This is a genomic window from Amycolatopsis sp. NPDC104819, assembly GCF_055583145.1.
Window position 1 is genome coordinate 550,257 of sequence record NZ_JBVJON010000001.1, and the last position, 55,158, is coordinate 605,414.

A 55,158-nucleotide genomic window follows, 5' to 3' on the forward strand; every position below is an offset into this window, starting at 1 on the left:
CCGGCACGCCGACGAGCGAGCCGTATTCCGTCCATGAACCGTCGTAGTTCTTCACGTCCTCGTGGCCGAGCAGCTCGTGCAGCGCGAACCACGCGATCGAGGAGCGCTCACCGATGCGGCAGTAGGCGATGGTGCCCTTGCCCGCGTCGATGCCCTGCTCCTTGTAGAGCTCGTCAATCTCGGCCTCGGTCTTGAAGGTGCCGTCCTCGTTGGCGACCTTCGCCCACGGCACGTTCAGCGCGCCGGGGATGTGGCCGGGAACCTGGGACTGCTCCTGCGGCAGGTGCGCCGGGGCGAGTAGCTTGCCGGAGAACTCGTCCGGCGACCGCACGTCGACGAAGTTCTTCGCGCCGATGGACTGGACGACCTCGTCGCGGAACGCGCGCAGGGACAGGTCCTGGTCCTGGGCCTTGTAGTCGGTGGAGTCGCGCTTGACCTCGTCGGAGTTCAGCTCACGGCCGTCGAGCTCCCACTTCTTGCGCCCGCCGTCGAGCAGCTGGACGTTCTGGTGGCCGTACAGCTTGAAGTACCAGTACGCGTACGCGGCGAACCAGTTGTTGTTGCCGCCGTAAAGGATCACGCGGTCGTCGTTGGAGATGCCCTTCTCCGACAGGAGCTTCTCGAAGCCCTCCTTGGAGACGAAGTCGCGGCGCACGCCGTCCTGCAGGTCCTTGCGCCAGTCGAACTTCACCGCGCCCCGGATGTGTCCGCCGTCGTACGCGGTGGTGTCCTCGTCGACCTCGGCGAACACGACGCCGGGGGTGTCCAGGTTCTCCTCGGCCCACTGGGTGGTGACCAGGACGTCTTCACGGCTCATGGAACGGACTCTCTTTCTGGGGTTGAACTTTCAGGACGCGCGGGCGGGGGTGAAGCGCTTGAGGAGCAAGAACATTTCGCAGCCGAGGCAGAAGTCGAAGGCCGCGTTGAGGAAGGCCGCGAAGAGCGCGAAGGCCGTCGCGACGATGCCGAGCGGGGTGACGTCGAGAGCGAAGCCGATCGTGCCGACGAGCGCGAAGACGAATCCGACGGCCTGGGCGAACCGCAGCGGCGCCGCGTCCTCCCGCTCGTCGGTCGGGCCGAGGCGCGGGGCGACGAGCGTGCGGTACACGATCGAGTAGGGCGCGGGCCTGAGCCCGACAAACGCGCCGATGGCGAACACGACGGTCTGGATCGCCAGCAACGGCCACCACTGGGTGACCAGGACGACCGCGAGCACGACCGTGGTCAGGATGGCGGCGAACCGCGGGCCCCGCGGGTCGACGGCCGGTCCGGCGGACATGGTTCCTCCAGCTGGAGCAGAGGGGGTGCGTGCGGACGGCACGCTTCAGCGGCTTCGGGGCTGGCTGGTTCCGGGCGTGGTTCAGCGCCGGTCGGACGGAACGCGACACAGGCTGCTGCGGACGCGGCAGAGGTCGACTGCGCGTCGCTGCGTGAGGAAGTTGGTCAGCCTGGTCACGGGTGCGAGCGTACCCAGCTCTCCCTCAGAGTGGGAACCACGTTCACACCCTGGGAGAAGTTCCGCGATTTGGGACACAGCCCTGGTCAGGGGGTCCGAGCCGTGAGATGGGGGCGCAGCGCGTCCAGCAGTTCGGGGCCCTTGGGGACACCGCCGACGCGCAGCAGCTCCCGGCCGTCCCGGGTCAGCGCGATCGTGGTCGGCGTCCGCAGCACGGCGAGGGACTGGGCGACCTCGGGCTGGTTCGTCACGTCGAGCTCGACGTGGTGCAGGCCGTCGGTCCGCTCCGCGAGCGGCGCGAGGACAGCCTTCGCGTGCCGGCAGGGCGCGCAGAAGGTGGTGGAGATCTGGACCAGCGTCACCGCGGACGCCGGGTCGAGCACGGCGGTGACGGGACCGGGCAGCTCACGCACGGGCTTCGCCGCCCGCACGCGGCCGTTGCGCGCCCGCAGCAGCAGCCCGGCGGCCGATCCGGCCACCAGCACCGCCACAAGCACCCACAGCCCCGTCACGCACCGCTCCCTACTTGCTCAAGTCCGCGAAGGACACGTCGGTCGCCTCGCCCTTGATCGTCACCGAACCGCTCTGGACGCGCACGCCGGTCGGGGTGACCGACAGCGGCAGGTCCTTCGTGCTGATCGACGCCTTGAAGTTCGGCAGCAGCGCGTTCTGCACCGCCTGCGGAACGACCGTCGTCTCCTGGTCGTTCCCGAACTGGAGCCGCTTGGGCACGAAGTTGATGGTCCCGCCCTTCGCGTCGGCCTCGATCATCGCGAAGCAGAAGATTTCCAGGTCCTTGCCCGCGAACGAAAGGTGTCCCGAAATGCGGACACCGGTGGTCGACTCGTCGACGGTCTGGCCGTCGGTCGTCGTGGTGGGGGTCGGGGTCGCCTCGGCCTGCCCGGAGTCGCCGTTCTCGACGTAGTCCGTGGTCGCCGGCTCGATCCGCAGGTCCTTGATCTTGTCCAGCGGCGCGAGGCGGGACAGGTCGGCGGCCTTGATGGTGACCGAGCCGGTCAGCTGGCCGATGGTGATCGCCTTCGTGTTGCCGGAGGTGATGTCCGACAGCGGCGCCGTGACGTTCTCCAGCTCGGCGTTCACCGCGACGTCCTGGAGCTTGTCGGCGACCGGCACCCCGGCGGCCGACACGCTGATGTGTCCGTACTCACCGCCGAGGGCCTGGGTGAGGAACGGGAAGCCGTGGATCGTCACCGACGGGTCGTCGGTCAGCTGCAGCTGCGTGCGCGCCTTCTGCGAGATCATGTGCTCGGCGTACGCGGCGGCCCCGAAATCGGCGCCGACCAGCAGGAGTGCCAGGACGACGAGGGCGATCACCCAGCGGCGCAGCCGGCGCCCCCGGCGCCGCGCGTCCGGCCTCGGTGCGGGTCGGTCGTCCCGGGTCACGGGCCTGCTCACCATCGCGTCCGTACTCCTGTTCGTCGGGTCCACCGGCGTTTCCCCCGGTGTGATCGATCCAGCAAGGGTTAGGTGCCCGGCCGTCGAGCCGCTATTCTCACTTAGCACCGAACAACGCCACCGTGAGGCGACGATTTGTGAAGGCGGTGCGGCTCATGAGCCTGGACCTTCTGGTGCTGACTGCGGAAGCCGATGCCACTTCGGTGCTGCCCGCCCTGGACCTGCTGCCGCACACCGTACGCGTACGCGCTCCCGAGGTGACCGCCCTGCTCGACGCGGGCCACCGCGACGTCATCGTCCTGGACGCGCGCAGCGACCTGGCCTCGGCGAAGAGCCTCTGCCGCCTGCTGAAGGGCGCCGGCGAGGACGAGGCGTCCACCCCGATCATCGCGGTCGTCGGTGAGGGCGGGCTCGTCGCGGTGAGCGCCGAATGGCGCACCGACGACATCCTCCTGCCGACCGCCGGCCCGGCCGAGGTCGATGCCCGGCTGCGGCTGGTCACCACGCGCGACGGCGGTTCCGCGCAGGTCGACGCCGAGCTGCGGGTCGGCGAGCTGGTCATCGACGAGGCGACCTACACCGCCCGCCTGCGCAAGCGCACCCTCGAACTGACCTACAAGGAGTTCGAGCTGCTCAAGTACCTCGCGCAGCACGCCGGCCGGGTGTTCACCCGCGCCCAGCTGCTGCAGGAGGTCTGGGGTTACGACTTCTTCGGCGGCACGCGCACGGTCGACGTCCACGTGCGGCGGCTGCGGGCCAAGCTCGGCCCGGAGCACGAGCAGATGATCGGCACCGTGCGCAACGTCGGGTACAAGTTCGAGCGGCCCGCGAAGGGCGCCATGCCGCGTCAGGCCGCGCCGGCGCCGGCCGAGGTCCCGGCGGAGACCCCCGAACTCGCACACTGACGCCACCTCCTGTGATTCTCGGGGCTTCGCCCCGGCCGGGGGCTCCGCCACCCGGACCCCCGAACAACTCCGGAGACGCCTCGGCACCCGTCGCGTTGCCTCGCGCGCGGGTACGGTCACGGGGTGACCGGAGAAGGCGAATGGCGGCAGGAACTGGACGACAAGCAGCTCGAGGACGTCCGCGGGCTGCTGCTGGCCGTGCGGGAAGCGGACGGCAGGCCCGAGGTCGCGGCCGAAGGCCCGCTGCCCGGTGAGTTCGACGGCGGTGAGCACCTCGTCGCCTGCGTCGAGGGCGAGGTCGTCGGGTACGTCCACCTCGACACCACCGGCGACTCCTTCGGCCACCAGGTCGCCGAGCTGTTCGTGCACCCCGCCCACCGCAGCCGCGGGTACGGCGCGAAGCTGCTTCAGGCGCTCGACGAGCGCGCCGCGGTCGGGTTCCGGGCCTGGGCCCACGGTGACCACCCCGCGGCGCTCCAGCTGGCCGTGAAGGCCGGTTTGGAGCGCAAGCGCGAGCTGCTGATCCTGCACACGGACGTCGAGGGCGCGGACTGGCCCGAGCCGGTGCTGCGCGAAGGCGTCACGCTGCGGACGTTCGTGCCCGGCCAGGACGAGGACGCCGTCGTCCGGGTCAACGCGCGGGCCTTCGACTGGCACCCCGAGCAGGGCGCGCTGACCGCCGAGGACGTCCGCGCCGACGAAGCGCGGGCCTGGTTCGACGCCGACGGCTTCTTCCTCGCCGAGCAGGATGGCGAGGTGATCGGCTTCCACTGGACGAAGGTCCACGAGCCGACACCGGGCCGGTTCGGCGGCGAGCGCGTCGGCGAGGTCTACGTCGTCGGCGTCGACCCGGCCGCGCAGGGCGGCGGGCTCGGCCGGGCGCTGACGCTCGCCGGGCTGCGGTACCTCGCCGGGCGCGGGCTGCGGCAGATCATCCTGTACGTCGAGGGTGACAACGCACCGGCGTTGGCGGTCTACACCAAGCTGGGGTTTGCGCGTCACGAAACCGACGTGCAATACGGACGGTGACAACGATCAACGCCGTGCGAGCGCTTCGTCACGGTGTGCGAATGCCCAGGTCACGGCCGGGACACGGCGTCCTTTCGGGTTAGTAGCACTGCTCACATCCGAGGCCTTGTTCACTTTCCGTTCATTCGATCAGAGCCGATCGTCCACCAGCGCTGCCTAATGTCCGGATCCGGCGCGGCACCACGTCGCGACGACCCGGTCGAGCTCCTGATGGAGGAAACAGCAGTGAAGATCATGCGGCCCCTGAGCGCGGTGGGCATCGTCGCGAGCGCCGCCCTCGTGCTCGCCGCCTGTGGTACCGATCCCGCGGCGTCGAACAGCGCCGCCTCGAACTCGGCTGCCGCCCCGGCCGCCACCGGCACTGCCGACGTGGCGTGCGGTGGCAAGAGCCCGCTCTCCGCGGAAGGCTCGTCGGCCCAGAAGAACGCCATCGACATCTTCACGCAGCAGTACAGCAAGAAGTGCGCGGGCCAGCAGGTCAACTACAACCCGAGCGGTTCGGGCGCGGGCGTCAAGCAGTTCAACGCCAACCAGATCGACTTCGGCGGCTCGGACTCGCCGATCACCGGCGCGGACCTCGAAGCGGCCAACAAGCGCTGCGCGAGTGACGCCTGGAACATCCCGATGGTCGTCGGCCCGGTGGCCGTCGCCTACAAGCTGTCCGGTGTGGACAAGCTGACGCTGACCCCGTCGGTCATCGCCAAGATCTTCTCGGGCTCCGTCACCAAGTGGAACGACCCGGCCATCAAGGGTGTCAAGGGCAACGAGAGCCTGACCCTGCCGGACAAGGCCATCCAGGTCGTCTCCCGCTCCGACGAGTCGGGCACCACCGACAACTTCCAGAAGTACCTGGGCGCGGCGGCGAAGGCCGACTGGACCAAGGGTGCCGGCAAGAAGTTCAACGGTGGCGTCGGCAACGGTGCGCAGGGCTCCAACGGTGTCGCGACCGCGGTGAAGGCCGGCGACGGCGCCATCACCTACGTCGAGGGCGCATTCGCCAAGGACGGCCTCACCCCGGCCCTGATCGACAGCGGCTCGGGCGGTGTCGAGCTCAACGCGGCGAACGTGGCCAAGTCCCTCGAGGCGGCCAAGTTCCTCAAGGACGGCTCGAAGGACCTCGCGCTCGACCTCAACGGCATCTACGCCAGCAACGTCGCGGGCGCCTACCCGCTGCTGCTGACGACCTACGAGATCGTGTGCTCGAAGTACGCGAACCCGGACGTCGCGAAGGCCGTCAAGGCGTTCCTGACGGTGTCGGCCACCGACGGCCAGCAGCCGCTGTCCGCCAAGGGATATGTGCCGATCCCGCAGTCGCTGCAGACGAAGGTCCTGGACTCCATCAAGGCCATCGCCTGACCCGCGTCACGAATGACAAGGCTGGACAGAACTAGTCGATGAGCGAGTCATCCTCGACGCGAACGCCCACCGGCGACCCCGGTGGGCGTTCGTCGTCCGCCACAACGCCCCCGGAGGATCCGATTTCGGAGCAACCAGCCTCGGCGGCGGCACCCGAGCCGCCCGCGAGCGACAAACCGAAGAAGGTGCGGCGTGGTGACCGCATCTTCCAGAACCTGACCACCGGGGCCGGGATCTTCGTCGTCGCCCTGATCGGCCTGATCGGGCTCTTCCTGCTCATCCAGGCGATCCCGGCGCTGCAGGCGGACAACGTCAACTTCCTGACCAACCACGGCTGGTCGACGAACGACCCCGCGAACATGTCGTTCGGCATCCTCGACCTCCTCGAGGTCACGGTGGCGACGTCGCTCGTGGCGCTGGTCATCGCGATGCCGGTCTCGCTGGGCATCGCGCTGTTCCTCACGCAGTACTCGCCGAAGCGCTTGGCGCGGCCCTTCGCCTACGTCATCGACCTGCTCGCCGCGGTGCCGTCGATCATCTTCGGCCTCTGGGGAATCCTGGTCTTCGCGCCGGCCATCGAGCCGTTCTCGCAGTGGATCAACGACACGTTCTCGTGGTTCCCGCTGCTCGCGCCGGGCAACGTGGCGCCCAGCGTGCGCGGCACGATCTTCACCGCCGGCATCGTGCTGGCCGTGATGATCCTGCCGATCATCACGTCACTCTCGCGCGAGGTCTTCGAGCGCACGCCGGTCCCGCACATCGAAGGCGCGCTGGCGCTCGGCGCCACGCGCTGGGAGGTCATCCGCACCACGGTGCTGCCGTTCGGCAAGGCCGGCTACATCGGCGCGTCGATGCTCGGCCTCGGCCGCGCGCTCGGTGAGACGATCGCGCTCGCCGTCATCCTGCTCATCCCGCAGGGCCGCAACTTCGACTGGAGCCTCTTCGACGGCGGGTCGACGTTCGCCTCGAAGATCGCGGCCAACTACAGCGAGTTCAACAACGAGATCTCCGCCGGCGCCTACATCGCAGCCGGCCTCGTGCTGTTCGTGCTCACCTTCCTGGTGAACTTCGCGGCCCGGTCCGTCATCGGCAAGAAGGGAGACTGAGCAATGTCCACCACGCTCGAAGCCCCTGCCACGGCGCCGGCGTTCCAGCAGGTCAGCATGGCTCGCAAGGTCAAGAACGGCCTCGCGACCGTGCTCGTCTGGCTGTCGTTCCTGGTCGCCGTCGTCCCGCTGGTGTGGGTGCTCTACACGGTCGTCGCGAACGGCATCAAGCGCATCCCGTACTCGAACTGGTGGGGCCAGGACCTCGGCAACTACCTGTCCGACGAGGTCGGTGGCGGGGTGCTGCACGCCATCATCGGCAGCCTGCTGCAGGGCCTCGTCTGCGCGATCATCGCGGTGCCGATCGGCATGCTCGTCGCGATCTACCTGGTCGAGTACGGCCGGGGCAAGCTCGCCAAGGCCACGACCTTCATGGTCGACATCCTCTCCGGTGTCCCTTCGATCGTCGCCGCGCTGTTCATCTACGCGCTCTGGATCACGACGTTCGGCCTGCCGCGCAGTGGTTTCGCCGTGTCGCTGGCCCTCGTGCTGCTGATGATCCCGGTGGTCGTCCGCTCGTCGGAGGAGATGCTGCGGATCGTCCCGGACGACCTGCGTGAGGCCTCCTACGCGCTGGGTGTGCCGAAGTGGAAGACGATCATGAAGATCGTGCTCCCGACGGCGTTGTCCGGCATCATCGGCGGCATCATGATGGCGCTGGCCCGGGTCATGGGCGAAACCGCGCCGCTGCTGGTCCTGGTCGGCTACTCGGCCTACACGAACTGGGACATCTTCCACGGCGAGCAGGCGGCGCTGCCCCTGCTGATGAACAACGAGCGTGTCACCAACTCGATGGACCCCGGCTCGGTCGGCTTCGACCGGATCTGGGGTGCGGCGCTGACGCTGGTGCTCATCATCGCGATCATCAACCTCCTCGCCACCGTGTTCGCGCGCCTTGTCGCCCCGAAGAAGAAGTGAGCTAGCCATGGCAAAGCGAATCGACGTCAAGGACGTGGACATCTACTACGGCAAGTTCCACGCCGTCGACAGTGTCACCCTTGCCGTGCCGCCCCGCAACGTCACCGCCTTCATCGGCCCGTCCGGCTGCGGCAAGTCGACGGTGCTGCGCACGCTGAACCGCATGCACGAGGTCATCCCCGGCGCCCGCGTCGAGGGTGACGTCCTGCTGGACGGCGAGAACATCTACGCGTCGTCGGTCGACCCGGTGCAGGTGCGCCGCACGATCGGCATGGTGTTCCAGCGCCCCAACCCGTTCCCGACGATGTCCATCAAGGACAACGTCGTCGCGGGCCTGAAGCTCGGTGGCACCAAGGGCAAGAAGACGCTCGACGAAATCGCCGAGCGCGCCCTGCGCGGCGCGAACCTCTGGAACGAGGTCAAGGACCGCCTCACCAAGCCGGGCGGCGGGCTTTCCGGTGGGCAGCAGCAGCGGCTGTGCATCGCCCGCGCGATCGCGGTCCAGCCGGACGTCCTGCTGATGGACGAGCCGTGCTCGGCCCTGGACCCGATCTCGACGCTGGCGATCGAGGACCTGATCGGGGAGCTGAAGAAGGACTACACGATCGTCATCGTCACGCACAACATGCAGCAGGCGGCCCGGGTTTCCGACCAGACGGCGTTCTTCAACCTGGCCGGGGTGGGCCAGCCGGGACGTCTGGTCGAGCTCAACGACACGGAGAAGATCTTCTCCAACCCGGACGAAAAGGCTACGGAAGACTACATTTCCGGCCGTTTCGGCTGAGTCGTCGTTGTGGTCGAAGGCCTTTCTCGCCGGTGCTCGGGGTCGGCGAGAAAGGCCTTCTTCTTTTTTGTTCGTCCTTTGTGGATCAGGTCGCCGGGAGATAGCGCAGGGTCAGGATTCCCGAATCCCAGGCTTTGCTTTCCGTGAGAGTGAGTTCTGTCCGCCGGTCCTGGAAAAGCGGTTGTCCCGCGCCGATCGCCGTCGGGTAGAGCACCATGTCCTTGCCCGGCAACGCCTTCAGCTCGGCCACCTCGGCCGCGAGGTCCGGCCCGGCGAGGCGGTGGGGAGCGGCGACCTCGGCCGAAGAGCGTGAGAACACCACCTGCGGCGTCGAAGTCATCCAGCCGGCGAAGTCGGCCAGCTCGGTCGGGCTCGCCGGGTCCGTCGCCTGGGCGCGGAAGTTCTGCTCGCTGCCATGGTGGAAGTTCCGGCCCGTCAGGTCGTGTCGCAGCGGGACCACATCTCGTTCGACAGGGCGACGTTCAGCGCCGGATCGGGCAGCAGCCAGTCCAGCTCGTCCGCTGGGCCGGCCAGGTGCGCCGGCCGGCACGCAAAAAAGCCCCCAGCCGGACGGCCAGGGGCTTTTCGCGCAGTGCTCAGATGTCGTCGTCGGTGCCGTAGCCCGGCATCCGGCCGGTGACCACGAAGATCATCCGCTTGGCGACCGACACCGCGTGGTCGGCGTAGCGCTCGTAGAAGCGGCCGAGCAGCGTGACGTCGACCGCCGCGGCCACGCCGTGCGGCCATTCGCGGTCCATCAGGACGGTGAAGAGGTGGCGGTGGATGTCGTCCACCTGGTCGTCTTCGGACTCGAGCGTCTTCGCCGCTTCGACGTCCTTCGACTTGATGACCTGCTCGGTCTGCCGGGCCAGCTTCACCGCGACCTCGCCCATCTCGGCGAAGTACCCGCGCACCGCGTCCGGCAGCACGGGTTCGGGGTGGCGCCGCCGCGCGGCCTTCGCCACGTGGAGGGCCAGGTCGCCCATCCGCTCGAGGCTTTCCGCGGCGTGGATCGCCGCGAGCACGGTGCGGAGATCGGTCGCCACGGGCGCCTGCAGGGCGAGCAGCGCGTACGCCTGCTCCTCGCAGAGGGAGCGGGCGTCGTCGACCTTGGCGTCGTCGCTGATCACCTGTTCGGCGAGACTGAGGTCGGTCTCCAGCAGTGCCCGCGTGGCACGCTCCATGGCGTCGGCGACCTGGACCGACATCGCGGCCAGGTTGTCGGCGAGCTGTTCGAGTTCGACATGGTAAGCCTCACGCATGGCCCAACCCTACGGGCAACCGTGACCAAACACCGCATCGCCGGGTGAACCGCACGTGAACCCGGACTAACGATCCTCGCGGGTCAGCCCGTGCTGCTCGTCTTCTTGCTGGTCGTCGTCTTGGAGGTGGTCTTGGACGACGACTTCGACGTGCTCGTCGGCGGAGCCTGCTCGCTCGCCGGGATCGGGGCGTTCGGGTCGGGCAGCGGGGTGTTGTTGCGCAGCGCGTCGAAGAGGGCCTTCGTCTTGCTGCGGACGAGGACCTCGTTGCCGCGGTTGTTGGCCTCCCCGGTCGTCGGCACGGTGAGGAAGGTGATCTTCGACTGGTCGAGGCCCTTCATGGACTGCGCCAGCGTCATCATCTGCTTGACACCGAGGTTGTCGCCGAAGGTGGCCTTCGCGAAGGCCGTGATGAAGTCGCTGAGCTTGCCGGGATCGAGCACGACGTCCGACGACATGACCTTCTTCAGCAGCGCGCCGATGAACTCCTGCTGCCGCTTGATCCGGCCGTAGTCGGACGTCGGGTCGCCCTTGACGTGCCGGGCGCGCACGAAGTTCAGCGCCTGGTCGCCGGAGATCGTGACGTCGCCGGTCTCCAGCAGCACCTTGCCGAGGATGGTGTCGTCGATCGGGATCTCGTTGTGGATGGTGACACCGTGCACGGCGTCGACCATCTCCTTGAAGCCGTTGAAGTCGATCCCGACGAAGTGGTTGATCCGCAGGCCGGTGATCTGCTGGATGACCTTGGTCACGCACGACGGGCCGCCGACCGCGTACGCGGTGTTGAGCTTGGCGATCTTCTGCCCGGGGACCTTTTCGTCGGTGTTCTTGTTCTGCGCGGGGTCCCAGCGCTGGCAGTCGGGCCGGTTGATCTCGAGGTCGCGCGGGAACGACGTGACGACGACCCGCTGCCGGTCCGCCGGGATGTGGGCGACCATCACGGTGTCACTGCGGGCGCCGGGAGTGCTGTCGGCGGTGCCGACGCCTTCCTCGGCGGCCGCGCCGTCCCGCGTGTCGGAGCCGACCATGAGGAAGTTCTCGTCGTTGGCCTGGCCGGCGGCGTCCTGGATGTCGGAGGAGTTCTCGTCGAGCGCGGAGATCTGGGTGAACTTGGCGTCGAAGTAGGTCTGCGCGCCCCACGCCCCGCCGATCCCGAGGAAAACGAGCCCCGCGATCACGGCGGCGGCGATCCGGCCGAACCGGATCGAGCGTTCGATCTTCCGCTGCTTCTTCTCCTGGAGCCGGGTCTGCGCGGCCTGCTCGGCCTCTTCTTCAGGAGAAGGGGCAGTGGTGACGACGCGCTGAAGCGCCGTGCGAGTGCTCTCGATCAGCGAAGCTGGAGAGAGGCGCTCACGGCGTTCGCGCCGCTTCGCTTCTTCGGCTTCCATCTCGTCGTGCGCGGCCGAGAACCGGGCGAGGGTGTGGTCGATCTTGCGGCGGTACTGGGTCGCCTCGTCGATCGCTTCCATCTCGTCGGTCATGGTCAGCGGATCAAGAGCAGACCGAGGTGGGACGGCGTTCGCCGGTCGTTTGGTCGGCGCGTCCGGGGACACGGCCTCGGTGGTGCGGCGGGGTCCTGGGCTGTCGGGGGTCGCCGGGCGCTGGGGTACGGCGCCTTCGCGAGCGGCCGTGGCGGCTGCCGCTGCGGCGGCGCGGCGCGGCGCGGGACCGTCGGGTCGCTGCGGCTCGCTCTCGGGAGCGCCCGGGCGGCGGGGAGCAGCGCCTTCGGAGGCCGCGCCCGGGCGGCGAGGCCCATCGGCGGGGGCGCGGCGAGGTGCGACCCGGCGCGGGCCGGTGCCTTCGGCCGAGGAACCGGCGCTTTCGGCGGCGGCGCGGCGAGGCGCAGGTCCATCGGGACCGGCTGCGCGGCGGGGACCGGTGCCTTCGGCCGACGAACCGGCGCTTTCGGCGGCGGCGCGGCGAGGCGCAGGTCCATCCGGACCGGCTGCCCGGCGGGGACCAGTGCCCTCGGCTAGGCCGCGGCCCGGCGGGCTGTCAGGTGCGGCCCGGCGAGGACCAGCCTCGGCCTGCGAGCCAGCACCTTCGGCGGCGCGGCGAGGCGCAGCTCCATCCGGACCAGCCGCACGTCGAGGACCAGCGCCCTCGCCCGGCGAACCCGCACTCTCAGCAGCCGCAGCGCGACGAGGCGCGGGCCTGGCCGCCGCGCGACCATCAGCCGGAGCCGCACGTCGAGGCTGCTCAGCCTCCTCGGCAGCCGCACCCGGGCGGCGAGGAGCCGTCCCCTCCGTGCCCTCAGGCGCCGGCCGGCGCATTCGGCGTGGGGGCTGGGGTGCCGCCGAGGTCTGCTGCGGGCCCGGGTTAGCCGCCGGCGGGCGGCGCTGCAGAGGGGCCTCCGGCTGGGGGGCCGCCGCCGTCGTGCGGCGGGGCTGGCGGGGGCGGGGCGGGCGCGGTTGACGTGTCGCGTCCGTGGGTACTGAGTTCTCCGCGGGGGCCTGTCGCGGCGTGCGCGGCGGCTGCGGAGCGGGTTCTGCGGCCCGGCGTCCTGGCTGGTCAGGGGGCACGGGGCGAACCCCGGTGGTCTTCGCGACGACGTCCGAAACGCTGAGCCCGCCCTGGTCCTCCATCGACCGGCGTCTGCCGGTGCGGGGACGCGCGGGACCATCGGTGCGGCGACCGGTTCCCGGGCTGTCGTGCTCGTCCGGCACTCGGTCTCCTTTCGCACGGTCGAGGGGTTGGGCTCTGGTTGGCCGTCTTCCCCCGCAGGAGGTGATCGTTCCCCCGGCGGTTTTCGTTATCGTACGGATACCCCCCGTTCGTGACGACACCCTCCCGGAATTTTCTTCACCTTGAGTCGACGAACGGCCGCTGGGCGTCGACAAACGGGTGAAGGCCGGCATCGGCAATCCGGAGTAATGCCGCGTTTACGTTACTCAGAGTGTGTTATTAACTGCGTGCTTTGCGCGTCGTGATAGGCGACTTTGTTCCGGCCCGCACGTTTCGCCGCATAAAGCAGGGAGTCCGCGCTGCGCAGCTGCCGCTCGGGTGACGTCGGCGCGCCCGCGTGCGCCAGTCCGGCGCTGATGGTCACGTTCAGTCCCGGCTGGAGTTCTGACCAGGGGTGACGGGCGACCCGCAGCCGGGCGGCGTCGACGATGCGCACCGCCTGCCCGGCGTCGACCCCCGGCAGCCACAGCACGAACTCCTCGCCGCCGTAGCGGGCGCAGAAACCGTCCGGCGGCAGCTCCTCCTGGAGGAGGTCGGCCACCCGGCGGAGGACGCGGTCGCCGACGAGGTGACCGTACGTGTCGTTCACGCGCTTGAAGCGGTCGAGATCGATGAGCGCGAGGCCCAACGGCGGCCGCGGCCGGGCCGTCTGGCGGTCGGCGAACGGTCCGTACAACCGCTCGTCGAGGTAACGGCGGTTGTAGCTCGACGTCAGCGCGTCCCGCAGGCTGCCGTCGCGCGCGATGTCCAGCGCGGAGAGAAGGTGCTGGTAGGCGCGCCGCCAGTCGCCCTGGGTGGCGAACAGGCCGGCGATGGCCTCGTGGAGCCTGAGCAGGTCCGGCGCCCGCGGGCTCCGGCGCAGCGCGCCGTCGTCCTCGGCGACCATGCCCACCTCCACCACGCATTGGTTGTCGTCGCAGTGGAGACCGCGCTTGAGGTGTCGGTCCGGCCGAAACGCGAATTTAGCTCAACGGGACGATGATAGTTACTCTGAGGAGTTGCGCGCTCAGAGTCCGACGAAGGGCTCAAGGCCCTTGAGCTGGGAATACTGGTCCTTGGCCCAGTAACTCACATTAGCCGTTTTGTCGGTCAGCAACTGCTGGTAGTCGCTCCAGGCGACCCAGCGCCAGTCGCCGACCTCGGCCGGGTTGGGCTCGGGCTCGACGTCGGCCCAGGCGGCGAACACCGGGCAGAACTCGTTCTCGACGATCCCCTCGAACGGCGGCGTCCGGTACCGGTACTTCGGCAGCACGCAGTGCAGCCCGGACAGCGACGGCAGCCCGAGCTCGTAACCGGCGCGCCGGCCGACGGCGTCCTCGAGCGACTCGCCGGGCGCGGGGTGGCCGCAGACGCTGTTGGTCCAGACCCCCGGCCAGACCTTCTTGTGCAGCGCGCGCTGCGTGATCAACAGCGCGTTGTCGCTGCGACGCAGGACGTAACACGAGAAGGCCAGGTGCAACCGGGTGTGCTCGTGGTGGCTGGCGAGCTTCGGGCCGGTCTCGCCGGTGGGCACGCCGTCCTCGGTGACGAAGACGACCTGCTCGGTTTCGGGTTCGGTCGCGGTATCCACGCGCCCAGTGAACACGACGGGCCCGAGCGCCTCGTACCGCAAGGCGGGTGGGTTACCGGCGGTCCGCCCGCCCGGGTGACGGGCCGTCACCGCGCGTCGAGGTGCTCGACGATCAGCGAGGTGACGGCTTCCGGCGCCTCTTCCGGCGCCCAGTGTGTGACGTCTTCGAGCATTTCGAAGCGGTAGGGCCCGGTGACCCGGTTCGCGGTGTCGAGGGCGGCGGTCGAGCCGAACGAGACGTCTTCGGTGCTCCAGATGTAGAGCGTCGGCACGGAGATCGGCCCGATCTTCCCGCCCGGCCGCCCGGCGCGGTACCAGTTGAGCGCGGCGGTGAGCGCGCCCGGCTCGGACAGCCGCCGCACGTAGTCGTCGACCTTGCTCGGCGAGATGCGCCGCTCGAACATGTCCCGCAGCGCGCGGGCGTCGTTCTCGAGCATCCGCCGCTCGGTGACGCGCGTCTGCCGCCACTCGGTCATGTACTGCGTCCGCAGGTACTGGTCTTCGTCGTTCTTCATGGCATCGGCGAGCGCGCCGGGATGCGGCGTCGAGACGACGGTGAGGCTGCGCAGCCGTTCGGGGTGCATGTCGGCGGTCCACCAGGCCACAGCGCCACCCCAGTCGTGCCCGACGAGGTCGAACTGCCCCCACCCGAGCTGTTCGGCGACGGCGACGACGTCCCCGACGAGGTGGTCGATCGAGTAGTCGGAGGCCGCTTCGGGCCGCACATCAGGCGAATAACCCCGCTGATCGGGCGCGACGGCCCGGTACCCCAGCACCCCGAGGGTGGCGACCTGGTGCTCCCATTCGGTCGCGGCTTCGGGAAACCCGTGCAGCAACAGCACGGGCCGCCCGTCTTCGGGCCCGGCGGCGATGGCGTCGAAGGAACCGGCCTCGGTGGGGATGCTGATGTGGTCGATCACGCGCCCGAATCTACTTCGCGCGGTTGAACGGGTGGTGGCCGGTCAGAACCGTTCGATGCGGCACCGTGGTCCGAGGAGGTGTTCGCCGACGAGCCGGGTGTTCTTGCCGACGCACACCTTCAGACCGGAGGTCCCGGCCAGCGGCCGCAGGTCGACGTCGTCGCCGTAACTGTTGCCGAGCCAGAGCTTCTTCAACCCCCGGAGCCCGGCGAGCGGGCTCAGGTCCATGGTCGGGATGTCCAGCAGCCAGAGCGAGCCCAGTTCGGTCAACGCCGCCAAGGGAGTCAGGTCCACTTCGGGACAGAGCTCGAGCCTGAGCTCGTTCAGGCTGTGGGCCCAGTTCGTGAGGGTGGAGATGTCGCGCAACGCGGGGCAGTTGACGAACCGCAGGCTTCGCGGCCGCTCCAGGAACGACAGCGGGGACAGGGTTTCGAGCCGGGGAACCCGGTGCAGCTGCAACGACGGCAGGCGCACCGCGGACGCAAGCTCGTCGAGCCGGCGCACGTCGTCGATCCACCTCAGGTTCAGGGCCATCAGGTCCGGCAGTTCGCCCAGCCGGCCCCACCCGTGGGTCTGCACCTCGGCGTCGATTTCGCGGAGCGTGGGGACGTCCGCGAGCGGGCCGAGGTCGGTCGACCGGGCCGGGAGCTTCCCGGTGAGGGTGAGGTGGCGCAGCGACGCGCCCGCCAGCAACCGGAAGTCGTACCCGTCCAGGTCGTCGTAGCCTTCGGCGAAGCGGCAAGTGAGCCGTTCGAGGTGGCGTAGGTGAGGCAGGCCGGCGAGCATCGCGGGATCCGACACCTCCAGCTGCCGGTCCGGCAGCTCGACGTCGGCGAGGACGCGCTCCGCGTACTCGGCCGGGTCGAACCGCTCCCGCGCCGCGAGCAGCTCAGCCGTCACGGCCCGGTGAGCGTTCCCGCGGTGGCGGGTGATCAGCTCGAGCGCGCCCGCGCCGCCGATCAGCGCCGCGGCGCGGACCGTCGACGCCACGGTCAGCGGCTCCCGCGGCTCGCGCGCCGCGAGGAGGTCCAGCACGAACTCGCCGGCGATCGCCAGGGATTCGGCGACCTCGAAGTTCTCGGGCGGGATCCGTGACGCCGTCCGCTGCTCGATCTCGGTGCGCAACCGCCCGGGCAGCTCGGGGGACGTCTCCAAGCAGGCCAGCGCGATCAGGTCGGCGTTCGGGCCGGTCGACTCGAGAATCCCTTCGATCAGCCGTTCGCGTTGCGCCGGGTGGGCGTGGCCCGCGGCCAGCACGACGACCTCGCGCCACTCGTCCAGGTGGGCGTTCGCCGCCAGCGCCCCGATGTCGTCCTCCTCGACCGCCGCCTTGGCCGCGAGGTACTCCCCGAACGTGCGGTGGACGAAGTCGATCCGGCCCACCACCGGTTCGCGCAGCACACCGCCGCGGTCGAGGAGGTGGCGGAACACCTGGTGCGGGGTGGCCGCGATCTGGCCCATCGACGTCAGCTTCGCCGCGATCCGGGCCTCCGCGTCCGCCGCCGAGATGTCGCTGTAGCCGTTGCGGACCAGCCAGTACGCGAGGTGGCGCAGCAGCAGGAGCTTGTCCGTCAAGGACAGCCGGACGTCCAGCTCGACGTGGCGCTCGAGGTCGCGGGTGTCGAGCAGCATGCGCAGCGCGACGTCGTACAGCTCCATCCGGTTGTCCGGCAGCTGCCCGTTCCCCTCGTGGTGCAGGGCGCAGAGCAACGCGCACAGCAACGGGTTCTCGGCGAGCCGGCGCAACGCACTCCGCGCGCCGATCGCGGCGACCAGCGCGTCGCCACGGCCTTCGAGGGCGGGCATCGCCCGGTGCCAGCGCGCGACGAACGTCCGGACGTCGCGCGGGGTCATCGGCTGCAGGCGGACCTCGGTGAAGTTCCCGGTGGCCAGCCAGTTCGGGTCGACCGCCGCCGGGCGGGTCGTCACCACGTACCGGGCCCGCGGGAACGCGCTGATCAGCTCGCCGAGCCAGGCCCGGACCTCTTCGCGGCGGTTCTCGGGCAGCTCGTCGATGCCGTCCACGAGGACAACGGCCCGGCCCAGCCGCAGCCGCTGGTGCACCCACTGGGGCGGCATCTCGTCGGCGATGTGCCGGCCGATCTCGTCCAGGAACCGCTCGGGGGTGGGCAACGCGGCCTGGCTGAACCGGCGGAGCCGCAGGAGAAACGGCTCCAGGCCGTCCCAGCCTTCGATGTCGCCCAGCCGGCGGCTCGCGCACTGCACCGCCAGCCACTGCAGCAGCGTCGTCTTGCCGGAGCCGGCCTCGCCCCGCAGCAGGATCCTCGACGTCCGTGGCAGGACCTGCTCGATCCGGTCGCCGGCCGCGACGTTGTCTTCCGAGCTGACGCTCAGGCTCAAGTAAGCGACCGACAGCGGGTAGAGCCGGGTTGCGTCGGACAGGCCGGCGCCGAACAGGGCCATGCGGTCCAGTGTTGTGACCACCTGGCGGCGGAAGTCCGCGGCGAAGTCGTCCGGGTGGCGGCGTTCGGGCAACGCGGCCAGCACGGTGCGGACCGTCTCGAGGATCTCCGTCTCCCGGCGGAGCACTTCGACCAGCGCGCCGGGCTGGAAACGCGGCAGCGTGCTCGTCACCTGGACCAGGTACGCGCAGCACTCCCGCAGGACCCGCTGGTACAGCTCGACGGCGTCGCTCGACAGCAGCGTTGTGACGTCGGGGACCGTGCGCAGCAGGTAGCGGTACAGGTAGGCCGCGTCGAGGTCGGACGCGAACAGGTCGTCGTCCGTCAACGCGGCGCTGTCCATCGTCTCGCGGGCCGCTTCCACCGCGGCGGCCCGCTCGTTCTCGGGCAGGGCGCGGAACTCGACGTCGATGAACGGCAGCAGCCGGTCCGCGACCCGGGACTCGAGGTTGGTGAACAGCAGCCGGAGCTTGCGGCGGTCGTTGAGGCCGGTGACCTGCTTCTCCAGCAGGTCGAACACCTTGGCCGACGCGTCGGCGGCGATCGGGCGGTCGCCGAGCCAGATCTTCGCGGCGGCCTTCACCACCGCAGTTGTCAACGCGATCGCCGAGGCTTCGAGGCTCACCGAGCCCAGCCTAGCCGAGCACCTCCTCCGTTGTGGCCACCGTCACCAGAGGTCCGTACAGCCTCATGATGTCCAACGCCTTCGTGTGGCTCTCGTCGTCGACACCCGCGCAGGCGTCCGAAACCACCGTCACGGACACGCCCGCGTCCGCCGCCGCCAACGCTGTCGACAGCACGCAGCAGTCCGTCGACACTCCCGCCAGCACCAGCCGGGACCCACCGACTCGGGTTGCCATCCGCGGGGTCCACTTGCCGAACGTCGTTGCGTCCACTGTGGACGAAGGCTGGAATCTCGCGACCACCTGGTACAGCCGTGAATCCGGTGGCTGCAACGCGAACGGCCACCGCTCGTAATACTGCTTCCACGCCCCTTCCGGGCGCGTGGGTGCGACGAACCGCGTGAACACCACGTTGTCGCCGAAGGCCGTCACCAGGCGCTGGATCGGGGGGACCACCTCGGCGAACCGCGGTGTGAACCACGGGCTCGCCTGGTCGGCGAACACGTTCTGCAGGTCGATGACCGCCAGTACCGATCTCACACGGCCTCCTGTGCCCGGATGCGTTGCCGGGTAAGAAAAGTCGCCAAGAAACCCAGGGCCAGTGCCAGCAGCACGCCGAGGTTCGCGAACGCCCACGAGCCGTCACGGCCGCCGAGGCCGAACGGCTCCAGCAGGTAACCCTGCCACTTCAGCCAGTCCGCCGACGTGTTCGTCACCAGGCCCCAGCCGAGCGCCGTCGCCACCAGCACCACGGTGATCGGCCCGACGCGGACGTCGCCGTAGCGGCCGGCCTGGTCGAACAGCTCCCGCTCGGCGTAGTCGCGCCGCCGCAGCAGGACGTCCGCGAGCATCACGCCGCACCACGCCGCCACCGGCACGCCCAGCGTCACCAGGAACCCCTGGAACTGGCCGAGGAACTCGCCGCCGAAGAACACGATGTAGACCGTGCCGAGGATCATCAGCACACCGTCGACCAGTGCCGCGACCGGGCGCGGCACGCGCAGGCCCGCCGACAGCAGCGCCAGCCCGGACGAATAGATGTCCAGCACCGCGCCGCCGACCAGGCCCAGCACCGCGACGATCGCGAACGGCACCAGGAACCACAGCGGCAGCAACGTCGTCAGCGCGCCGATCGGGTCCTTCGCGATCGCGTCGTTGAGCGAGGGTGACGACCCGGCCAGCAGCAGCCCGAACACCAGCAGCACCAGCGGCGCCACCGACGCGCCGAACGTCGTCCAGCCGACCACGCCACGCCCGGACGACGAGCGCGGCAGGTACCGCGAGTAGTCCGCCGCCGCGTTGACCCAGCCGAGGCCGAAGCCGGTCATCAGGAACACCAGCGCGCCGACCCACTGCTGCGCCGACCCGGACGGCAGCGCGCTCACCGCGTCCCAGTGGATGTCGCCCACCACGAGGACCACGTAGACCACCGTGAGCACCCCGGTGATCCAGGTGATCCACGTCTGCAGCTTCATGATCGCGTCGAACCCGAGCACGCCGGCGGCGACGGTCAGCGCGGCGACCACGATCAGCGCCACCACCTTCGTCGCCGTGCCGCCGCCCCAGCCGAGGCGTTCGAACACCGTCGACGTCGCCAGGGTCGCGAGCGCGGTCAGCACGGTTTCCCAGCCGACCGTGAGCAGCCACGAGATCGCGGACGGCAGCCGGCTGCCGCGGACGCCGAAGGCCGCGCGCGAGAGCAGCATCGTCGGCGCCGACCCGCGTTTGCCCGCGATCGCGATGAACCCGCACAGCAGGAACGAGAACAGGATGCCGACCACGCCCGCGACCAGCGCCTGCCAGAACGAGATGCCGAAGCCGAGCGTGAAAGAGCCGTAGCTCAGCCCCAGCACCGACACGTTCGCGCCGAACCACGGCCAGAACAGCTGCCGCGGCGTGCCGCGGCGCTCGGCGTCGGTGATCACGTCGAGGCCGTTGGTCTCCACCTTGAGCTTGCGTTCGGTACCGGTCATGACCCGTCCCTGGTCAGTAGGTGGTCGATCGCCGCGCGGTCCGGCGCGGTCGCCGGGCCGCGGCGGGTCACCGAGAGCGCGGCCGCCGCGTTCGCGCGCACGGCGGCGTCGAGGAGGGTACTGCCGCGGAGCAGCTCAGCGGCCAGAACGCCACAGTGCGTGTCGCCCGCGCCGTTGGTGTCGACGGCGTCGACCGCGAAGCCCGGGACCTCGGTGGTCCGGCCGCGCTCGTGGACCCGGCAGCCCTTCGCGCCATCGCGGACGACGGCGACCGGCGGAAGCTCGCCGAGCACGGCGGCTTCGCGCGCGTTGCAGCTCAGTATGTCTATTGTGGACAGTAAGGCATGGAGGTCTCCAGGGGTGATGTCGCTGACGAGGGGGCCGGGATCGAACAGGATCCGCGTGCCGGGAAACCGGGGCAGCCAGTCGAGAAGCGCCGCACGGTTGGTCTTATGCAACAGACTGTAGCCGGTCACGTACACGATGTCGTCATCCTTTGGGACGACATCCTCGAGCGCCTTCAGTCGTCCCTCGGCGCCGGTGCCGGTCGCGAAGGTGCGCTCGCCGGTCGGGTCGACCAGCGCGACGACCACGCCGGTGTCCAGGTCCGGCGTCGGTTCGTGGGCGAGTTCGACCCCCTCGGCGGCCAGCGCGGTCCGGGCGAGGTCGCCGAGGCCACCGACACCGTGGCTACCCGCGTAGAGCACGCGGGCGCCGGACCGCGCGGCCGCGGCCATGACGTTGAAACCGCCGCCTGGCACCAAGTTCGTCGAGGACGCCAGCACGTCGCCGCCCGGCGGCGGCAGGGCCGGCACCACCATCACCAGGTCGAGGACGACCTGCCCGGTGTGCACCAGCCGCCCGGTCATCGCCGGCGCAGCCGCAGGAGCTCGTCGACGAGCGGCCCGAACTCGAGCCGGTTAACGGAAAGCACGGTCTCGACGACGTCCGGGCGGAACGCGCCGACGCCGCGCGTGGCGCCGAGCATCGCCCCGCAGATCGCCGCGACGGTGTCGGTGTCACCGCCGAGCCCGGCGGCCAGGCGCAGCGCCGCCGGCGGGTCGTCACCCATGGCCTCGGCCAGCGCGAACGCGGCCACGACGGACTCCTGCGACGCGACCGACGTGCCGATCACCCGGGCGACCGCGTCGGCGACGGCGGCCGGCGCCATGCCCCGCACCCAGCCGCGTGCCCAGCGGATCCGCGCGGCGATCTCCCCGCCCGGCGCCCAGTGCCCGCGTTCCCCGCCGACCACGGCGGCGCGCTCACCCGCGTCGAGCGCTTCGGCCGGCTCGGCGCCGTCCACCCCGGCCGAGACGACGGCGGCGACCGCGGCGGCGGCCGCGATGCCCAGGCTGGTGTTGTGCGTGACGCGTGCGGTCGCGACGACGGCGTCGACCAGCCGGTGCAGGTCGTCCGAGGGGGTCGCGATGCCGACCGGCGTGACCCGCATGGCGGCGCCGTTGGTAGTGCCGGTGCGTCCGGCTTCGTCGGCCGGGACGCCGTCCTGCAGGCGGGAAAGCGCGCGTTTGGTCGACGGGCCGAGCAGGTCCGCGGAGCCGCGGCGGACCATGTCGGCTTCCCAGATGAGCAGCGCGTCGGCGAACACGTGCGGTTCGACGATGCCGCGGCCGTCGATGAGCAGCTGCGCCAGCAGCACGGCCTGCTCGGTGTCGTCGGTGACCGAGCCGGCGGGCATCAGCGGCGCGACCGGCTGCTCGGCGACGGCGGTGAGCAGCCCGGTGACCGGCCCGTAGGCGGCGGCGATCGCGGCCCGGGACATCGACTGCGTCGGCATGCCGAGCGCGTCGCCGACGGCCAGCCCGGTGAACGCGCCGAGCGCCCGGTCCCGCGCGTTCACCGGTGTCCGAAGGTGAGGTGGAACTGGAAGCGGTCCGGGTCCAGCAGGCTGACCACGTGCTCGACCAGCCGGCCCTCGACGTCGACGGACGTGCGTTCGGCCCGCAGGAACAGCTCGCCGATGGAGCGGCCGAGGAGCTCGGCGGCGCCGGCGTCCAGCCGTTCGGTGCTGATCCACTGGTCACCGCCGACGGAGATCCGGCCGGCGGCTTCGAGCGTCTTGGTCAGGGAGCCGTCGCGCAGGCCGGTTTCGGGGAGCTCGGCGAGCGGGCCGACCGCCGGCACGGTGGCGGTTTCGAGCGAGACCCCGCGATGGTGCTCCCGCCGCAGCCGCCGCACGGCGACGTAGGTCTTCTCGCCGAACTCCTCTTCGAGGGCCTGGTCTTCGACGGTCTCGATGCCGAGGAGCTCGGTGGTGACGGGCGCCCCGGCGTCGGCGAGGGCGCGGGCCCAGCCGATCCGCTGGTCGAGCTGGACGCCGTCGAAGGTGACGAACGAGCCGACGCCGGCCTGGGTAGAGATGAGCTCGAGCTGCTGCAGTTCGGAGAGCGCGCTGCGGACGGTGCCGCGGCTGACCTGGTACTGCAAGGCGAGCTGGTTCTCGCCGGGGAGGCGCTCGCCGTGGGCGAGGCGCCCGGAGCGGATCAGCTCCGCGAGGTCGCCGACCAGGTGCTGCTTCTTGCCGTACATGTACACACCTGTACACCGACAGTGAGGTCTGGTCAAGCGGCGACGAGCGTCCTGACCTCGGCGGATGCTTCCCGGGCCACCAGTTCACCGGCTTCCTTGGCCGCGGCGCCGGCGACCACCATGATCACCGCGAACGAGCCGACGAAGAGAACCGTGCTCAGCCACACCATGGTCGAGATGGGCAGGGTGAAGGCGCCGACCACCCGCGCGGCGCTTTCGAGCATGAACCCGACACCCCAGATGATGCTGGCCCGGCGCAGGACGGTGCTGAACCGCGCGTTGCCTTCGAGACGTTCCCACGCGGCTTCGTGATCGGCCTTGCCGTGGGTGAGGAACGGGCGCATGGCCTTGGTCATGATCGGCTGTGCGGTGAACGCGGAGATCAGGATGACCAGCCCGATGAACCCGCTCCCGATCGAGTCCTTGGCGATCATCAGCCGCGCGTCCCCGGCGACGAAGGTCAGCAGCATGCCGACGACGTTGGTCACGAGGACGACCAGCGCGAGGCCGTTGATGGTGCGGTGCCGGGCGAACTCGAAGAGGGTGCGGGCGAGCGGGACCACGCCGGAGAGGGCGAGCGCGGTGAAGTCGTTCACCCCGAGGGCGTGGAGTCCGTAGTAGACGCCCAGCGGCACGGCGATCTCAACGCCGAGCGTCCGGAGGAGGGAACCGAGGCCTGCTTCGTTCGTGGTCATGGGAAAAGCTTGTCGCTGGAAAGGGTTTCGTGGAGATGCGATCCGCCACGATCGGGGGATGACAGATGTCACGACCTCACGTTCGGCCCGGCCGGGTCGTCGAACGGGTATGGCGACATTTCTGCGTTTCACGATCGGCCTGCAGACCTTGGCCGTGTTTCTCTCGCCGGTTACGGCCGGCCTGTTGTTGACCACACCGAACGGGCATTCGCTGCACAGCGCGGCCGCGTACACGGTGTTCGTGGTGGCGATGGTTCACGTCGTGGCCGCGGTTCTGGCGTGGCGCCCGGGCGGAGGCTCACCCCGGCCGATCGTCTCGGCGGTGGTGTTCCTCGGGCTGGTGCTGGCGCAGGTGGTGCTGGGCATCGCGCACGTGACCGTGGTGCACGTGCCGCTGGGCGTGGCGTTGTTCGGGTTCAGTCTGCTGCAGCTCAGCCGCCGTTCAGGAGTTCCGCTCGCGTCGAGGCGGACCACTGGCTTCGCGGCAGGAGGTGCTGGAGCACGGTGAGGCTGCGCGAGCCCGCCGGAGGCCGATGCCGCGCCGGCCCGCTGCCGACCACCTTCCTCTGCTTCGGTGTTCGGACCGGTCAGTACCGCGCCGACTGCGTCCGGTGCGTCGTCGGCAACGGCCCGGTCGAGCATGGTCGGGTCAACGGTGCCGTTCAGACATGCTTGCTTCGAGCACCGTGAGGTCGCGCACCGCGTAACGGTGGTGCTCGGCTTCTTCCTTCAGCACCACCTTGAGGCAGCGGCGTACGACGTACTCCTGGTCGGGATACATCTCGGCAGGCTTGCGACCGCACACCCGGTCGAGCTCGGCAGCGGTGAGCCCGTCGACGACACGCCGCATCGTGGCCATGCGGGCGAGCCTGGGCGCGAGCACCTCGTCGAGTTGCGGGTCTGCGCTGAGGGTGAGGCCGAGCTTCGTCGCGTCCTCGGGCGGTGTTCCTCCGGCCGGGAAGCCGAGCGGGTGGTAGGGCGCATCCTCTTCGAGCACGGCGTTTCCGAGCCAGGCGTCGGAGGCGAACAGGAGGTGACGTTGGGTTTCGACGAATGACCACTCGCCGTCGACCTGCTCGTGCAGCTTGGCGTTGGGCAGCAGTCTCGCCCGGTCGAGCGTCGAGCTCCACGCGGTCTCGATGGCGTCCCAGGCAGCCCGGTAGTCCTCGGGAGAAGCCGCGTCCCGCGCCAGCACCCGCGCCGGGTGCCGGGCGTCGAGCTCACCCTCGACGTAGGCGGTCACGTCCACGTCGTTGACGACGAGGCGCTCGAAGTAACCACCGAGGTAGACGTCGCTGCCGTAGCAGTCGACGATCTTCAGGCCGTTCACCTCGCAGTCGCGGATCTCGAGGCCGGCGAGGTCGCACAGGTGGATGCGAGCACCTCGGAACTGGTCGCTCTGGACGTATTCGGAAACCATCGATGAAGTCTCACCCATCCGCTCCGGCCGCGCCACGTTCGGCAGCGGTCGCCGCGTCGGTGTCGGGCCAGTTCCAGCGGAGCCCGAAACACCCCGGGCGCACGTTGCCCGCCGCGGCCGCGAATCCCGTCGCGGTCCGCCGGACGCCGCGGTGCGGGCCGGGTGCCACGACGGCGACCGCGGCCGGCGTCATCGGTGGTGTGAACACCGCGGTCAGCCGCAGATCCCGCACCGTGCGGTGGGTCCGGAGGAACCAGTGGTCATTGCGGACGTCGTCGTCGAACAGCACCTCGTACTCGATCCGGCCGGTTTCGGCCGCGAGCAGCGGCCGGTCCAGTTCCAGTTCCATCAACGCGAGCCCTTGCCCGGCGACGACCCGGTAGCTGCGCAGGACACAGCCGCGCGTTCTGCCGAGCACGGGAATCCGCTCACGGGAGGCACCTCGCACCAGCACGACGGCACTGCGGGCAGCCTCGGTGGCGAGCAGTGTCACGGCCGCGACCAGTCGCTGGTTCACGCCCTCGCGGTCGAGGTACAGGGTGTCGTGACGGGTGACCGCGCGCACCGGCGGCACAGCGCATTCGGCCAGCGCGTCGCGCAGGGAAACCGGGGCGCCCCAGGCGTTTGCCATCCGGTGTACGTCCTGAGTGGACCGTGCCGCCGGGCCCCGGCCGCGGCGGGCGCCGAGCAACGCGGACAGTTCGCCGTCACGCAGCTGCAGAACCTCCTCCAACGCGGCCAACGCCGAATCCACGTCTCGTTCGGGCCGGCTGCGACCGCTGCCCCAGTAGCTCAGAGTCGCGAGACTGACCTTCGTCCCCCGCACTTCGAGGGCACGCTGGAGCTGGCGCAGGCTGAGCCCGGCACGGCTGATGGCGGTGCTGAGCGCGCAGGCGAAGGACGTCTCAGGCATGCGTCGATGATCCACGTTCCGGTCGCGGAGCACGAGTCCCGAATAACTGTTAACGACTTTCGCGGGGTACCCCGACGAGGCGACGCTCGTAGCATCATCGACGTCAAAACCGCTGCGGCACAACGAATCGCCGCCGACCACGAAGGACGACACCATGCGGAACACCGTTGTCACCCGCGTCGCTGCGTGCGCGCTGGCCTGCGTCGCCGTCGCCGCGGGAGCCGCCGCGCCCGCCTCGGCGAGCGGGCTGCCGAGCTTCGATACCTGGCTCGCCGACGTCCACCAGGCCATGGCCGGCGGGACCGGCTACCTCGACACCCGGGTTTCCCGGGGCGGTTCGAAGCTCGCCATCGTGACCGACATCGACAACACCGCCCTCGAAACCCACTACCGGCCCGGCCACGCCACCCAGGACGTCCTCGACTTCGCCCGGCACGCCAAAAGTCTCGGCGTCAGCGTGCTCGTCGCCAGTTTCCGCAGCGACGCATCGGATGCGAAGGAGGCTCTGACGAGCGTCGGCTATCCCGTCGACCGGGTGTGCGTCCGCAAGAGCAGCGAGCAGCACGCGACCGACACGAAACAGCGCTGCCGCAAGGAGTACGCGGCCGCGGGCTACACGATCATCGCGAATGTCGGCAACCGCCCGGGCGACTTCACCGGCGGGAACTACGAAAAGGGCTTCAAGCTGCCCGACTACGACGAGCAGCTGTCCTGACTCGTGCGGGTGGTTCAGCCGCCGGAGTGCATGTCTTCCGCCTCGGGGACGCAGTCGTCGTCCGGGTCGTCCAGCCAGCCGTGGGGCAGCGTGACCTTGCCCGGTGATCCCTGACGGCCTCGCGGGCCGTCGGCGTTGTCGGGGAACGGCGCGTCGTGGTCCAAACGGCCGATCAGGTCGTCGAGCTCGGTCAGGCTGGACACCATCGCGAAGCCGCGGCGGAGCTCGGAGCCGACCGGGAAGTTCATGAAGTACCACGCCATGTGCTTGCGCAGGTCGCGCAGGGCCTTGGTCTCGCCGTCGTGGGAGATGAGCAGCTCGGCGTGGCGGCGCAGGACTCGCGCGACCTCGCCGAGGTTCGGCGGTGTCGGCAGGGCGCGGCCGGCGAAGGCCGCCTCCAGCTCGCCGAACAGCCACGGCCGGCCGAGGCAGCCGCGGCCGACGACGACGCCGTCGCAGCCGGTTTCGTCGACCATGCGCAGGGCGTCGGCGGCGCTGAAGATGTCGCCGTTGCCGAGCACCGGGATGCTGGTCACCGCCTCCTTCAACGCCGTGATCTTGGTCCAGTCGGCCTGGCCGGAGTAACGCTGCGCGGCGGTCCGCGCGTGCAGGCTGACGGCGGCCGCGCCCTCGGCCTCGGCGATGCGGCCCGCGTCGAGGTAGGTGCGGTGGTCGTCGTCGATGCCGATGCGGAACTTGACCGTGAACGGCACGTCCCCCGCCGCGCGGGCGGACTCCCGGACGATCGCCTCGAACAGCTTCCGCTTGAACGGCAGCGCCGCCCCGCCACCCTTGCGCGTCACCTTCGCGACCGGGCAGCCGAAGTTGGAGTCGATGTGGTCGGCGAGCCCCTCGCCGACGATGATCCGGACGGCTTCGGCCATGGTCTTCGGGTCGACGCCGTAAAGCTGCATCGACCTGGGCTTTTCGTCGGCCCCGAAGGTCATCATGTGCATGGTCCCGGGGTGCCGTTCGACCACGGCGCGGGCGGTGATCATCTCGCACACGTAGATCCCGGCGCCGTACTCGGCGCACAGCTGCCGGAAGGCGACGTTGGTGATGCCGGCCATCGGAGCGAGCACGACTGGGGGATCGACCTGGTAGGGGCCGATCTTCAGGGCGGGCTTGCTCAGGGTGGCGGTCACGTCTCCATTGTCGCCTGTGGTGTCGATCACGTCGACCAGGGGCCGGATCGGCTCAGGCGACGAGGTCGTCCCAGCGGACCAGGATCGCCGCTGCGAGGACTCCGGCGGCCAGGATCTTGATGATCACCAGCCCGCCGCTCACGCCGCTGAACGACAGGAGGTCCAGCACCGCGCCGACCACGAACGCCACGCCGAACACCCGTGCGCCCCAGCGGCGGCGGAAGGCCAGGGCCACCACCGCGATCAGCTGGACCGCGGTGGCGAACAGGGCGAGGAGGAACCACGGTGACGTCTCGCCGCCGTGGGCGAGGTCGCCGGCCAGGACCGTGGTCCCGGCGACCAGCAGGACGATCGTGCCCAGGCCGAAGACGACCAGCATCACCGGCAGGAAGATCCGGCCGGCGCCGGTCGGGGTGGCGCGTTCGGGCAGACGACGACGGGGCACGGTGAGCCTCCGAGCGAGTCGGGAACCGCCAACCCTGCCCCGCCGCACGGTCGGCGTCCACGGTGCTTTTGCCGCCACCGCCGTAGGGTTCGGATCATGACGAACGAACCCCTGCGCTGGGGAATCATGGGCACCGGTGGCATCGCGGGCGCCTTTGCGGAAGACCTCCGGCTGACCGGCTCCGGCGTGGTCGCCGCGGTCGGGTCCCGGACGGCCGCAAGCGCGGACCGGTTCGCCGACCGGCTCGGCGTCACCACCCGGCACAGCAGTTACGAGGCCCTCGCCGAAGATCCCGGCGTCGACATCGTCTACGTCGCGACGCCGCACCCGATGCACCACGGCAACGCCCGGCTCGCGCTCGAGGCCGGGAAGCCCGTGCTGGTCGAGAAGCCGTTCACGATGAACGCCGAGGAGGCGCGGGACCTCGTCGCGCTGGCCCGGGCGCGCGGGCTCTTCCTGATGGAAGCCATGTGGACGCGCTTCCTGCCGCACATCCGGCACGTGCGGGAGCTGCTGCCGCGGCTCGGCGACGTCGTCACGGTCACCGCCGACCACGGGCAGTGGTTCGCCGAGGACCCCGAGTTCCGGCTCTTCGCCCCCGAACTCGGCGGTGGCGCCCTGCTCGACCTGGGGATCTACCCCGTCTCGTTCGCGTCGATGGTGCTCGGCGCGCCCGAGCGGATCGCCGCCATGGCCACCCCCGCCTTCACCGGCGTCGACGCGCAGATGTCGATGCTCTTCGGTTACGCGGGCGGCGCGCAGGCGCTGCTCGGCTGCACGCTGAGCGCGGTGTCGCCGACCACGGCGGCCATCGTCGGGACGGCCGCGCGCATCGAGATCGAGGGGCCGTTCTACGCGCCCGCGTCGTTCACCTTCATTCCGCGCGAAGGCGATCGAGCCCGCTACGAGTACGTCGACGAGGGCCTGGGCCTGCGGCACGAGGCCGACGAGGTCGCCCGGCTGCTCGCCGCCGGGGAGACCGAAAGCGCGCTCATGCCGCTGGACGAAACCGTCTCGATCATGGTGACGATGGACGAGGTGTTCGCCGCGACCAGGACGTGACCCGGGTTTGAGTAGTGCTACGGATCCGCAGGTGGGGGCCCATGGCCGACGCTGTCCGGTATGACCACCGAAGCAGATGTGCTCCTCCGGCTCGCCGGCGAGATCGACGACCTGGGGCGTCGTCTCGCCCTGGTGGGCTCCGAACTGCGGACCGCCCGCGCCGAACAGCCGAAGCCGGCCCCGGAGCCCGAGCAAGCCACGCCGCAGCCGCAGCCGCAACAGCCGCTGCAACAGCCTCAGCCGCAACCCCAGCCGATGCCGCCGCCGCAGCAGCAGATGCCGTGGCCGCAGTACCAGTGGCAGCCGCCGCCCCAGCGGCCGTACTTCCCGCCGCCGCAGCCGCCGTACCAGCCCGTTCCGCGTCAGACGCTGGGTGAGAAGCTCGGCAAAGAGGGCGCGGGCAGCCGCGTCCTGGCCTGGGTCGGTGGCGCCGTGACGCTGCTCGGCGTGGTGCTGCTGCTCGTGCTGGCCGTCCAGCGGGGGTGGCTCGGGCCGCTGCCGCGGGTGCTCGTCGGCGCCGCGTTCGGGCTCGCGCTGACCGGCACCGGCGTCTGGCTGCACCGCAAGCCCGCCGGCCGCACCGGGGCCTTCGCGCTGGCCGCCACCGGCATCGCCACGCTCTACCTGGACGCCGTCGCGGCGACAACCCTCTACGACTTCCTGCCGGTGCTCGCCGGGCTCGCCGCCGGGCTGGTGATCACCGTCGGCGGCCTGCTCGTGGCCGTGCGCTGGGACTCGCCGCTGCTCGCCTCCGCCGTGGTCGTCGGGTGTGTGGTCTGCGCGCCGATGATCACCCGCGGGTTCACCCCCGAACTGGTCACGTTCCTGCTGATGGTCCAGCTCGCGACGGCACCGGTGCAGCTGCGCCGCGACTGGTCGTCGCTGACGCTGTCCGCCGGCATCCCGCCGCTCTTCGCCGCCGTGATCAGCACGGCGGTCGTGGGCGGTGGCGGCGGCTGGGCCAACACGGCCGCGGCCGGCGCCGCCTCGCTCGTCGGTGTCACGCTGGCGCTGATCGTCGCGCGCCGCCGCGAGAACGACGCCGCCGCGCTTTCCGTGCTGGCGACGTCCGTGCTGCCGACGCTCATCGCCGCGGCGCTGTTGCCGAAGGTGCAGGCCGTGCCGATCGCGGCCGGCGCGGGTGTGGTGCTGCTCGCCGTGTGGGCGGCGCGCCGCTGGTGGCCCGGGCTCGCCGGGCAACTGGCCGGGCTGGCCGGGTTGCTGGCGATCCTGCAGGCGACGGTCACCCAGTTCGACGGTCCGGCCCGCGCCGCGGTGCTGCTCGGCGAGGCCCTGCTGCTGGTCGTGGCCGCGCTCGGCGGGCGCAACCGGTTCGCGCTGGGCGCCGCGCTCGGGTTCGCCGCGCTCGGCGGCCTGATCGGCGTCGTCTTCGACGTCACGCCCGTGCTGCTGATCGTGTACCGGACGCAGACGGCGGGTGACCTCGCCGGCGCGCTGGCGGTCGCCGTGCTGATCCTCGCGGTGTCGGTCGCGCTGCCCTGGGCGGCGATGCGGCTGGCGGTGTTCCGCGGGCCGTCCGACGACCTGCCGGTGTGGCTCCTCGCCGGCGTCGCGGCCCTCTACGGCGCCGCCGGCGTGGTGCTGTGCGGTTCGCTGCTGGCGATCCCGGGCCGCACCGGGTTCCTGGTCGGCCACGCGCTGATCACGGTGTCCTGGACGGTCGCGGCGCTGGTCCTGCTGCTGCGCGGGATCGAGGTCGTGGCGCTGCGGGTGACCGGCCTGGTCCTGGTCGGCGCGGCGGTGCTGAAGCTGGTGCTGTTCGACCTGGCGGCCCTGGACGGCTTGGCCCGGGTCGGCGCGTTCCTCGGCGCCGGTCTGGTGTTGCTGGCCGCGGGTTCGCGGTACGCGCGGCGGGTCGCCTCGCGGTAGACCGGGAAGAAACTGTCGGTGCCCCGTGGTTGTCTGGATCACACGACCGACGACCAGGGGGCGCCGACATGGCCACACCGAAGCTTTCCGACCGCGCCGACGAGAAAATCGGCTGGCTGACCACCGTCACGCCGAAAGGGCGGCCCGCGCCACGACCGGTGTGGTTCGTCCTCGACGGTGACGACGTGCTCGTCTTCAGCCAGCCCGGCACCGCCAAGCTCCGGCACCTCGCAGCGAACCCCGAGGTGAGCTTCCACCTCAACAGCGGCGAGTCCGGCGGCGACATCCTCGTGGTGAACGGAAAGGCCGTCGTCGAGGCGGGCAAGGCTTCCGAGGCGCCCGGGTACCTCGGCAAGTACGCCTCGTCCTACCCCGGCATCGGCTTCACGGCGGAGTCGTTCGACGCCGAGTACTCCGTCCGCATCCGCGTGGTGCCCGAGCGCTCCTGGGGGTTCTAGAAGGCCACGTCGAGGCAGGCCAGCCGCGCGCCCGCCGTGCCGGCGTGGCCGGGGTCGGTGTGCGTGTGGGTTTCGTGCACGACCACGGAGCCGGCCCGCCGCGCGCCGAACGTCCAGTCCACTGTGGACCGGCCGCGGCCGGTGCCGAGGCGGTCGGTGGTGAAGTCGAGCCAGATCTCGTTGCGGGGGTTGGCGTAGGCGGGGTCGACCGAGGGCTTGACCGGGTCCGGCACGTGCTGGAAGTGCGGCCCGGCCGCGTCACCGGTGGCGCCGCACGGCTTCTCGTGCGCGTGGGCGCCGTAGGCCCGGTTCGGCAGCAGGCCGGTGACCACGAGGGTCGTCTTCGTGCCCGAGCCGGCCGACAGGCTGAAGACGTGTGCGCGGGCGCCGGCCGGGACGAGGTCGGCGCGGTATGTGGTCAGCGGGCCGTGCGCGGTCACCACGCGCACGGGCGAAGCGGAGGCGACGGCAGGGGCCAGCACAACGGCGGCAGCCGCGAGAGCGAGAGCGGGGAGAAGACGCATGGTCCTTCTCTAACCAGCGCGAACGGGCGCAGCCATGATCTTCACGCGAAAGAGTGACCGCTTGGGGGAGAAAAGTCACTTTTCTCCCATCCAGTGGGAGGTCCTGGCCGAGGTTATGGTTTCCGGATGGCCGAACAGACCGGCGAAACCCACAACCAGCAGCTGACGCGCAACATCGGCGAGCTGCTGCAGGAGCTGCGGGTCGCCCAGGCGGGCGTGCAGATCCTCTTCGGGTTCCTGCTGTCGGTCGTGTTCACCGACCGGTTCCACGACGCCAGCGGGTTCGAAAAGTCGCTGCACCTGGCCGCGGTGGTGCTCGCGGTGGCGGCGACGGCGTTGCTGACCGCGCCCGCGGCGTGGCACCGGCTGCTCTTCCGCACCGGCAGCCGGGAGCGGATCCTGACCGTCGGCAACCGGCTCGTGCTGGTCGGGCTCGTCTGCCTCGCGCTCGCGATCACGTCCACCGTCGCGCTGATCGCGAAGGTGGTCTACGGCGAGGCGGCGATGATCGTCATGGCCGTGCTTTCCCTGCTGCTCTTCGGGATCCTCTGGTTCGTCATGCCGGTCAGGCTGAACCCGGAGAACGGCGATCAGCCGACGGGACCGCCCAGGTAGAGCGTGTCCTCCTGGACGAAGCAGAGCGGGTTGCCGAACGGGTCGTCGGCGTAGAAGGAGCGTTCGCCCCAGAACTGCGTCTCGATGGTGTCGTCGATCCAGCGCGGGTGGGCGGCGCGCACCCGCCGGAACGTCTCGTCGACGTCGTCGACCGCGAGGTAGACGATCCGCGGGTCCTTCCGCGGCCGCGGCTCGCGGTGTTCGAGCGGCGCCTCGACGCAGGCGAGCACCACTCCGCCGCAGGTGAAGTAGTGGCGGTTGAGCGCGATCCGCTCGCCGGGGTCCCCGAAGACACCCGCGTAGAAGGCGACCGCGACCTCGATGTCGTCGACGGGCTGGATCAGCCGGAAGACCCGCGGTCCGCTCATGCGCGCACAGTACCGCTGTTCATCCCTCGTTCGGCGGCCGTTGCCGGTGCGGACGGCCGGCGCCCGTAGCTTCCGGCCCGTGACTGACACCTCTCGCCGGACCTTCCTCCTCGGTGCGGGCGCGGCCGCGGCGGCGACCCTGCCGAACGTCCTCGCCGCGCCCGTCGCCGAAGCCACCGGCCGGCACCGCCCGGACGCCGAAGATCCGCGGTTCACGCTCGTGGTCATGCCGGACACGCAGTACCTGTTCGACGAGGACCGCGGCGACGCGGCCCCGCTGGACGCCTCGCTGCGCTACGTCCTCGACGAGGCGGATGACAACGTTGTCTTCCTCGCCCACCTCGGTGACCTCACGCAGAACGGCCGCGCGGACGAGTTCGCCCGCATCAGCCGGTCGTTCCAGGCGCTCGACCGGGCCCGGTTCCCGTACAGCACGCTGGCGGGCAACCACGACATCGACGGTTCGAAGGACGACCAGCGCGGCCCTTCGCCGTACCTCGACGCGTTCGGCCCGCAGCGCCAGCGCTCTTCGCCGACGTTCAAGGGCGCGTCCAAGGACGGCTACAACACCTACCACGTCTTCCGCGGCGGCGGCCGGGACTGGCTGCTGCTGGCGCTCGACTGGCGGCCCTCGGCGGGCGGCCTGAACTGGGCGAAGCAGGTTCTCGCGCAGCACCCCACGCTGCCCGCGATCCTCACCATCCACGAGCTCGTCTGGGCCGACGACGACCACCAGGCCCAGTTTTCGACGTTCGGCGAGCTCGTCTGGAAGGAGCTCGTCGACGGCAACGACCAGATCTTCCTGACGCTCAACGGCCACTACTGGCCGACCGGGCGCACGGTTCGCAAGAACGCCGCCGGGCACGACGTCCACGTCCACCTCGCGAACTACCAGGACCGCTACTACGGCGGCAGCGCGATGATCCGGCTCTACCGGTTCGACCTCGCGCGCGGTGTGGTCGACGTCCGGACGCTGTCGCCCTGGCTCGCCGCGCAGGACCACCTGAGCGAGCTGCAGCGGATCGAGGTCGAGCGCAGCGGCGCGGCCGGCGAAGCAGCTGCTCGTGCCGGGCACGGTCGCGTACTGGCGCTTCGAGGGCGGGCAGGACGGCAAGCCGGTGCCGGCCGACGTCGTCGTGCGCGACCAGACCGGCCGCGGCAACCACCTCACGCGGGTCACCGCGCCCGGCAGCGGACCGGACGTGCTGAAGTTCTCCGGCGAGTTCTCGCCGCGGCAGCCGTCGCGGGCGAGCCTGCGGTTCGACGGCGGCCGCGACCCGAGCCGCGGCGCGTACCTGCGCACGGTCGACGCGGCGCCGATGAACCAGCTGAGGTTCGAGCGCGGGTACACCGTCGAGGCGTTCTTCCGGCTGCCGGCGGACTTCAAGGACGGCCACCACGGCTGGTGCGGGCTGTTCGCCCGGCAGGGCAGCGGCGCGGCCGCCGGCAAGACCGGCGACGACCCGAAGGAGTCGGCCGCCACACTGTCCCTTTCGGACGGTGGGGAGCTGCAGTGGGCGGTGTTCCCGCTCAACCAGGACCGGATCTCGACGAACTGGGGCCACGAGCTGCCGGTCGAGAAGTGGTGGCACGTCGCGGTGGTCAACGACGGCCGCCGCACGACGGTGTTCGTCGACGGCTGCCCGGTGGTGCGGAACCCGGCCACCCCGGCGGTCGGCCTCGCGAACCCGGGCGGCTCGTGGCTGGTCGGCGCCTCGTCGTACGAGGGGAGGGTCGACCGGAGCTTCGCTGGGCTGCTGGGTGACGTGCGCGTGGTGGACCGTCCGCTGAGCGTGCGGGAATTCATGCTGGGCTGAGGCGCTCTTGACAGCGGGTGGACAATAAAAAATCGACGTGCCTTCCGAGAAAAATAGGAAGATCCGCCGAATGTAGCGTCAGTCTAACCGCTGTGAGGGGAATTTGTCAAACCAGGGGTACGACGAGGAATTGCGGGCCGAGCGCGCGTACGTCGAAGGGTTGTACGCGCGCCTCGACCGCGAACGTGAGCAGGCGTGGGCCCGCTACCGCACCGCGCTCGGGGAACCGGGCACCACGCTGGTGGAGCGCGACGCCGACGTCCGGATCCGGGGCCGGGAGACGGCCCGGCTGAACGTCGCCGACAACGGCCTCTGCTTCGGCCGGTTGGACGCCCTTTCGGGCGACCGGAGCTACATCGGCCGGATCGGGCTTTTCGACGGCGAAAACGACTACGAACCCCTTCTGCTGGATTGGCGGGCGCCGGCGGCGCGGCCGTTCTACGTCGCCACCGCGGCGTCGCCGGAAAACATGCGCCGCCGTCGTCAGTTCCACACGATGGGGCGCCGGGTCGTCGATTTCACGGACGAGGTCCTCGGGCGTCCTGGTTCCGAGGACTTCGGGGGGTCTGGGGGGTCGTCCCCCCAGGCATGTTTCAGCGAACGCGGGGACGCGGCGTTGCTCGCGGCCGTCAACGCGCCGCGCGGGGAGGGCATGCGGGACATCGTCGCGACGATCCAGGCCGAGCAGGACGAGATCATCCGGTTCCCGCACGCGGGTGTGCTGGTCGTCGAAGGCGGCCCGGGCACCGGCAAGACGGCGGTCGCGCTGCACCGGGTCGCCTACCTGCTCTACACGCAGCGCGAGCGGATGTCGCGCAGCGGGGTGCTGGTCGTCGGGCCGAGCCCGCTGTTCCTCGACCACATCGGGCGGGTGCTGCCCTCGCTCGGCGAGTCGGACGTCGTCTTCCGGACGACCGGCGGCCTGGTGCCCGGGCTGAGCGTCACCGCCGAAGACCCGCCGGAGGTGGCGGTGCGCAAGGGATCGCTGAAGATCCTCGACGTCCTCGCGGCCGCGGTCGCCGACCGGCAGAAGGTGCCGGAGGAGCCGGTGCCGGTCGAGCTGTCCGACGTCACCGTGGACTTCGACGCCGGGATCGCGGCCGAGGCCCGGCTCGAAGCCCGCCGGTCGGGCCTGCCGCACAACGAGGCCCGCGCGGTGTTCCGCGAGCACGTCGTGGCGGGTGTCGCCGAGCGGGCGCTGGCGAAGATCGGCGAAGGCTGGCTGACCGGCGAGGACCGGGGCGCGTGGGCCGATCTGCGCACCGACGTCCTCGAGGAGCTGGCGGACCACGAAGAGCTCGGCGCCGTCCTCGACGGGCTTTGGCCGGAGCTGACGCCGGAGACGCTGCTGGCGCCGCTGTACATGTCACCGCGGCGGCTGCAGGCGGCCGGCGCCGACCCGTCGCTGTTCCGCGCGGACGGCGCGGCCTGGACGGTGTCGGACGTGCCGTTGCTCGACGAGCTCGCGGACCTGCTCGGCCGGGACGAGTCGGCCGAACGCGCGGCGGCGCGCCGGCGGGCGGAGGAGGACGCGGAGTACGCCGAAGGCGTCATGGACCTCATCAAGCTGGACCGGGAAGAGCTGGACGAGGACCTCGGCCTGGTCGCCACCGACCTGCTCCACGCCGAGGACCTGGCCGGCCGGTTCGCCGAGCGCGACACGCGTGACCTCGCCGAACGGGCGGCCGCGGACCGCGACTGGACGTATGGGCACGTCGTCGTCGACGAGGCGCAGGAACTGTCCGAAATGGACTGGCGGGTGCTGATGCGGCGGTGCCCGAGCAGGTTGTTCACGATCGTCGGCGACCTCGCGCAGCGCCGCAGCGCGGCCGGGGCGACGTCGTGGGACACGATGCTGGCGCGCTACGCCGGCGACCGCTGGGTGTACCGCGAGCTGACCGTGAACTACCGGACGCCGGCGGAGATCATGGTGGTCGCCGGCGCCCTGCTCGCGCAGTTCGCGCCGGGCGCGCGGCAGCCGGAACCGGTGCGGGCGAGCGGCGTCCGGCCGTGGTCCAGACGAGTTGCGGACAGCGAGATGCAGGACGCCATCGACGATTTCGCCCGCGACGAAGCCGGCCGTGCGGGCACCAGCGTCGTGCTCGGCCCGCCGGGGGTGCCGGGCACGATCCCGCCGTCGGCCGCCAAGGGCCTGGAGTTCGACGCGGTCCTCGTCGTGGCGCCGGAGCGGATCCTGGCCGAAGGCGCGCGTGGCGCGGCGGAGCTGTACGTCGCGCTCACCCGCGCCACGCAGCGCCTCGGGGTGCTGCACCGGGATCCGCTGCCGGCGGCGCTGCGCGGGCTCGCCGAAGCGGGGGCGCCGGTGCGGGCCGGCCATCGCCGGTTCCTGTAGGCCGGCCGGGGGTGGCGGGCGAGGGCCCGTCATCCCCCGCCGGTCACGCCGTGAGCCGGCCCCAGGCGTAGTTCTGCTTGGCCAGCTTGAGGTACACGAACAGCTCGGTCCCGGAGACACCCTCGATCTTGCGGATCTCGTCACCGAGGACTTCGAGCATGTGGTCGTCGTCCCGGCAGACGAGCTCGGCCAGCAGGTCGTAGCGCCCGGCGCACAGCACGACGTAGTGCACGTTCGCCAGTTCCGACAGCTTGTTCGCGACCTCGCGCGGATCGGCGCCGTCGACGCTGATGCCGACCATGGCCTGCCGGGTCAGATCGACGTTGGCGGGGTCGGTCACCGCGACGATCTGCATCAGGTCGTCGCGCAGCAGCCGCTGCACCCGCTGGCGGACGGCTCCCTCCGAAAGCCCGACCGCCTTGGCGAGCGCGGTGAACGAGGCCCGGCCGTCCTGCTGCAGCAAGGCGATCAGCGATCTGTCCGTATTGTCCAGCGCGCGCGCACGTGATTCGTCACCCATGCCGTCCCTCCCTGTGTTTCGGCATGTGATTTGTCAAGTGCGCAGCGTATCGAGACCTGACCAGAAAGCGAGACCCTCAGGCCAGCTTCACGTGATCCGGCGCCAGGATCGTGATTCGCCGAGGAATCGGTGGCGACGCCGGGGCGTCACGAGGCTTTCCGAGGCGGTTTGCGGGCACGCGCACCGGCTTCGAGGCGCCGGGCCGGAGGTTCGGCACCGGGACGGCGTCGATCCGCTGGTCCCGGGGGTGCTCGCCCGGCAGCCGGAGGCCGCCGTGACACCGTCCACATCGGACTCGCACGACGACCTCAGTGCCCCGGCCTAGCCCAGGTCACGGCGGCTGAGGTCCTCCTCGGTCTCGCGGCGCACCAGCAGCGTCGCGACGCCGTCCCGGACGCCGACCAGCGGCGGCCGGCCGACCTGGTTGTAGTTCGACGCCAGCGAGTGGTGGTACGCGCCGGTGCACGGCACGGCCAGCAGGTCACCGGCGTGCAGGTCGCCGGGCAGGAGGATGCCGTCGGCGAGGACGTCGCCGGACTCGCAGTGCCGGCCGACCACGGTCATCGGCGTGCGCTTCGCCTTCGACCGGCGCCCGACCAGGCGGGTCGTGTAGCGCGCGCCGTAGAGCGACGGCCGCGCGTTGTCGCTCATGCCGCCGTCGACCGCGACGAACGTGCGGCTGCCGCGCTTGACCGCGCAGACGCGGTACACGGTGATCCCGGCCGGCCCGACGATCGCCCGGCCCGGCTCGATCGTCAAGCGGGGCAGGGGAAAGCCGTGCGCCGCGCACTCGTAGCCGAGGGCGACGCGCAGCCGTCGTGAGTACCCGCCGAGGTCGAACGCGGGCTCACCGCCGACGTACGGCACCGCGTGCCCGCCGCCGAGGTCGAGCTCCCGCAGCGTGAGGCCGTGGACGTCGCGGATCCGGACGAGCACCTCGGCCATCCGCCGCGCGGCCGCCTCGTACCGGTCGACGCGGGTGACCTGCGAGCCGATGTGGCAGTGCAGCCCCGCGAGCCGGAGCCCCGGCTGGTTCCGCACCGCCCGCACGGCCGCGTCGACGTTGTCCGGGACGCCGTCGAGCAGCGAAAACCCGAACTTCTGGCCCTCGGCGCCGGTGCTGATGGCGCTGTGCGCCCCGGCCGCGACACCCGGCGTCACGCGGATCATCACCTGCTGCGCGCCGTGGGCGAGCGCGCCGAGCTGCTCGATTTCGTCGAGCGAGTCGACGACGATCCGCCGGACGCCGTACTCGAGAGCGGCCTTCAGGTCTTCGGGTGTCTTCGCGTTGCCGTGCAACAGCATGCGCTCCGCGGGGAAGCCGACTCCGCGCGCGACGGCGATCTCGCCGGCGGAGCAGGTGTCGAGCGACAACCCCTCTTCGGCGACCCAACGCAGTACGGACCGCGTACACAGCGCCTTGCTCGCGTACGCGACTTCGACGTCCGGGAGCGCGCGCCGGTACTCACGCGCGGTGTCGCGGACCTGCTGCTCGTCGATGAGGTACGCCGGCGTCCCGAAGCGGGCGGCGAGGTGGCTGACCTTCGCACCGGCGAGGAGCAGCTCGCCGTCTTCGCCGAGTCGGGTGCTTCGCGGCCAGACTCCTGGCTCGAGGTGATCGGCGGCTTCGCAGCCGAGGCTGGGAAGAAGCTCGCTGAGCGTCACGGGTGCCTCCGGGCATCACGACGGATCGGACTCCGTCAGGACACCGCCCTTCGTGCGCCCGGAGATCACCCGTGAATGCCGTCCTGACGGGTTTCGACAGGCCGCTGACGCCTTGTTAACGCCCGAGTAACCTCGGCCACACGCTGGCTGACCTGCGAAGAGTCTGCCGTTCGGAAACTCCCGGTCGTCAGCGTGGCTTCGCGGCGGGGGTGCCGCACACGCAGCCGCGGTCGGTCGCCCGGCTCGCGGCGGTGGCGGCGCAGTACCGGCGGGCGATCGCGTCGTGCGTGCCGAGCGGGTGCGGGCAGCTCGGGCACCCGGTGCCAGGGTGTGCCACTTCGGGCGCGTCCGGTGCGGGGGTGGTCACGCCGTCGCCTCCGCCCGCTGGCGCCGAAGGGGCTCGCTCGCTTCGTGCAGGTGCTGCAGCACGTAGCCGTAGGACCGGGCCCAGCTGCACTGGGCGTAGGAGATCGAGTGCCGGGCGCAGAAGTCCCGGACGATCACCTGCGCGTGCTTGAGGTTCGGCCGGGCCATGCTCGGGAACAGGTGGTGCTCGATCTGGTAGTTCAGCCCGCCGAGGGCGAAGTCGACCACCGGGCCGCCGCGGATGTTGCGCGAGGTCAAGACCTGCTTGCGCAGGAAGTCGAGCTTGTGCCCGGCCGACAGCATCTCCATGCCCTTGTGGTTGGGCGCGAACGAGCAGCCCATGTACAGCCCCCACAGGAACTGGTGCACCAGGATGAAGATGATCCCGGTCAGCGGCGAAAGCACGATGAACACCGCGGCGAGGTAGGCCGCCAGGTGGGCGATCAGCAGCGCGGACTCCAGCTTGCGGCGCCGGATGTCCTTGCGCATAACGGCTTTCACGCTCGACACGTGCAGGTTGAGGCCTTCGAGCAGCAGCAGCGGGAAGAACAGGAACGCCTGGTACTTCGCGACCCAGCGCAGGAAACCGCGCTTCTGCGCGCTCTGCGCCTTGCTGAACGCGAGCGCGGCGATGTCGACGTCCGGGTCTTCGTCTTCGTGGTTCGGGTTCGCGTGGTGGCGCGCGTGCGTGCCGATCCACCAGCCGTAGCTCAACCCGGTGAGTCCACCGTGGACGAACCCGGTCGCGTCGTTCGCCTTGCGGCTGCTGAAGATCTGCTTGTGCCCGGCGTCGTGGCCGATGAACGACAGCTGCGCGAACATCATCGCGAAGAACGCGGCGAGGAACAGCTGCCACCACGAGTCCCCGAGGAACACGAACGCGACCCAGCCGCCGCCGAAGGCCGCGAGGTTGAGCCCGATCCGCACGGCGTAGTAGCGCCTTCGACGGCGCAGGAGTCCCGCGGCCTTGATCAGTCGCGACAGCTCGGCGAAGTCACTGCCCGCCGTCGCCGGCGAATCCGGAACCTGGATGGATGTCATCGGCGTCACCGCTCTGGGATAAGTCATTGAAGGCTTGTCCAGCAACGGTTTCCGGCCCCGACGGGGTCCGGGTCCGGTCCGGGAAAAGGGCACTGGGGCCTGGTCGCGGTGGTACCGCGTCCTCCGTCCAGCGTCCCACCCCACCGCCCGATTGGCAATCGCCCGCGGGTCGCCGAAGAGGTGTACAGTCAGCCACATCGGGATTGACGGTGACTTACGACACACGTGAACTTCCGGTCGGATCGCTCCGGCCGGAGACAGGAGCCGAGCCCGGGCCGGGAACCCGCTCGTACCGCAACCGTGCCGGTCGATCGACCGGCGAGCAGCCGCCCGCAGTCGCGTGGAGCGACGCTCGTGGTGCCCAATCAGGTTGCCACAGCGAGTTTTCTGGTCGGCTCAGCCCTTGTCGGTGGCTCACCGGCGGTCCGGCGTCACGACGCCCGGACGGATCGGCGAGCTGCCGCCGTCACGAGAGCCCCCACGAAGAAAGCAAGCCGAAGAGCTGCTCCCGCTCGCCCGCGGTCAGCAGCCGGCTCGGCGGCCGGACGTCGGGGCGGCACAGCCCGAGCTGGCCGAGCGCGTCCTTCACCACACTGACGTTGTTGGCGTTCCCATTGGCCGCGCGGAGCTCTTCGAACGGGCGGATCCGCTCCCAGACCGTCATCGCCGCCGGATAGTCCCCTGTGGACAGTGCGCGGAACATCTCCAGCGAGATCGCCGGGTCGACGTTCACCAGCCCCGAGGTGAATCCGGTGGCGCCGACGGCGAAGTAGCCGGGCGCCGAAAGCTCGGCCAGGCCGGCGATCCACACGAACCGCTCGAAGCCCGCGTCGCGCGCGACTGAGCCGAACCGCACGGGATCCGGCACCGCGTACTTCACCCCGATGACGTTCGGCGCGGCTTCGCCCAGCGCCCGCAGCTGCTCGCCGGAGATCGCCGGGTTGCGGACGTAGAGCACCACCCCGAGCTCCGGCACCGCAGCGGCGATCGCGGCGTGGTAGTCGACCCAGCCGTCACCGGAGATGTACGGGTGCACCGGCTGGTGGATCATGATCATGTCGGCGCCGGCGTCCCGCGCGTGCGCCGCGGCCCGCGTCGCCGACGCGACGTCGTGCCCGATCCCGGCGAGCACGCTCGCCCGGCCGGCGGTGGCTTCGACAGTGGCTTCGAGGCACTGCCGCGCTTCGTTCGCGTCCAGCGCGTAGAACTCGCCGGTGTTCCCGTTCGGCGTCACGACCTCGATGCCGCCGGTGATCAGCCGGTCCACGAGCTTCGCGTACGTCGGGCCGTCGACGGCGCCCTCGGCGTCGAACGGCGTGACCGGAATGGCCACCACCCCGGAAAGCCGCCGCTTCTGCTGCTCGAACGTCATCGAGCCCCCTTCGGATCGTCGGTCGGTGCGGCACGCTCGCCCGTGAGCCCGAAGGCGACCCGGTCGAGGAAATCCGTGATGTGCCTGCGCAGCAGGTGTTCGGTCTGCCGGGCGTTCCCGCTCTCGGCGGCGGTCAGGATCGCCCGGTGTTCGGCGGCTTCACCTTGCCACGTCGGGCTGATGCCCCAGCCGGTGACGGTGATCAGCGCCGCCTGGTCACGCAGCCCGTCCAGCGTTTCGACCAGCAACGGGTTCCCGCACCCGGCGTAGAGCGCCCGGTGGAACAGCCGGTTGGTCAGGCTGGCCTTCGCGCGGTCGGCGGCCGCCGCGCCGCTCCCGACCTCGGCCAGCACCCGCCGCGCGCCACTGAAGTCCGCCCCGCGCTCAACGGCGCGCCGGACGGCTTCGGGCTCGAGCATCGCGCGGAGGTCGTACACCGCACACGCGCTCTCGGCGTCCATGACGCGGACCGCCGCCCGCTTGTACGTGCTCATCGTGACCAAACCGGAACCGGCCAGGATCCGCAGCGCCTCGCGCACCGGCGTCTTCGAAACCCCGAGCGAGGCTCCGACCTCGGCCTCGACGAGCGTTTCGCCCGGCCCGAACTCCCCGCTCAAGATCGCTTCCTTGATCGTGTCGCGGACAAAATCGGTGCGCGAGACGGGCGGCGGCGGCCTCCGCGCCGAAGAAGTGCTCGCCACTGGCATGTCCGATCTGATATACGATGCGACATACAACATTATCATGGACCCAGGGAGCAGCCATGCAGCGTCGCACCGGCTTCCGATTCCGACGAGTGCTGCTCGCGGCCGGCCTCGCCGCCGGGCTGGCAGCTTGCGGCGCCCCGGGCGGTGACGGCGGCCAGGCAGCGAACCCGTCGGCCGTGCCCGACAAGCCGGCCAAGCCCGTCGACCTCAACATCCTCGACATCGCGGGCAACCTGCAGCTCACCAAGCAGATGATCGAGAACTTCAAGGCCGCGCACCCCGAAGTGCTCTCGAAGGTCACCTATTCGACGGCGCCCGCCCCGAGCATGGCGGGCAAGCTCAAGGCCGAGCAGGACGGCGGAGTCGCCCAGACGCACCTGGTCCTCAGCGGCACCGACGGCCTCTCCGCCGGCATCGCGAACGGCACCCTGGCGAAGGTCCTCCCGGACTTCGCCGGCCGGTTCCCGAACCTGATGCAGAACTACCTCGAGCCCGCGGCCAAGATGCAGGAGCTGGCCAACGGCTACGGAGTCGAAGTCGTCTACTACCCGTCCGGCCCGCTGCTGGAGTTCAACCCCGGCGCGGTGCCCGCGGCGCCGGCGTCCCCGCAGGAGCTGCTCGACTGGGCCAAGGCGCACCCGGAGAAGTTCCAGTACGCCCAGCCGTCGAACTCGGGCCCGGGCCGGACCTTCCTGATGGGCCTGCCGTACCTCCTCGGTGACAAGGACCCGAAGGATCCGGACAAGGGCTGGGACAAGACCTGGGCGTTCCTGCAGGAGCTGGGCAAGTACGTGAAGTACTACCCCTCCGGGACGACGGAGACGATGAAGAACCTCGCGTCCGGTTCGGTGGACATGGTCATGTCGACCACCGGCTGGGACATCAACCCGCGCAAGCTCGGCACCGTGCCCAACACCGTCAAGACGGCGATCATGCAGCCGATGCACTGGGTCACCGACGCCCAGTACGCCCTGATCCCGAAGGGGCTTTCGCCTGACCAGGAGTCGGCGATCCTGCAGCTGATCGCGTGGATGCTGAAGCCGGACCAGCAGGCCATCGCCTACGACGACGGCTACTTCTACCCCGGCCCGGCGGTCAAGGACGTCACCCTGCAGATGGCGCCCCAGAAGAGCCAGGACACGATCAAGCAGTTCGGCCGCCCGGAGTACGAGCAGTGGATCGCCCAGTACCCCAAGGAGACGTCGCTGCCGGCCGAGCAGCAGGTGAAGGCGTTCGACAAGTGGAACCAGCTGGTCGGCGGCTCGAAGGTCGGCAAGAAGTGACGTTCGGGCAGCTTCGCCTGGACGGTGTCTCGCGCAGCTTCGGCTCCGCGAACGCGCTGAGCGGCCTCGACCTCGCCATCACCCGCGGCGAGTTCGTGGCCCTCCTCGGCCCGTCCGGGTGCGGCAAGTCGACCGCGCTCAACTGCCTCGCCGGCCTGCTCCCGCTGACCGGCGGCAGCATCTGGCTCGACGACACCCGCATCGACGGCCGCCCGCCGGAGCAGCGCGGGTTCGGGATGGTCTTCCAGAACTACGCGCTGTTCCCGCACCTGTCCGTGCGCGCGAACGTCGGCTTCGGCCTCAAGATGCGCAAGGTCGGCGGGGCCGAGGCCCGTCGACGGGTCGACGAAGCGCTCCGCCTGGTCCAGCTCACCGAGCACGCGGCGAAGTTCCCCGCCCAGCTCTCCGGCGGCCAGCAGCAGCGTGTCGCCATCGCCCGCGCCGTCGTGCTGGAGCCGGCGGTCGTCCTGATGGACGAGCCGCTGTCCAACCTGGACGCCAAGCTCCGGCTCGAGATGCGGATGGAGATCCGCCGCCTCCACCAGACGCTCGGGCTCACCACGGTGTACGTCACCCACGACCAGGAGGAGGCCCTTTCGCTGGCCGACCGCCTGGTGGTGCTGCGCGACGGCACGGTCCAGCAGGTCGGCACCCCCGAGGAGGTGTACGCCCAGCCGGTGAACAGCTACGTCGCGTCGTTCATGGGCTACCGCAACCTCCTGGACCTGACGGTCACCCGCGCCTCGGGGACGTCGGTGACCGTCGAGGGTGACGGAGTCCGCCTGTCCGGCCGCGGCGCGCTCGCGGAGGGCCCGGCGAAGGTCGCGATCCGCCCCGAGGACTTCGTCATCGGCGACGCCGCGGAGAACGCCCTCGACGTCACGGTCGAGATCGTCGAGTACCACGGCCGCGAGCTGTCCGTCTCGGCCCGGCTGCCCACCGGAACACCGGTCCACTTCCGGACCGACAAGCGCCTCGCCCCCGGCGACACGGTCCGGATCGGCGTCCCGGCCGACCGCGTCCTGGTGTTCGCGCCATGACCGCCACCGCCACCGGAGCCGCCCGCCCCGCCCTGCGTCACCGCCTGGCCGAACGCGGCATCGATCGCACTCTGCTCCTCCTGGTGCCCGGTCTGCTGGTCACCGCCTGCCTCTTCCTGTACCCCTTCCTCTACGGCCTCCAGTTGTCGTTCGCCCCACGCCAGGGCGGTGTCTTTGCCAACTACGCGCGGTTCTTCGGCGACCCGTACCTGCGCGACACGGTCTGGACGACGCTGGGCATCGCGCTGCCCGCGACGTTCGTCAACGTGCTCGCCAGCATCCCGATCGCCTACGTGATGCGCGGCCGCGTCCGCGGCAAACGCCTCCTGACGACGATCCTGGTCGTCCCGATCACGCTCGGCACGGTGCTCACCGCGCAGGGCCTGATCATGTACGGCGGCCCGGCGGGCTGGCTGAACAAGGTGCTCACCGTGCTCGGTGTCACCGACCAGCCGCTCCCGCTGATCCACAACTACACCGGCGTGCTGCTGTCGCTGGTGATCAGCGGCTTCCCGTTCTCCTTCCTGCTGACGTTGTCCTATCTCTCGGGCATCGACCCCTCCCTGGAGAAGGCCGCCGCGACGCTCGGCGCGAACTGGGTCCAGCGCTTCCGCCGCATCACGCTGCCCCTGCTGGCGCCCGGCCTGGCGATCACCTTCTGTCTCTCGTTCGTCATGGCGTTCTCGGTGTTCCCTTCCGCGCAGCTCGTCGGCGACCCGGCGAACGAGACCCGCGTCATCTCGATCGCGGCCTACCACGCCGCCTTCGAGGAGTACGACTACTCGATGGGCTCGGCCGTCGCGATGCTCATGGCGGTGGTCATGCTGATCGTGATCGGCCTGGTCATGGCGTGGCGCGGCACGCTGTACCGCGGAGCGACCGGAGGCAAGGGATGACCGGTTGGGTCGCGCGTCCCGGACGTTGGGTCGTCTGGGCCGTCGTGGTGTTCTTCTTCGTCAACCTCGCCGGCGTGGTGCTCTCGGTGGTCGTCGACTCGTTCGGCACGCAGTGGTTCGGCTCCTGGCTCCCGGACGGCTTCACCACCCACTGGTACGCCGACGCCTGGCGCGAGTTCGGCCTCTCGGACGTCCTCCTCACGACGGCCGTCGTCGCGCTCGTGGTCATCGCCGTCTCGGTGGCGGTCGGCGTCCCGGCCGCCTACGCGCTGGCTCGCCGCTCGTTCCCCGGCAAGCGCCTGGTGATGCTGCTGTTCGTGCTGCCGATCCTGATCCCTCCGATCACCTACGGCATCCCGCTCGCCACCGTGCTCTACAAGTTCCACCTCGCCGGCACGACGACCGGCGTCATCCTGGCGAACCTGGTGCCGTCGGTGCCGTTCGTCGTGCTGACCATGACGCCGTTCATCGAGCAGATCGACCCGAAGATCGAGGCCGCGGCCCGCATGTCCGGCGCGCGGACGGTCTCGGTGTTCACCCGGATCCTCGGCCCGCTGCTGCTGCCCGGGATCCTGGCCGCGTCGATCCTCGTGCTGGTGCGCACGGTCGGCATGTTCGAGCTGACGTTCCTCACCGCCGGCCCTGACTCGACGACGCTCGTGGTGGCGCTCTACAACTCCGTGTTCGCCGCGGGCATCCGGGCCAACCAGTCGGTGGACGCGATGGCGACCATCTACACGGCTTCCATGCTCCTACTCCTCATCGTCGCGTTGCGGTTCGTGAACCCCACCCAGCTGGTCACCCGGATCCGGGAGGAGGCCTAGCTCGTTCGCTCATGTGATCGACTGTACCGCCGATCATCGAACAAATGATCGACACGATCGGGTGGAAGTCGGGCTTGCGGCTCCCCCGAGGGGAGGTGCGAGGCTGGCGGCATGCGGTATTCGATCGGCGAGCTGGCCGGGCGCACCGGGCTGACGACCAAGGCCGTCCGGTACTACTCCGACCGTGGTCTCCTGCCACCGTCGGGGCGCAACACCGCAGGTCAACGCCGTTACGACGACGCCGCGCTCGCCCGGCTCGACCTCATCCGCACCCTCCGGGACCTCGGCCTCGACCTCGCTTCGATCCGCCGGATCACCGACGGCGAGACCACGGTCGCTGAGGTCGCGGCGAAGCACGCCGAGGCCTTGGACGTGGAGATCCGCGTCCTGCGGATGCGCCGCGCGGTCCTGACGGCGGTGGCCCGGCGCGGCTCGACCCCCGAGGAGACAAGCGTGCTGCACAAACTGGCCCGACTGTCCGAAGTGGAGCGCCGACGCCTGGTCGAGGACTTCCTCGCCGACGCGCTGGGCGACCGTCCCGACCTGGCCGGCGTCGCCCGCACGCTGACCCCCGAGCTGTCCGGAAACCCGAGCCCCGACCAGATCGAGGCCTGGGTCGAGCTGGCCGAGCTGACGCAGGACCCGGGGTTCCGTGCGGTCCTGCGCCGGCTCGTCGAGCAGCACGAAGGCGGTCTGCGCCGCGACCTGGCCGCCGACGTGCGCGACGCCGTCACGCCCGCGCTCGAAGCCGGGCTGACCCCGGCTTCGGCGCAGGCGGCGGCGATCGTCGACGGCCTCGGGCGCACCCCCGCCCAGCTGCGGGACTGGCTCGGCGTCGTCAACGACCCACGCCGTGAGCGCTACCTGGAGCTGCTCGCGGTGGTCAACGGCTGGGCCGCGCCGGAAAGCCTGACCCCGGCGCTCGACTGGCTGGCCGCCGCGACAGCTCGCTGATCCGGGCCAGCGCTTCCGCCGCCGGCTGCGCGTCGAGCCGGCTTCCGTCGCGCAGCCGCAGGGAAAGCTGTCCCGCGGCGGCCTCCGCCGGCCCGAGCACCGCCTGGAACGGCACCAGCCGTCCCTCCCGGATCCGCGCGCCCAGGCTGCCTTCCGACACGACCTCCGCGCGCAGTTCTCCACAGTCGTCGAGAACCTCGTGCGCGTAAGGCAGTTCCGCGTCGGACAGCGGCAGCAACCGGAGCTGCACCGGCGCGAGCCACGCCGGGAACGCCCCGCCGTGGACCTCGACGAGCTGGGCCATCGCGCGTTCCACACTGCCGATGATGCTGCGGTGCACCATGACCGGCCGGTGTTTCGCCGCGTCCGCGCCGACGTATTCGAGGCCGAACTGCGCAGGCTGGGAGAAGTCGACCTGAACGGTGGACAGGGTCGACTCACGACCGGCGTTGTCGGCGATCTGGACGTCGATCTTCGGTCCGTAGAAGGCTGCTTCGCCCTCGACAGCGTCATATGAGAGCTCGCTGCGATCGAGCACCGACCGCAGGATGTCCGCGGCACGATCCCCATCACCCCCGACGTACTTCTCGCCGTCGCCGGGCAGGGAAAGCCGGTAGCGCGCCGGGCTGATGCCGAGCGCGTCGTAGGCCTGCCGGATCATCGAGAGGGCGGCGACCGCCTCGTCCTCCACCTGATCGAGGGTGCAGAAGATGTGCGCGTCGTTGAGCTGGATCGCCCGCACCCGGCTCAGCCCGCCGAGCACGCCCGACAGCTCGGCGCGGTACATCCCGCCGAGCTCGGCGATCCGCAGCGGCAGCTCGCGGTAGCTGCGGCCGCGCGAACGGTAGATCAGCGCGTGGTGCGGGCACAGGCTCGGCCGCAGCACGAGCTGCTCCCCACCGACGTCCATGGGCGGGTACATGTCGTCGCGGTAGTGCGCCCAGTGCCCGGAGATCTCGTACAGCTCGCGTTTGCCGAGCACCGGCGAATGGACGTGCCGGTAGCCCGCGCGCCGTTCGAGGTCGCGGACGTACTCCTCCAGGCTGTGCCGGACGAGCGCGCCGTCGGGCAGCCAGTAGGGCAGGCCCGCGCCGATGAGCGGGTCGGTGTCGAACAGGCCGAGCTCGCGGCCGAGCTTGCGGTGGTCGTGCATCGTGGACTCCTCGTGACGGGCGAGGCGGGTGACCACAAGACGAAGCCCGGGGCAACCGCCCCGGGCTTTCGTGACCATGGATCAGCGCGCCGGGACACTCTCCGGCGTCGTCGTGTTCGCAGCGCGCTTCATGGGATCGACGGTAGCAGCGCGCGCGACTCCTTATTCCGTGACGAGCTGGAAGGTGTCGAACCGCGGCTTGCCCGCCGGCCGGAGGACGAGGACGTTCACGCCCGCGGCCGTGTGGCGCGTCTCGACGTGCTCGAACGCCTTCGGCACGACACCGTCCGGGAAGAGCCGGCGGCCCTGGCCCAGCACCACCGGGAACTGCCACAGCCGGTACTCGTCGACGAGGTCGTGCGCGATCAGCGTCTGCAGCAGCTCGCCGCTCCCGTGGACCTGGACCTCGCGGCCCGGACGCGCCTTCAGGTCGCGCGCGAACTCGACGACGTCGCCCCCGACGAAGGACGTGTTCGCCCAGGTCGAGCTGGGCAGCGTGCGCGAAACGACGTGCTTCGGGAGGCCGTTGAGCCGGGACGCGAGCGGGTCGCCGGGGTCGGTGACCTTCGGCCAGTACGCCGCGAAGATGTCGTAGGTCCGCCGGCCGAGCAGGAACGCGTCGGCGCGGGAAATCCACTCCGTGGCGAGCTCCTGCATGCCCTCCTCGTAGAACGGCGTCACCCAGCCGCCCTGGTCGAAGCCGCCGGAAGTGTCCTCCTCGACACCGCCGGGGCCCTGGTAGACGCCGTCCAGGGTAAGGAAGGTGGTGGCGATCAGCTTGCTCATGGTGTCTCCTCGGTTGCGGGTCTTCACCCACCCGTCGCGCGAGGAAGCGCCGGATCGACATATTCAGGAAGCCAGGAAAAGCTCCAGCTGCTCGACGACGAAGGCGTGGTCATCGGCCTGCGGGAGGCCCGAGACACCGACGGTGCCAACGACGCCCACGTCGCGCACCAGCACCGGGAACACCCCGCCGTGGGCGGCGTAGACGTCCGGGTCGAGGCGGGAGTCCGCCTCGAACGAGCTGCCCTTCGCGCGGGACCGCGTGCCGATCATGAACGAGCTGTGGCCGTAGCGGTCGACGACCCGGCTCTTGCGCTCGATCCAGGCGTCGTTGTCGGCCGACGTCCCGGGCAGCGCCGCGTGGAAGAGCCGCTGGCCGTTGCGGCGGACGGAGATCGTCACCGGCAGCCCGCGCTCGCGCGCCGCGGCCAGGAGCTGCTGGCCGAGGGCGAGCGCGGTCTCGTTGTCGAACTTCGTGAACTGGAGGCGTTCTTCCTGGTCGGCGAGCTGGGCGAGGCGGTCGGTTTCGGTCATGCGGCTATTAAATCAACACTGTTGTTTAATTACCAGCGAACTCGGTGAGGGAGAGCACGTTCCCGTCCGGATCGGGGAACCAGGCGATCCGCCCGCCCGGCGTGGTCCAGATTTTGTCGGTGTCCTGTGGCAGCGTGTCGAACGTGAGGAACTCCACGCCCCGGCCGCGCAGCCCGGCCACCGCCGCCCGGATGTCGGCGACCGCCCAGCCGAGCACCGTGAACGGCTGGGGCGTGAACTCGGCCACGGCGGTCACCCGCAGCATGGTGCCGCCACTCCGGAACACGACCGCGAAGGGGGACTGCTCGATGAACTCGAGGCCGGCGACGTCCGTGTAGAAGGCGCGTGAGCGCTCGAGGTCGGTCGAAGGCGCGAAGGCGACCAGATCCGCTGAGCCGAGCATGGGCACCACCTCTCTCGGCGGAAAAGGTACCCCTTGTCAGGCCCGCTGACAGGGGGACGAGGAGGTGGCATGGGCCGGATCCGGCGACGCACGGTGCTCGGCGGCGCGGCCGCGGTCACCGTGGCCGGCGCGCTGCCCGCGGCCTGTGCCGTCCCGGCGCGGACGGGCACGATCGACGACGTCCGTCACGTCGTGGTGCTGATGCAGGAGAACCGGTCGTTCGACCACTACTACGGCACCATGGCCGGCGTACGCGGCTTCGGCGACCGCGCGGCGCTGCGCGACGTCTTCCGCCAGCGCGGCCGTGACGGACCCGTGCTGCCGTTCCGGATCGACACGTCCGTCGTGGACGGTCAGGACCTCGGCGAGCTGCCGCACGACTGGAACAGCACGCACCGCGCGTGGAACAACGGCGCGTACGACGGCTGGGTCACGGCCAAGAGCCCCATGACGATGGGGCACTTCGCGCGCGACGACGTCCCGTTCCAGCACGCCCTGGCGAGCGCGTTCACCCTGTGCGACCACTACTTCTGCTCGATCCAGGGCCCGACGCAGCCGAACCGGCTGTTCCACTGGACCGGCACGATCGACCCCGAGGGCCGGGCCGGCGGGCCGGTCACGCACAACTTCCCGGACTACGAGCCGTCGTTCCGCTGGACGACGTACCCGGAACGCCTGGAAGCGGCCGGGATCAGCTGGCGGATCTACGCCAACGACGAGGAGCGCGGCGTCCCCGAGCACTTCGTCGGCGACTACGGCGACAACCCGTTGTGGCTGTTCCAGAACTACCACGACGCGCTGTATTCGATGGATCCGGTGAAGCGGCGGCTGGCCGAGCGCGCGAACCTGCGCAAGAAACTCAAGCCCGACTCCGGGCAGGGCGAGGACCTCGACCACGTGCTGGCCGAGTTCCTCGCGGACTGCGCGGCCGGGACGCTGCCCGCGGTGTCGTGGGTCGTGGCGCCGTACGGCTACTGCGAGCACCCCGCGGCCCGGCCGGTCGACGGCGCCGCCTACATCCAGCGGATGCTGAAAGCGTTGTGGGACAAGCCGGAACTGTGGGAATCAACCGTCGTCTTCCTCAACTACGACGAAAACGACGGCTTCTTCGACCACGTCCTCCCGCCGACGCCGCCGCCCGGCACCCCCGGGGAGTTCCTGCCCGCGCACCAGCCGTGGCAGGGCAAGCCGTCCGGGGCGCCGACGCCGATCGGGCTGGGGCCGCGGGTGCCGATGACCGTCGTCTCGCCGTGGAGCCGGGGTGGCTGGGTGAACTCCCAGGTCTTCGACCACACGTCGGTGCTGCGGTTCCTCGAGACGTGGACCGGGGTGCGCGAGCCGAACATCTCGGCCTGGCGCCGGGCCCTCTGCGGCGACCTGACCAGCTGTTTCGACTTCCGCACCCACGACACGTCGATCCCGCTGCTGCCCGACGCGGACGTGCTGCGCGCCGAAGCCGACCGCACGCAGAGACGCCTGCCGAAGCCCGGGCTGCGGCCGGGCGCGCTGGTCCAGGAGCCCGGCACGGCGAAGGCGCGCCCGCTGCCGTACCAGCCGGTCGCCTGGGTTTCGGCCGAGCCGTCCGCGGTGAAGCTGCACCTGGCCAACCACGGCACGCAGGCGCTGCAGTTCGCCGCGTACGCCTACCACGCGGGCGGGACGTCACAACGCTTCGACGTCGGTCCGAGCGGCTCGGTGACGGGCGAAATCGCGCACAGCGGCACGTACGACGTCGCGATCCACGGTCCGAACGGCTTCCTTGTGGAGGCGTCCGGCGGCGTGGGCCTCGACGCCGCCGTCACGTTCCTGCCCACGCCCGCGCTGCGGGTCACGGTGACCAACAGCGGCGCGGCGCCGGTCACGCTGAACGACGTCACCCTTCCGCCGGGCGGTTCGCACGACTTCCCGGTGCCGGCGAAGAACGGCTGGTACGACGTCACTTTCGAGACGCCGGGGTGGCGCCGCCGCTTCACCGGCCACCTCGAGGACGGCGGCCCGTCGCGCACCGGGCCTTAGCGGAGGGAGTCCAGCGCGAAGGCGGCGAGCATCGCCACACCGGTCGGCATCGCGTCCTCGTCGAAGAGGACGCGGTTGGAGTGGTTCGCGGCCGCCTCGGCCGGGTCGACGCCGGGCGGGCAGCCGCCGAGGAACGCGTACGCGCCCGGAACGCGTTGCAGGACATAGGAAAAGTCCTCGGCGCCCATCAGCGGGTCGGCCATCAGCTCGACGTTCTCCGCCCCGAGGACGCTCGCGGCGAGCCGCAGCACCTCGCCCGCGACGCGGTCGTCGTTGACGGTCACCGGGTAACCCGGCTCGACGTCGGCGACCACGCGGCAGCCGTACGCCGTGCCGACCGCGTCGCACACCTTGTACAGCTCGTCACGCACGAGCGCGCGCGTCGCCTCGGACAGCGTGCGGATCGTGCCCTGCAGCTCGGCGGTCTCCGGGATGATGTTCGTCGTCGTGCCGGCCTCGATGCGCGTCACCGAAAGCACGGCGGGGTCGAACACGCTGACCCGCCGCGTGATCATCGTGTGCAGCGCCCCGACCATCGCCGCGGCCGCCGGCACCGGGTCGATCGTGTGCTGCGGCGCCGAGCCGTGGCCGCCCTTGCCGGTGACGCGCACGGTGAACGAGTCCGCCGACGCCATCAGCGGGCCGGGCTTCAGCTGCAGCAGCCCGCTGCGGGCGTTGGCCAGGATGTGCACGCCGAACGCGCGCTCGACCCGCGTCCCGGCGGCGTCGAGCACGCCCTCGTGGATCATGAAGCGGGCGCCGTGGTGGCCCTCCTCGCCCGGCTGGAACATGAAGACGACCGAGCCGGCCAGCCGGTCCTTGCGCTCCGAGAGCAGCCGGGCCGCGGACGCGAGCATCGCCACGTGGGTGTCGTGCCCGCACGCGTGCATCGACGTCTCGTCCTCGGACGCGAAGTCCAGCCCGGTCTCCTCGGTCAGTGGCAGCGCGTCCATGTCGCCGCGCAGCAGCACCGCGGGGCCGGGCCGGGCGCCGCGCAGGACGGCCGTCAGCGACGTCGTGGCCTTGCCTTCGGTGATCTCCAGCGGCAGGCCGTCGAGCGCCTCTCGGATGGCGGCCTGGGTGATCGGCAGGTGGAGGCCCTGTTCCGGGTGCCGGTGCACGGCGCGCCGGAGGGCGACGGTGCGGTCCTGCAGCGCCCTCGCGTCGTCGAGGAGGCCGTCGAACGGCGTGCCGGGCAGCGTGGGCAGGTCAGTGGGGCCGGTCATGCTCCCGATAGTGCCCCATGGGGCGCTTCGGGCGCACCGTGCGTGCGCTCGGTCGGGCAGCGGAATACGGTGTGCGCATGGCGGTGGATGAGCCGGTCACGGGCTTCGCGGTAGCCGTGGTCCGGGAAGACGGTCGGTGGCGGTGCAGTGCGCTCGACCCGGGGGCGCTGACCGAGCTGGACGCGGCGATCACTGAACTGGGCAAACTACGTTCCACCGGTGCGGCCTTCGGGCTTCTGGCGGTCGATGACGAGTTCTTCGTGATCGTCCGGCCGAGCCCACGGGGGCCGTCGTTGCTGCTGTCGGACGCGGCGGCGGCACTGGACTACGACATCGCGGCGGACGTCCTCGACGTCCTGCGCGTCGACCCGCCGGACGAAGAGGACGACTCCGTCTGGCCCGAGGGCGACCTGGAGATCCTGACGGACCTCGGGCTGCCCGGACCGGAGCTGGAGGTCATCGTCGGCGAGGTCGACCTCTACCCGGACGAGCAGCTGCAGATGATCGCGCAGCGCGTCGGGTTCGGCAGCGAGTTCGCCAAGCTCCTGGACGAGCTCTGAGACGCCCGTCCGACACCGAGGCCGTGGAGGCTGCGCTGGAAGCGGCGCGGGCCCCCGGCGCGGACGTGCCGATCGGGGCGGTGGTCTTCGACCCCGACGGCAAGCCCCTCGCGGCGGCCCGCAACGCGCGGGTCGAGCTGGGCGACCCGACGGCGCACGCGGAGGTCCTCGCTCTGCGCGCGGCGGCGCGCGTGGTCGGCGACGGCTGGCGTCTGGAGGGCTGCACGCTGGCGGTGACGCTGGAGCCGTGCACGATGTGCGCGGGCGCGCTGGTGCTGGCCCGGATCTCGCGGCTGGTGTTCGGGGCGTGGGAGCCCAAGACGGGAGCGGTCGGCTCGCTGTGGGACGTCGTCCGCGACCGCCGGCTGAACCACCGTCCGGAGGTCCACGGAGGCGTCCTTTCGGCGGAGTGCGCGGCC

The 55,158-nt window shown here is 70.7% G+C and carries 56 protein-coding genes and 1 pseudogene (2 of these 57 running past the window's edge); 22 read left to right on the plus strand and 35 right to left on the minus strand.

The genetic code is table 11. From position 1 onward, the window contains the following. The 4 genes from ACZ63E_RS02750 to ACZ63E_RS02765 form a co-directional block, all read right to left on the minus strand. Positions 1 to 817, minus strand: partial view of a sulfurtransferase gene (locus ACZ63E_RS02750; protein WP_465333762.1) — the 5' portion only. The gene continues 20 nt to the left of window position 1, outside the view; 817 of the gene's 837 nt are visible here — the first part of the coding sequence; the start codon lies at positions 815 to 817; its stop codon lies beyond the left edge, outside the window. A gap of 30 nt (positions 818 to 847) precedes the next feature. After that, the gene (locus ACZ63E_RS02755) at positions 848 to 1,279 is read right to left on the minus strand and encodes a DUF4395 domain-containing protein (RefSeq protein ID WP_465333763.1); all 432 of its coding nucleotides are present in this window, start codon (positions 1,277 to 1,279) and stop codon (positions 848 to 850) included. A 263-nt stretch (positions 1,280 to 1,542) separates the two neighbouring features. Then, complete coding sequence (locus ACZ63E_RS02760) at positions 1,543 to 1,968, minus strand: TlpA family protein disulfide reductase (protein ID WP_465333765.1); 426 nt, start codon at positions 1,966 to 1,968, stop codon at positions 1,543 to 1,545. A gap of 10 nt (positions 1,969 to 1,978) precedes the next feature. Next, the gene (locus ACZ63E_RS02765) at positions 1,979 to 2,875 is read right to left on the minus strand and encodes an LmeA family phospholipid-binding protein (protein WP_465333767.1); all 897 of its coding nucleotides are present in this window, start codon (positions 2,873 to 2,875) and stop codon (positions 1,979 to 1,981) included. Positions 2,876 to 3,027: 152 nt separating this feature from the next. Here ACZ63E_RS02765 and ACZ63E_RS02770 point away from each other — a divergent pair, with 152 nt between their 5' ends. The 6 genes from ACZ63E_RS02770 to pstB all read left to right on the plus strand — a co-directional run bounded on the left by ACZ63E_RS02770 (position 3,028) and on the right by pstB (position 8,970). Beyond that, on the plus strand, positions 3,028 to 3,777 hold the full coding sequence (locus ACZ63E_RS02770) for a winged helix-turn-helix transcriptional regulator (protein ID WP_465333768.1): 750 nt from the start codon (positions 3,028 to 3,030) through the stop codon (positions 3,775 to 3,777). 123 nt (positions 3,778 to 3,900) lie between these two features. Beyond that, positions 3,901 to 4,806, plus strand: coding sequence for a mycothiol synthase (mshD, locus tag ACZ63E_RS02775; protein ID WP_465333770.1), 906 nt, complete (start codon positions 3,901 to 3,903; stop codon positions 4,804 to 4,806). Between the two features lie 225 nt (positions 4,807 to 5,031). Then, complete coding sequence (gene pstS, locus ACZ63E_RS02780) at positions 5,032 to 6,162, plus strand: phosphate ABC transporter substrate-binding protein PstS (protein ID WP_465334361.1); 1,131 nt, start codon at positions 5,032 to 5,034, stop codon at positions 6,160 to 6,162. 185 nt (positions 6,163 to 6,347) lie between these two features. Then, positions 6,348 to 7,268, plus strand: coding sequence for a phosphate ABC transporter permease subunit PstC (gene pstC / locus ACZ63E_RS02785; protein ID WP_465333772.1), 921 nt, complete (start codon positions 6,348 to 6,350; stop codon positions 7,266 to 7,268). Positions 7,269 to 7,271: 3 nt separating this feature from the next. After that, positions 7,272 to 8,186 (plus strand): phosphate ABC transporter permease PstA, encoded by a 915-nt coding sequence (gene pstA / locus ACZ63E_RS02790; protein WP_465312999.1) that lies wholly within the window; start codon positions 7,272 to 7,274, stop codon positions 8,184 to 8,186. A 7-nt stretch (positions 8,187 to 8,193) separates the two neighbouring features. After that, positions 8,194 to 8,970, plus strand: coding sequence for a phosphate ABC transporter ATP-binding protein PstB (gene pstB / locus ACZ63E_RS02795; protein WP_465333774.1), 777 nt, complete (start codon positions 8,194 to 8,196; stop codon positions 8,968 to 8,970). Positions 8,971 to 9,055: 85 nt separating this feature from the next. Here pstB and ACZ63E_RS02800 read toward each other — a convergent pair whose 3' ends face one another. From ACZ63E_RS02800 to ACZ63E_RS02865, 14 genes are all read right to left on the minus strand, one after another. After that, a complete protein-coding gene (locus ACZ63E_RS02800; RefSeq protein WP_465333776.1) occupies positions 9,056 to 9,430 on the minus strand; it encodes a hypothetical protein in 375 nt (124 codons plus the stop codon). A gap of 136 nt (positions 9,431 to 9,566) precedes the next feature. Continuing rightward, positions 9,567 to 10,232, minus strand: a complete 666-nt coding sequence (gene phoU, locus ACZ63E_RS02805) for a phosphate signaling complex protein PhoU (RefSeq protein WP_465333778.1) — start codon at positions 10,230 to 10,232, stop codon at positions 9,567 to 9,569. A gap of 83 nt (positions 10,233 to 10,315) precedes the next feature. Continuing rightward, positions 10,316 to 11,713 carry an LCP family protein gene (locus tag ACZ63E_RS02810; protein WP_465333780.1) on the minus strand — a complete coding sequence of 466 codons (1,398 nt, stop codon included), beginning with the start codon at positions 11,711 to 11,713 and terminating at the stop codon, positions 10,316 to 10,318. 491 nt (positions 11,714 to 12,204) lie between these two features. Continuing rightward, positions 12,205 to 12,420: a hypothetical protein gene (locus ACZ63E_RS02815; RefSeq protein ID WP_465333782.1), complete on the minus strand. Its 216-nt coding sequence runs from the start codon at positions 12,418 to 12,420 to the stop codon at positions 12,205 to 12,207. 699 nt (positions 12,421 to 13,119) lie between these two features. Continuing rightward, a complete protein-coding gene (locus ACZ63E_RS02820; protein ID WP_465333784.1) occupies positions 13,120 to 13,803 on the minus strand; it encodes a GGDEF domain-containing protein in 684 nt (227 codons plus the stop codon). 120 nt (positions 13,804 to 13,923) lie between these two features. Beyond that, positions 13,924 to 14,487 (minus strand): isopentenyl-diphosphate Delta-isomerase, encoded by a 564-nt coding sequence (gene idi, locus ACZ63E_RS02825; protein ID WP_465333786.1) that lies wholly within the window; start codon positions 14,485 to 14,487, stop codon positions 13,924 to 13,926. An 86-nt stretch (positions 14,488 to 14,573) separates the two neighbouring features. Next, on the minus strand, positions 14,574 to 15,407 hold the full coding sequence (locus tag ACZ63E_RS02830; protein WP_465333788.1) for an alpha/beta fold hydrolase: 834 nt from the start codon (positions 15,405 to 15,407) through the stop codon (positions 14,574 to 14,576). A 42-nt stretch (positions 15,408 to 15,449) separates the two neighbouring features. Beyond that, the gene (locus ACZ63E_RS02835; RefSeq protein ID WP_465333790.1) at positions 15,450 to 18,455 is read right to left on the minus strand and encodes an NACHT domain-containing protein; all 3,006 of its coding nucleotides are present in this window, start codon (positions 18,453 to 18,455) and stop codon (positions 15,450 to 15,452) included. A 10-nt stretch (positions 18,456 to 18,465) separates the two neighbouring features. Next, positions 18,466 to 18,993 carry a cysteine hydrolase family protein gene (locus ACZ63E_RS02840; RefSeq protein WP_465333792.1) on the minus strand — a complete coding sequence of 176 codons (528 nt, stop codon included), beginning with the start codon at positions 18,991 to 18,993 and terminating at the stop codon, positions 18,466 to 18,468. Beyond that, positions 18,990 to 20,426, minus strand: a complete 1,437-nt coding sequence (locus ACZ63E_RS02845) for a purine-cytosine permease family protein (protein WP_465333793.1) — start codon at positions 20,424 to 20,426, stop codon at positions 18,990 to 18,992. The genes ACZ63E_RS02840 and ACZ63E_RS02845 overlap by 4 nt, the downstream gene beginning before the upstream one ends. Beyond that, positions 20,423 to 21,295, minus strand: coding sequence for a PfkB family carbohydrate kinase (locus ACZ63E_RS02850; protein WP_465333795.1), 873 nt, complete (start codon positions 21,293 to 21,295; stop codon positions 20,423 to 20,425). The genes ACZ63E_RS02845 and ACZ63E_RS02850 overlap by 4 nt, the downstream gene beginning before the upstream one ends. After that, the gene (locus tag ACZ63E_RS02855; RefSeq protein WP_465333797.1) at positions 21,292 to 22,287 is read right to left on the minus strand and encodes an ADP-ribosylglycohydrolase family protein; all 996 of its coding nucleotides are present in this window, start codon (positions 22,285 to 22,287) and stop codon (positions 21,292 to 21,294) included. Before ACZ63E_RS02855 ends, ACZ63E_RS02850 begins: the two co-directional genes overlap by 4 nt. Further along, positions 22,284 to 22,976, minus strand: coding sequence for a GntR family transcriptional regulator (locus tag ACZ63E_RS02860; protein ID WP_465333799.1), 693 nt, complete (start codon positions 22,974 to 22,976; stop codon positions 22,284 to 22,286). Before ACZ63E_RS02860 ends, ACZ63E_RS02855 begins: the two co-directional genes overlap by 4 nt. Positions 22,977 to 23,008: 32 nt before the next feature. Beyond that, complete coding sequence (locus ACZ63E_RS02865) at positions 23,009 to 23,671, minus strand: VC0807 family protein (RefSeq protein ID WP_465333801.1); 663 nt, start codon at positions 23,669 to 23,671, stop codon at positions 23,009 to 23,011. Between the two features lie 109 nt (positions 23,672 to 23,780). Between ACZ63E_RS02865 and ACZ63E_RS02870 the strand changes: the two genes are divergently transcribed. Then, positions 23,781 to 24,179 carry a hypothetical protein gene (locus tag ACZ63E_RS02870; RefSeq protein WP_465333803.1) on the plus strand — a complete coding sequence of 133 codons (399 nt, stop codon included), beginning with the start codon at positions 23,781 to 23,783 and terminating at the stop codon, positions 24,177 to 24,179. A 141-nt stretch (positions 24,180 to 24,320) separates the two neighbouring features. Here ACZ63E_RS02870 and ACZ63E_RS02875 read toward each other — a convergent pair whose 3' ends face one another. Both ACZ63E_RS02875 and ACZ63E_RS02880 read right to left on the minus strand, forming a co-directional pair. Continuing rightward, complete coding sequence (locus ACZ63E_RS02875) at positions 24,321 to 25,091, minus strand: DinB family protein (protein ID WP_465333804.1); 771 nt, start codon at positions 25,089 to 25,091, stop codon at positions 24,321 to 24,323. Between the two features lie 10 nt (positions 25,092 to 25,101). Then, positions 25,102 to 26,004: a hypothetical protein gene (locus ACZ63E_RS02880; RefSeq protein ID WP_465333806.1), complete on the minus strand. Its 903-nt coding sequence runs from the start codon at positions 26,002 to 26,004 to the stop codon at positions 25,102 to 25,104. A 154-nt stretch (positions 26,005 to 26,158) separates the two neighbouring features. Between ACZ63E_RS02880 and ACZ63E_RS02885 the strand changes: the two genes are divergently transcribed. Continuing rightward, positions 26,159 to 26,719 (plus strand): HAD family acid phosphatase, encoded by a 561-nt coding sequence (locus tag ACZ63E_RS02885; protein WP_465333808.1) that lies wholly within the window; start codon positions 26,159 to 26,161, stop codon positions 26,717 to 26,719. A gap of 14 nt (positions 26,720 to 26,733) precedes the next feature. Here the strand turns inward: ACZ63E_RS02885 and dusB are convergent, their stop codons facing one another. Both dusB and ACZ63E_RS02895 read right to left on the minus strand, forming a co-directional pair. Beyond that, on the minus strand, positions 26,734 to 27,864 hold the full coding sequence (dusB, locus tag ACZ63E_RS02890) for a tRNA dihydrouridine synthase DusB (protein WP_465333810.1): 1,131 nt from the start codon (positions 27,862 to 27,864) through the stop codon (positions 26,734 to 26,736). Between the two features lie 52 nt (positions 27,865 to 27,916). Next, on the minus strand, positions 27,917 to 28,309 hold the full coding sequence (locus ACZ63E_RS02895; RefSeq protein ID WP_465333812.1) for a hypothetical protein: 393 nt from the start codon (positions 28,307 to 28,309) through the stop codon (positions 27,917 to 27,919). Between the two features lie 96 nt (positions 28,310 to 28,405). Between ACZ63E_RS02895 and ACZ63E_RS02900 the strand changes: the two genes are divergently transcribed. The 3 genes from ACZ63E_RS02900 (at position 28,406) to ACZ63E_RS02910 (ending at position 31,719) form a co-directional block, all read left to right on the plus strand. Next, entirely contained in the window at positions 28,406 to 29,371 is a 966-nt protein-coding gene (locus ACZ63E_RS02900) for a Gfo/Idh/MocA family protein (RefSeq protein WP_465333814.1), read from the plus strand. A gap of 60 nt (positions 29,372 to 29,431) precedes the next feature. Next, positions 29,432 to 31,261, plus strand: coding sequence for a DUF2339 domain-containing protein (locus ACZ63E_RS02905; RefSeq protein ID WP_465333816.1), 1,830 nt, complete (start codon positions 29,432 to 29,434; stop codon positions 31,259 to 31,261). A 68-nt stretch (positions 31,262 to 31,329) separates the two neighbouring features. Beyond that, the gene (locus ACZ63E_RS02910; protein WP_465333818.1) at positions 31,330 to 31,719 is read left to right on the plus strand and encodes a TIGR03667 family PPOX class F420-dependent oxidoreductase; all 390 of its coding nucleotides are present in this window, start codon (positions 31,330 to 31,332) and stop codon (positions 31,717 to 31,719) included. On the opposite strand, the gene ACZ63E_RS02915 is transcribed toward ACZ63E_RS02910, so the two are convergent. Then, positions 31,716 to 32,243, minus strand: coding sequence for a superoxide dismutase (locus tag ACZ63E_RS02915; protein ID WP_465333820.1), 528 nt, complete (start codon positions 32,241 to 32,243; stop codon positions 31,716 to 31,718). The two genes, ACZ63E_RS02910 and ACZ63E_RS02915, sit on opposite strands and share 4 nt — an antisense overlap. A gap of 126 nt (positions 32,244 to 32,369) precedes the next feature. Here ACZ63E_RS02915 and ACZ63E_RS02920 point away from each other — a divergent pair, with 126 nt between their 5' ends. Continuing rightward, positions 32,370 to 32,858 (plus strand): DUF6328 family protein, encoded by a 489-nt coding sequence (locus ACZ63E_RS02920; RefSeq protein ID WP_465333822.1) that lies wholly within the window; start codon positions 32,370 to 32,372, stop codon positions 32,856 to 32,858. Here the strand turns inward: ACZ63E_RS02920 and ACZ63E_RS02925 are convergent. Next, complete coding sequence (locus ACZ63E_RS02925) at positions 32,834 to 33,226, minus strand: VOC family protein (RefSeq protein WP_465333824.1); 393 nt, start codon at positions 33,224 to 33,226, stop codon at positions 32,834 to 32,836. The two genes, ACZ63E_RS02920 and ACZ63E_RS02925, sit on opposite strands and share 25 nt — an antisense overlap. A 79-nt stretch (positions 33,227 to 33,305) precedes the next feature. Between ACZ63E_RS02925 and ACZ63E_RS02930 the strand changes: the two are divergent. Both ACZ63E_RS02930 and helR read left to right on the plus strand, forming a co-directional pair. Then, a pseudogene (locus tag ACZ63E_RS02930) lies at positions 33,306 to 35,043 on the plus strand (LamG-like jellyroll fold domain-containing protein). A 103-nt stretch (positions 35,044 to 35,146) separates the two neighbouring features. Then, positions 35,147 to 37,396, plus strand: coding sequence for an RNA polymerase recycling motor ATPase HelR (helR, locus tag ACZ63E_RS02935; RefSeq protein ID WP_465333825.1), 2,250 nt, complete (start codon positions 35,147 to 35,149; stop codon positions 37,394 to 37,396). Between the two features lie 43 nt (positions 37,397 to 37,439). On the opposite strand, the gene ACZ63E_RS02940 is transcribed toward helR, so the two are convergent. The 6 genes from ACZ63E_RS02940 to ACZ63E_RS02965 all read right to left on the minus strand — a co-directional run bounded on the left by ACZ63E_RS02940 (position 37,440) and on the right by ACZ63E_RS02965 (position 43,061). Further along, complete coding sequence (locus tag ACZ63E_RS02940) at positions 37,440 to 37,916, minus strand: Lrp/AsnC family transcriptional regulator (RefSeq protein ID WP_465313031.1); 477 nt, start codon at positions 37,914 to 37,916, stop codon at positions 37,440 to 37,442. A gap of 321 nt (positions 37,917 to 38,237) precedes the next feature. Further along, the gene (gene lysA / locus ACZ63E_RS02945) at positions 38,238 to 39,581 is read right to left on the minus strand and encodes a diaminopimelate decarboxylase (RefSeq protein WP_465333827.1); all 1,344 of its coding nucleotides are present in this window, start codon (positions 39,579 to 39,581) and stop codon (positions 38,238 to 38,240) included. Between the two features lie 187 nt (positions 39,582 to 39,768). After that, on the minus strand, positions 39,769 to 39,948 hold the full coding sequence (locus ACZ63E_RS02950) for an RGCVC family protein (RefSeq protein ID WP_465333828.1): 180 nt from the start codon (positions 39,946 to 39,948) through the stop codon (positions 39,769 to 39,771). Then, on the minus strand, positions 39,945 to 40,988 hold the full coding sequence (locus ACZ63E_RS02955; protein WP_465333830.1) for a fatty acid desaturase family protein: 1,044 nt from the start codon (positions 40,986 to 40,988) through the stop codon (positions 39,945 to 39,947). The genes ACZ63E_RS02950 and ACZ63E_RS02955 overlap by 4 nt, the downstream gene beginning before the upstream one ends. Positions 40,989 to 41,454: 466 nt before the next feature. Then, entirely contained in the window at positions 41,455 to 42,360 is a 906-nt protein-coding gene (locus ACZ63E_RS02960; RefSeq protein WP_465333832.1) for a dihydrodipicolinate synthase family protein, read from the minus strand. Beyond that, positions 42,357 to 43,061 carry a GntR family transcriptional regulator gene (locus ACZ63E_RS02965; RefSeq protein WP_465334362.1) on the minus strand — a complete coding sequence of 235 codons (705 nt, stop codon included), beginning with the start codon at positions 43,059 to 43,061 and terminating at the stop codon, positions 42,357 to 42,359. The genes ACZ63E_RS02960 and ACZ63E_RS02965 overlap by 4 nt, the downstream gene beginning before the upstream one ends. A gap of 62 nt (positions 43,062 to 43,123) precedes the next feature. Here ACZ63E_RS02965 and ACZ63E_RS02970 point away from each other — a divergent pair, with 62 nt between their 5' ends. From ACZ63E_RS02970 to ACZ63E_RS02990, 5 genes are all read left to right on the plus strand, one after another. Continuing rightward, positions 43,124 to 44,350, plus strand: coding sequence for an extracellular solute-binding protein (locus tag ACZ63E_RS02970; protein WP_465333834.1), 1,227 nt, complete (start codon positions 43,124 to 43,126; stop codon positions 44,348 to 44,350). Continuing rightward, positions 44,347 to 45,390, plus strand: a complete 1,044-nt coding sequence (locus ACZ63E_RS02975) for an ABC transporter ATP-binding protein (protein WP_465333836.1) — start codon at positions 44,347 to 44,349, stop codon at positions 45,388 to 45,390. Before ACZ63E_RS02970 ends, ACZ63E_RS02975 begins: the two co-directional genes overlap by 4 nt. Continuing rightward, positions 45,387 to 46,286, plus strand: a complete 900-nt coding sequence (locus tag ACZ63E_RS02980; RefSeq protein WP_465333838.1) for an ABC transporter permease — start codon at positions 45,387 to 45,389, stop codon at positions 46,284 to 46,286. Before ACZ63E_RS02975 ends, ACZ63E_RS02980 begins: the two co-directional genes overlap by 4 nt. After that, positions 46,283 to 47,110 (plus strand): ABC transporter permease, encoded by an 828-nt coding sequence (locus tag ACZ63E_RS02985; RefSeq protein WP_465333840.1) that lies wholly within the window; start codon positions 46,283 to 46,285, stop codon positions 47,108 to 47,110. Before ACZ63E_RS02980 ends, ACZ63E_RS02985 begins: the two co-directional genes overlap by 4 nt. A 111-nt stretch (positions 47,111 to 47,221) precedes the next feature. Next, positions 47,222 to 48,064, plus strand: coding sequence for a MerR family transcriptional regulator (locus ACZ63E_RS02990; protein ID WP_465333842.1), 843 nt, complete (start codon positions 47,222 to 47,224; stop codon positions 48,062 to 48,064). On the opposite strand, the gene thrS is transcribed toward ACZ63E_RS02990, so the two are convergent. The 4 genes from thrS to ACZ63E_RS03010 form a co-directional block, all read right to left on the minus strand. After that, positions 47,994 to 49,295, minus strand: coding sequence for a threonine--tRNA ligase (gene thrS, locus ACZ63E_RS02995; RefSeq protein ID WP_465333844.1), 1,302 nt, complete (start codon positions 49,293 to 49,295; stop codon positions 47,994 to 47,996). The genes ACZ63E_RS02990 and thrS overlap by 71 nt on opposite strands. Positions 49,296 to 49,379: 84 nt before the next feature. Further along, complete coding sequence (locus tag ACZ63E_RS03000) at positions 49,380 to 50,003, minus strand: dihydrofolate reductase family protein (RefSeq protein WP_465333845.1); 624 nt, start codon at positions 50,001 to 50,003, stop codon at positions 49,380 to 49,382. Positions 50,004 to 50,066: 63 nt separating this feature from the next. Then, complete coding sequence (locus ACZ63E_RS03005; RefSeq protein WP_465333847.1) at positions 50,067 to 50,534, minus strand: heme-degrading domain-containing protein; 468 nt, start codon at positions 50,532 to 50,534, stop codon at positions 50,067 to 50,069. A gap of 25 nt (positions 50,535 to 50,559) precedes the next feature. Continuing rightward, the gene (locus tag ACZ63E_RS03010) at positions 50,560 to 50,937 is read right to left on the minus strand and encodes a VOC family protein (protein WP_465333849.1); all 378 of its coding nucleotides are present in this window, start codon (positions 50,935 to 50,937) and stop codon (positions 50,560 to 50,562) included. A 69-nt stretch (positions 50,938 to 51,006) separates the two neighbouring features. Between ACZ63E_RS03010 and ACZ63E_RS03015 the strand changes: the two genes are divergently transcribed. Further along, complete coding sequence (locus tag ACZ63E_RS03015; RefSeq protein WP_465333851.1) at positions 51,007 to 52,953, plus strand: phosphocholine-specific phospholipase C; 1,947 nt, start codon at positions 51,007 to 51,009, stop codon at positions 52,951 to 52,953. Here the strand turns inward: ACZ63E_RS03015 and ACZ63E_RS03020 are convergent. Beyond that, positions 52,950 to 54,179: a M20 metallopeptidase family protein gene (locus ACZ63E_RS03020; protein ID WP_465333853.1), complete on the minus strand. Its 1,230-nt coding sequence runs from the start codon at positions 54,177 to 54,179 to the stop codon at positions 52,950 to 52,952. The two genes, ACZ63E_RS03015 and ACZ63E_RS03020, sit on opposite strands and share 4 nt — an antisense overlap. 77 nt (positions 54,180 to 54,256) lie before the next feature. On the opposite strand from ACZ63E_RS03020, the gene ACZ63E_RS03025 reads away from it, so the two are divergent. Continuing rightward, complete coding sequence (locus ACZ63E_RS03025; protein ID WP_465313051.1) at positions 54,257 to 54,739, plus strand: tRNA adenosine deaminase-associated protein; 483 nt, start codon at positions 54,257 to 54,259, stop codon at positions 54,737 to 54,739. A 23-nt stretch (positions 54,740 to 54,762) separates the two neighbouring features. Beyond that, positions 54,763 to 55,158, plus strand: the 5' portion of a protein-coding gene (locus ACZ63E_RS03030) for a nucleoside deaminase (RefSeq protein ID WP_465333854.1). It continues 33 nt past the right edge of the window; only the first 396 of its 429 coding nucleotides appear in the window; it begins with the start codon at positions 54,763 to 54,765; its stop codon lies beyond the right edge, outside the window.

Excerpts from the sequence above, each read along its gene's own strand:
- ACZ63E_RS02755 (WP_465333763.1), bottom strand. The coding sequence starts at position 1,279 with ATGTCCGCCGGACCGGCCGTCGACCCGCGGGGCCCGCGGTTCGCCGCC.
- ACZ63E_RS02765 (WP_465333767.1), bottom strand. The coding sequence starts at position 2,875 with ATGGTGAGCAGGCCCGTGACCCGGGACGACCGACCCGCACCGAGGCCG.
- ACZ63E_RS02770 (WP_465333768.1), top strand. The coding sequence starts at position 3,028 with ATGAGCCTGGACCTTCTGGTGCTGACTGCGGAAGCCGATGCCACTTCG.
- pstA (WP_465312999.1), top strand. The coding sequence starts at position 7,272 with ATGTCCACCACGCTCGAAGCCCCTGCCACGGCGCCGGCGTTCCAGCAG.
- pstB (WP_465333774.1), top strand. The coding sequence starts at position 8,194 with ATGGCAAAGCGAATCGACGTCAAGGACGTGGACATCTACTACGGCAAG.
- phoU (WP_465333778.1), bottom strand. The coding sequence starts at position 10,232 with ATGCGTGAGGCTTACCATGTCGAACTCGAACAGCTCGCCGACAACCTG.
- ACZ63E_RS02810 (WP_465333780.1), bottom strand. The coding sequence starts at position 11,713 with ATGACCGACGAGATGGAAGCGATCGACGAGGCGACCCAGTACCGCCGC.
- ACZ63E_RS02820 (WP_465333784.1), bottom strand. The coding sequence starts at position 13,803 with ATGGTCGCCGAGGACGACGGCGCGCTGCGCCGGAGCCCGCGGGCGCCG.
- ACZ63E_RS02845 (WP_465333793.1), bottom strand. The coding sequence starts at position 20,426 with ATGACCGGTACCGAACGCAAGCTCAAGGTGGAGACCAACGGCCTCGAC.
- ACZ63E_RS02850 (WP_465333795.1), bottom strand. The coding sequence starts at position 21,295 with ATGACCGGGCGGCTGGTGCACACCGGGCAGGTCGTCCTCGACCTGGTG.
- ACZ63E_RS02860 (WP_465333799.1), bottom strand. The coding sequence starts at position 22,976 with ATGTACGGCAAGAAGCAGCACCTGGTCGGCGACCTCGCGGAGCTGATC.
- ACZ63E_RS02865 (WP_465333801.1), bottom strand. The coding sequence starts at position 23,671 with ATGACCACGAACGAAGCAGGCCTCGGTTCCCTCCTCCGGACGCTCGGC.
- ACZ63E_RS02870 (WP_465333803.1), top strand. The coding sequence starts at position 23,781 with ATGGCGACATTTCTGCGTTTCACGATCGGCCTGCAGACCTTGGCCGTG.
- ACZ63E_RS02875 (WP_465333804.1), bottom strand. The coding sequence starts at position 25,091 with ATGGTTTCCGAATACGTCCAGAGCGACCAGTTCCGAGGTGCTCGCATC.
- ACZ63E_RS02880 (WP_465333806.1), bottom strand. The coding sequence starts at position 26,004 with ATGCCTGAGACGTCCTTCGCCTGCGCGCTCAGCACCGCCATCAGCCGT.
- ACZ63E_RS02885 (WP_465333808.1), top strand. The coding sequence starts at position 26,159 with ATGCGGAACACCGTTGTCACCCGCGTCGCTGCGTGCGCGCTGGCCTGC.
- ACZ63E_RS02900 (WP_465333814.1), top strand. The coding sequence starts at position 28,406 with ATGACGAACGAACCCCTGCGCTGGGGAATCATGGGCACCGGTGGCATC.
- ACZ63E_RS02905 (WP_465333816.1), top strand. The coding sequence starts at position 29,432 with ATGACCACCGAAGCAGATGTGCTCCTCCGGCTCGCCGGCGAGATCGAC.
- ACZ63E_RS02910 (WP_465333818.1), top strand. The coding sequence starts at position 31,330 with ATGGCCACACCGAAGCTTTCCGACCGCGCCGACGAGAAAATCGGCTGG.
- ACZ63E_RS02915 (WP_465333820.1), bottom strand. The coding sequence starts at position 32,243 with ATGCGTCTTCTCCCCGCTCTCGCTCTCGCGGCTGCCGCCGTTGTGCTG.
- ACZ63E_RS02920 (WP_465333822.1), top strand. The coding sequence starts at position 32,370 with ATGGCCGAACAGACCGGCGAAACCCACAACCAGCAGCTGACGCGCAAC.
- ACZ63E_RS02925 (WP_465333824.1), bottom strand. The coding sequence starts at position 33,226 with ATGAGCGGACCGCGGGTCTTCCGGCTGATCCAGCCCGTCGACGACATC.
- ACZ63E_RS02940 (WP_465313031.1), bottom strand. The coding sequence starts at position 37,916 with ATGGGTGACGAATCACGTGCGCGCGCGCTGGACAATACGGACAGATCG.
- ACZ63E_RS02955 (WP_465333830.1), bottom strand. The coding sequence starts at position 40,988 with ATGACATCCATCCAGGTTCCGGATTCGCCGGCGACGGCGGGCAGTGAC.
- ACZ63E_RS02960 (WP_465333832.1), bottom strand. The coding sequence starts at position 42,360 with ATGACGTTCGAGCAGCAGAAGCGGCGGCTTTCCGGGGTGGTGGCCATT.
- ACZ63E_RS02970 (WP_465333834.1), top strand. The coding sequence starts at position 43,124 with ATGCAGCGTCGCACCGGCTTCCGATTCCGACGAGTGCTGCTCGCGGCC.
- ACZ63E_RS02980 (WP_465333838.1), top strand. The coding sequence starts at position 45,387 with ATGACCGCCACCGCCACCGGAGCCGCCCGCCCCGCCCTGCGTCACCGC.
- ACZ63E_RS02985 (WP_465333840.1), top strand. The coding sequence starts at position 46,283 with ATGACCGGTTGGGTCGCGCGTCCCGGACGTTGGGTCGTCTGGGCCGTC.
- ACZ63E_RS02990 (WP_465333842.1), top strand. The coding sequence starts at position 47,222 with ATGCGGTATTCGATCGGCGAGCTGGCCGGGCGCACCGGGCTGACGACC.
- thrS (WP_465333844.1), bottom strand. The coding sequence starts at position 49,295 with ATGGTCACGAAAGCCCGGGGCGGTTGCCCCGGGCTTCGTCTTGTGGTC.
- ACZ63E_RS03000 (WP_465333845.1), bottom strand. The coding sequence starts at position 50,003 with ATGAGCAAGCTGATCGCCACCACCTTCCTTACCCTGGACGGCGTCTAC.
- ACZ63E_RS03005 (WP_465333847.1), bottom strand. The coding sequence starts at position 50,534 with ATGACCGAAACCGACCGCCTCGCCCAGCTCGCCGACCAGGAAGAACGC.
- ACZ63E_RS03010 (WP_465333849.1), bottom strand. The coding sequence starts at position 50,937 with ATGCTCGGCTCAGCGGATCTGGTCGCCTTCGCGCCTTCGACCGACCTC.
- ACZ63E_RS03015 (WP_465333851.1), top strand. The coding sequence starts at position 51,007 with ATGGGCCGGATCCGGCGACGCACGGTGCTCGGCGGCGCGGCCGCGGTC.
- ACZ63E_RS03020 (WP_465333853.1), bottom strand. The coding sequence starts at position 54,179 with ATGACCGGCCCCACTGACCTGCCCACGCTGCCCGGCACGCCGTTCGAC.
- ACZ63E_RS03025 (WP_465313051.1), top strand. The coding sequence starts at position 54,257 with ATGGCGGTGGATGAGCCGGTCACGGGCTTCGCGGTAGCCGTGGTCCGG.